This window comes from Pseudoalteromonas sp. 4NS20-0020, assembly GCF_057554385.1.
On sequence record NZ_BAAJMI010000004.1, the window covers coordinates 403699 to 461369 of the forward strand.

The 57671-nt window shown below is 41.5% G+C and carries 53 protein-coding genes and 1 tRNA gene (1 of these 54 running past the window's edge); 13 read left to right on the plus strand and 41 right to left on the minus strand.

Features of this window, described 5'->3' with window-relative positions; all coding sequences use genetic code 11:
* From hflC to cutA, 13 genes are all read right to left on the minus strand, one after another.
* On the minus strand, nucleotides 1–403 hold the beginning of the coding sequence (gene hflC / locus AC27JL_RS12440; protein WP_006791238.1) for a protease modulator HflC. Its footprint begins 476 nt before the window's first position; the window shows 403 of its 879 coding nt (coding positions 1–403); its start codon is at nucleotides 401–403; its stop codon lies off the left edge, out of view.
* Between the two features lie 14 nt (nucleotides 404–417).
* Complete coding sequence (gene hflK, locus AC27JL_RS12445; RefSeq protein ID WP_006791239.1) at nucleotides 418–1578, minus strand: FtsH protease activity modulator HflK; 1161 nt, start codon at nucleotides 1576–1578, stop codon at nucleotides 418–420.
* A 100-nt stretch (nucleotides 1579–1678) separates the two neighbouring features.
* A complete protein-coding gene (gene hflX / locus AC27JL_RS12450) occupies nucleotides 1679–2968 on the minus strand; it encodes a ribosome rescue GTPase HflX (protein ID WP_487195743.1) in 1290 nt (429 codons plus the stop codon).
* 15 nt (nucleotides 2969–2983) lie between these two features.
* The gene (hfq, locus tag AC27JL_RS12455) at nucleotides 2984–3247 is read right to left on the minus strand and encodes an RNA chaperone Hfq (protein ID WP_006791241.1); all 264 of its coding nucleotides are present in this window, start codon (nucleotides 3245–3247) and stop codon (nucleotides 2984–2986) included.
* A gap of 81 nt (nucleotides 3248–3328) precedes the next feature.
* Nucleotides 3329–4246 carry a tRNA (adenosine(37)-N6)-dimethylallyltransferase MiaA gene (miaA, locus tag AC27JL_RS12460; RefSeq protein WP_008128382.1) on the minus strand — a complete coding sequence of 306 codons (918 nt, stop codon included), beginning with the start codon at nucleotides 4244–4246 and terminating at the stop codon, nucleotides 3329–3331.
* Nucleotides 4247–4256: 10 nt separating this feature from the next.
* Complete coding sequence (gene mutL / locus AC27JL_RS12465) at nucleotides 4257–6089, minus strand: DNA mismatch repair endonuclease MutL (RefSeq protein WP_487195744.1); 1833 nt, start codon at nucleotides 6087–6089, stop codon at nucleotides 4257–4259.
* Between the two features lie 36 nt (nucleotides 6090–6125).
* A complete protein-coding gene (locus tag AC27JL_RS12470; RefSeq protein ID WP_487195745.1) occupies nucleotides 6126–7421 on the minus strand; it encodes an N-acetylmuramoyl-L-alanine amidase in 1296 nt (431 codons plus the stop codon).
* A 79-nt stretch (nucleotides 7422–7500) separates the two neighbouring features.
* Complete coding sequence (gene tsaE / locus AC27JL_RS12475; RefSeq protein ID WP_276754043.1) at nucleotides 7501–7965, minus strand: tRNA (adenosine(37)-N6)-threonylcarbamoyltransferase complex ATPase subunit type 1 TsaE; 465 nt, start codon at nucleotides 7963–7965, stop codon at nucleotides 7501–7503.
* A gap of 126 nt (nucleotides 7966–8091) precedes the next feature.
* Nucleotides 8092–9432: an acetyl-CoA carboxylase biotin carboxylase subunit gene (gene accC, locus AC27JL_RS12480; RefSeq protein ID WP_008128373.1), complete on the minus strand. Its 1341-nt coding sequence runs from the start codon at nucleotides 9430–9432 to the stop codon at nucleotides 8092–8094.
* A 26-nt stretch (nucleotides 9433–9458) separates the two neighbouring features.
* Complete coding sequence (accB, locus tag AC27JL_RS12485; RefSeq protein WP_006791247.1) at nucleotides 9459–9926, minus strand: acetyl-CoA carboxylase biotin carboxyl carrier protein; 468 nt, start codon at nucleotides 9924–9926, stop codon at nucleotides 9459–9461.
* 43 nt (nucleotides 9927–9969) lie between these two features.
* Nucleotides 9970–10422 carry a type II 3-dehydroquinate dehydratase gene (gene aroQ / locus AC27JL_RS12490; RefSeq protein WP_006791248.1) on the minus strand — a complete coding sequence of 151 codons (453 nt, stop codon included), beginning with the start codon at nucleotides 10420–10422 and terminating at the stop codon, nucleotides 9970–9972.
* A gap of 229 nt (nucleotides 10423–10651) precedes the next feature.
* A complete protein-coding gene (locus AC27JL_RS12495; protein ID WP_487195746.1) occupies nucleotides 10652–12442 on the minus strand; it encodes a protein-disulfide reductase DsbD in 1791 nt (596 codons plus the stop codon).
* Nucleotides 12442–12762, minus strand: a complete 321-nt coding sequence (gene cutA, locus AC27JL_RS12500) for a divalent-cation tolerance protein CutA (protein ID WP_006791250.1) — start codon at nucleotides 12760–12762, stop codon at nucleotides 12442–12444. The genes AC27JL_RS12495 and cutA overlap by 1 nt, the downstream gene beginning before the upstream one ends.
* A gap of 170 nt (nucleotides 12763–12932) precedes the next feature.
* Here cutA and AC27JL_RS12505 point away from each other — a divergent pair, with 170 nt between their 5' ends.
* From AC27JL_RS12505 to AC27JL_RS12525, 5 genes are all read left to right on the plus strand, one after another.
* Nucleotides 12933–13409: an FxsA family protein gene (locus AC27JL_RS12505; protein WP_006791251.1), complete on the plus strand. Its 477-nt coding sequence runs from the start codon at nucleotides 12933–12935 to the stop codon at nucleotides 13407–13409.
* A 110-nt stretch (nucleotides 13410–13519) separates the two neighbouring features.
* Nucleotides 13520–13807, plus strand: a complete 288-nt coding sequence (locus tag AC27JL_RS12510) for a co-chaperone GroES (protein ID WP_006791252.1) — start codon at nucleotides 13520–13522, stop codon at nucleotides 13805–13807.
* Between the two features lie 49 nt (nucleotides 13808–13856).
* Nucleotides 13857–15506 (plus strand): chaperonin GroEL, encoded by a 1650-nt coding sequence (groL, locus tag AC27JL_RS12515; protein WP_487195747.1) that lies wholly within the window; start codon nucleotides 13857–13859, stop codon nucleotides 15504–15506.
* A 248-nt stretch (nucleotides 15507–15754) separates the two neighbouring features.
* Nucleotides 15755–15910 carry a hypothetical protein gene (locus AC27JL_RS12520; RefSeq protein WP_170865579.1) on the plus strand — a complete coding sequence of 52 codons (156 nt, stop codon included), beginning with the start codon at nucleotides 15755–15757 and terminating at the stop codon, nucleotides 15908–15910.
* An 86-nt stretch (nucleotides 15911–15996) separates the two neighbouring features.
* Nucleotides 15997–16503, plus strand: coding sequence for a hypothetical protein (locus tag AC27JL_RS12525; protein WP_286888217.1), 507 nt, complete (start codon nucleotides 15997–15999; stop codon nucleotides 16501–16503).
* An 11-nt stretch (nucleotides 16504–16514) separates the two neighbouring features.
* Here the strand turns inward: AC27JL_RS12525 and AC27JL_RS12530 are convergent, their stop codons facing one another.
* The 16 genes from AC27JL_RS12530 to deoC all read right to left on the minus strand — a co-directional run bounded on the left by AC27JL_RS12530 (nucleotide 16515) and on the right by deoC (nucleotide 36998).
* Nucleotides 16515–17981, minus strand: a complete 1467-nt coding sequence (locus AC27JL_RS12530; RefSeq protein ID WP_487195748.1) for an NAD(P)H-hydrate dehydratase — start codon at nucleotides 17979–17981, stop codon at nucleotides 16515–16517.
* 458 nt (nucleotides 17982–18439) lie between these two features.
* Nucleotides 18440–19624: an elongation factor Tu gene (gene tuf / locus AC27JL_RS12535; protein ID WP_006791257.1), complete on the minus strand. Its 1185-nt coding sequence runs from the start codon at nucleotides 19622–19624 to the stop codon at nucleotides 18440–18442.
* Nucleotides 19625–19686: 62 nt separating this feature from the next.
* Nucleotides 19687–21801, minus strand: coding sequence for an elongation factor G (gene fusA, locus AC27JL_RS12540; RefSeq protein WP_487195749.1), 2115 nt, complete (start codon nucleotides 21799–21801; stop codon nucleotides 19687–19689).
* Nucleotides 21802–21828: 27 nt separating this feature from the next.
* A complete protein-coding gene (gene rpsG / locus AC27JL_RS12545; RefSeq protein WP_004588211.1) occupies nucleotides 21829–22299 on the minus strand; it encodes a 30S ribosomal protein S7 in 471 nt (156 codons plus the stop codon).
* A gap of 97 nt (nucleotides 22300–22396) precedes the next feature.
* Nucleotides 22397–22771 carry a 30S ribosomal protein S12 gene (rpsL, locus tag AC27JL_RS12550; protein WP_002958885.1) on the minus strand — a complete coding sequence of 125 codons (375 nt, stop codon included), beginning with the start codon at nucleotides 22769–22771 and terminating at the stop codon, nucleotides 22397–22399.
* A gap of 194 nt (nucleotides 22772–22965) precedes the next feature.
* A complete protein-coding gene (rpoC, locus tag AC27JL_RS12555) occupies nucleotides 22966–27141 on the minus strand; it encodes a DNA-directed RNA polymerase subunit beta' (RefSeq protein ID WP_006791259.1) in 4176 nt (1391 codons plus the stop codon).
* Nucleotides 27142–27245: 104 nt separating this feature from the next.
* The gene (gene rpoB / locus AC27JL_RS12560) at nucleotides 27246–31271 is read right to left on the minus strand and encodes a DNA-directed RNA polymerase subunit beta (RefSeq protein WP_006791260.1); all 4026 of its coding nucleotides are present in this window, start codon (nucleotides 31269–31271) and stop codon (nucleotides 27246–27248) included.
* Between the two features lie 270 nt (nucleotides 31272–31541).
* A complete protein-coding gene (rplL, locus tag AC27JL_RS12565) occupies nucleotides 31542–31904 on the minus strand; it encodes a 50S ribosomal protein L7/L12 (protein WP_006791261.1) in 363 nt (120 codons plus the stop codon).
* Nucleotides 31905–31977: 73 nt separating this feature from the next.
* Nucleotides 31978–32472 (minus strand): 50S ribosomal protein L10, encoded by a 495-nt coding sequence (rplJ, locus tag AC27JL_RS12570; protein WP_006791262.1) that lies wholly within the window; start codon nucleotides 32470–32472, stop codon nucleotides 31978–31980.
* Nucleotides 32473–32792: 320 nt separating this feature from the next.
* Nucleotides 32793–33497 (minus strand): 50S ribosomal protein L1, encoded by a 705-nt coding sequence (gene rplA / locus AC27JL_RS12575; protein WP_006791263.1) that lies wholly within the window; start codon nucleotides 33495–33497, stop codon nucleotides 32793–32795.
* Nucleotides 33498–33500: 3 nt separating this feature from the next.
* Entirely contained in the window at nucleotides 33501–33929 is a 429-nt protein-coding gene (rplK, locus tag AC27JL_RS12580) for a 50S ribosomal protein L11 (RefSeq protein ID WP_002958879.1), read from the minus strand.
* A gap of 214 nt (nucleotides 33930–34143) precedes the next feature.
* Nucleotides 34144–34701, minus strand: coding sequence for a transcription termination/antitermination protein NusG (gene nusG / locus AC27JL_RS12585; RefSeq protein WP_006791264.1), 558 nt, complete (start codon nucleotides 34699–34701; stop codon nucleotides 34144–34146).
* 4 nt (nucleotides 34702–34705) lie between these two features.
* Entirely contained in the window at nucleotides 34706–35083 is a 378-nt protein-coding gene (gene secE / locus AC27JL_RS12590) for a preprotein translocase subunit SecE (protein WP_006791265.1), read from the minus strand.
* Nucleotides 35084–35215: 132 nt separating this feature from the next.
* A tRNA-Trp gene (locus AC27JL_RS12595) sits at nucleotides 35216–35292 on the minus strand.
* A gap of 106 nt (nucleotides 35293–35398) precedes the next feature.
* The gene (locus tag AC27JL_RS12600) at nucleotides 35399–36247 is read right to left on the minus strand and encodes an SPFH domain-containing protein (protein WP_010557707.1); all 849 of its coding nucleotides are present in this window, start codon (nucleotides 36245–36247) and stop codon (nucleotides 35399–35401) included.
* A gap of 10 nt (nucleotides 36248–36257) precedes the next feature.
* A complete protein-coding gene (gene deoC, locus AC27JL_RS12605; protein WP_487195750.1) occupies nucleotides 36258–36998 on the minus strand; it encodes a deoxyribose-phosphate aldolase in 741 nt (246 codons plus the stop codon).
* A 277-nt stretch (nucleotides 36999–37275) separates the two neighbouring features.
* Between deoC and cysG the strand changes: the two genes are divergently transcribed.
* From cysG to cysQ, 6 genes are read left to right on the plus strand one after another with little or no spacing between them, the layout of a single operon-like run.
* Nucleotides 37276–38700, plus strand: coding sequence for a siroheme synthase CysG (gene cysG, locus AC27JL_RS12610; protein WP_058430020.1), 1425 nt, complete (start codon nucleotides 37276–37278; stop codon nucleotides 38698–38700).
* 51 nt (nucleotides 38701–38751) lie between these two features.
* Nucleotides 38752–39651, plus strand: coding sequence for a sulfate adenylyltransferase subunit CysD (gene cysD, locus AC27JL_RS12615; protein WP_006791269.1), 900 nt, complete (start codon nucleotides 38752–38754; stop codon nucleotides 39649–39651).
* Nucleotides 39651–41075, plus strand: coding sequence for a sulfate adenylyltransferase subunit CysN (gene cysN / locus AC27JL_RS12620; protein WP_096801176.1), 1425 nt, complete (start codon nucleotides 39651–39653; stop codon nucleotides 41073–41075). The genes cysD and cysN overlap by 1 nt, the downstream gene beginning before the upstream one ends.
* Before the next feature lie 31 nt (nucleotides 41076–41106).
* On the plus strand, nucleotides 41107–42831 hold the full coding sequence (locus tag AC27JL_RS12625; protein ID WP_487195751.1) for an SLC13 family permease: 1725 nt from the start codon (nucleotides 41107–41109) through the stop codon (nucleotides 42829–42831).
* A gap of 33 nt (nucleotides 42832–42864) precedes the next feature.
* Entirely contained in the window at nucleotides 42865–43461 is a 597-nt protein-coding gene (cysC, locus tag AC27JL_RS12630) for an adenylyl-sulfate kinase (protein WP_008127182.1), read from the plus strand.
* A gap of 5 nt (nucleotides 43462–43466) precedes the next feature.
* The gene (gene cysQ, locus AC27JL_RS12635) at nucleotides 43467–44237 is read left to right on the plus strand and encodes a 3'(2'),5'-bisphosphate nucleotidase CysQ (protein WP_305400316.1); all 771 of its coding nucleotides are present in this window, start codon (nucleotides 43467–43469) and stop codon (nucleotides 44235–44237) included.
* 103 nt (nucleotides 44238–44340) lie between these two features.
* Here cysQ and AC27JL_RS12640 read toward each other — a convergent pair whose 3' ends face one another.
* From AC27JL_RS12640 to AC27JL_RS12665, 6 genes are all read right to left on the minus strand, one after another.
* Nucleotides 44341–44637 (minus strand): hypothetical protein, encoded by a 297-nt coding sequence (locus tag AC27JL_RS12640; RefSeq protein WP_006791274.1) that lies wholly within the window; start codon nucleotides 44635–44637, stop codon nucleotides 44341–44343.
* Between the two features lie 46 nt (nucleotides 44638–44683).
* Entirely contained in the window at nucleotides 44684–44965 is a 282-nt protein-coding gene (locus tag AC27JL_RS12645; RefSeq protein ID WP_006791275.1) for a hypothetical protein, read from the minus strand.
* 779 nt (nucleotides 44966–45744) lie between these two features.
* Nucleotides 45745–46542, minus strand: coding sequence for an alpha/beta fold hydrolase (locus tag AC27JL_RS12650; protein WP_006791277.1), 798 nt, complete (start codon nucleotides 46540–46542; stop codon nucleotides 45745–45747).
* 169 nt (nucleotides 46543–46711) lie between these two features.
* Nucleotides 46712–47074 carry a DUF7674 family protein gene (locus AC27JL_RS12655; protein ID WP_487195752.1) on the minus strand — a complete coding sequence of 121 codons (363 nt, stop codon included), beginning with the start codon at nucleotides 47072–47074 and terminating at the stop codon, nucleotides 46712–46714.
* 105 nt (nucleotides 47075–47179) lie between these two features.
* On the minus strand, nucleotides 47180–47578 hold the full coding sequence (locus AC27JL_RS12660; protein ID WP_008127096.1) for a hypothetical protein: 399 nt from the start codon (nucleotides 47576–47578) through the stop codon (nucleotides 47180–47182).
* Nucleotides 47579–47673: 95 nt separating this feature from the next.
* Nucleotides 47674–48462, minus strand: a complete 789-nt coding sequence (locus AC27JL_RS12665) for a trypsin-like serine protease (protein WP_305472396.1) — start codon at nucleotides 48460–48462, stop codon at nucleotides 47674–47676.
* 371 nt (nucleotides 48463–48833) lie between these two features.
* Here AC27JL_RS12665 and AC27JL_RS12670 point away from each other — a divergent pair, with 371 nt between their 5' ends.
* Entirely contained in the window at nucleotides 48834–50117 is a 1284-nt protein-coding gene (locus AC27JL_RS12670) for an aromatic amino acid transport family protein (protein WP_487195753.1), read from the plus strand.
* A gap of 127 nt (nucleotides 50118–50244) precedes the next feature.
* Nucleotides 50245–51588, plus strand: coding sequence for a M24 family metallopeptidase (locus AC27JL_RS12675; RefSeq protein WP_487195754.1), 1344 nt, complete (start codon nucleotides 50245–50247; stop codon nucleotides 51586–51588).
* 95 nt (nucleotides 51589–51683) lie between these two features.
* Here the strand turns inward: AC27JL_RS12675 and speD are convergent, their stop codons facing one another.
* The 6 genes from speD to AC27JL_RS12705 form a co-directional block, all read right to left on the minus strand.
* Nucleotides 51684–52496: an adenosylmethionine decarboxylase gene (gene speD, locus AC27JL_RS12680; protein ID WP_006791283.1), complete on the minus strand. Its 813-nt coding sequence runs from the start codon at nucleotides 52494–52496 to the stop codon at nucleotides 51684–51686.
* A gap of 88 nt (nucleotides 52497–52584) precedes the next feature.
* Nucleotides 52585–52998 (minus strand): OsmC family protein, encoded by a 414-nt coding sequence (locus tag AC27JL_RS12685; protein WP_006791284.1) that lies wholly within the window; start codon nucleotides 52996–52998, stop codon nucleotides 52585–52587.
* 89 nt (nucleotides 52999–53087) lie between these two features.
* Nucleotides 53088–53435, minus strand: a complete 348-nt coding sequence (locus tag AC27JL_RS12690; protein WP_006791285.1) for a DUF3802 family protein — start codon at nucleotides 53433–53435, stop codon at nucleotides 53088–53090.
* A gap of 129 nt (nucleotides 53436–53564) precedes the next feature.
* A complete protein-coding gene (gene astD / locus AC27JL_RS12695) occupies nucleotides 53565–55034 on the minus strand; it encodes a succinylglutamate-semialdehyde dehydrogenase (protein ID WP_487195755.1) in 1470 nt (489 codons plus the stop codon).
* Nucleotides 55035–55049: 15 nt separating this feature from the next.
* The gene (gene astA / locus AC27JL_RS12700) at nucleotides 55050–56066 is read right to left on the minus strand and encodes an arginine N-succinyltransferase (RefSeq protein ID WP_010557689.1); all 1017 of its coding nucleotides are present in this window, start codon (nucleotides 56064–56066) and stop codon (nucleotides 55050–55052) included.
* 85 nt (nucleotides 56067–56151) lie between these two features.
* Nucleotides 56152–57357: an aspartate aminotransferase family protein gene (locus AC27JL_RS12705; RefSeq protein WP_006791288.1), complete on the minus strand. Its 1206-nt coding sequence runs from the start codon at nucleotides 57355–57357 to the stop codon at nucleotides 56152–56154.
* Nucleotides 57358–57671 lie beyond the last annotated feature (314 nt).

Below are 57671 nucleotides of genomic sequence, written 5' to 3' on the forward strand. Positions count from 1 at the left end.
TTGTGCGTGTACCAAAGTTAGTACGAAGTCCGTTATTAACCTTTTGCTCAAGTAACGTTTCAGCATATTGCTTGTCGCCACGTGCACGTAAGTAAAAAGCACTAAAGTCGTTAACACGCCATTTAACAAACGAATCAACAATTAAGTCTTTCTTCTCACTTGTCACAAAACGATCTGGCGTTCCATCTAGCGTTTGAATACGTGCATCAATACGACGTACTTGGCTAAAAAATGGGACTTTCAAATGCAAACCAGGGCCATAAACAACCGCTTGATCATCGTCATCTTTTTGTACTTTACTGAACAATAGCACAATTGCTTTTTGCCCTTCAGGTACAACAAATACCGATGAGAAAGACATCACAATGGCAACTAGTAGTATTACTAAACTAAAATTTTTCATTATGCTTATCTCCCCTAGTTAAAGCGATCGTTGTTAAAGCGGTCGTTGCTGCTATTAACGGTGCTGTTACGTGATGTATTTACTTTGTTTCTTAAGTCTTGAATGTCACTTGAGCTTGGTAACGCAACACGTGTTGCAGTGCCTTGCTTTTCCATGATTTTATCAAGAGGTAAGTACATCATGTTATTACCACCCTTCACATCAACCAACACCTTAGAACTGCTACCTAACACTTCTTCCATTGCATCAATGTATAAGCGTTCACGTGTTACTTCTTTAGCCGCTAAATACTCAGGTAATAGCTTTTCAAAACGAGCAACCTCACCTTGCGCTTCCAGTGTAATGCGCTCTTGGTAACCTTCAGCTTCTTGCGTCATACGTGTTACTTGACCACGTGCACGCGGTTCAATTTCACGAGCATACGCTTCTGCTTCACGTATGAAACGCTCTTCATCTTCTTGTGCTGCAATCGCATCATCAAACGCATCTTTAACTTCAGTAGGTGGGCGAGAATCTTTAAAGTTAACATCAGTAACAATTAAACCAAGATTGTATGGTTCGATTACCTTGTTAAGCTCATCCCATGTGTTTTGACGCACTTCTTCACGGCCGTTCGTTAAAACTTGGTCCATTTTTGCGTGACCCACAACATAACGCAATGCACTGTCTAGCGCTTCTTCTAGACTGCTGTCAGCATTCGTTACGCTAAACTTGTAAAGGTATGGGTCAATAACACGGTATTGCACCTGAAACTCAACACTTACCACGTTTTCATCTTCAGTAAGCATAAAGCCAGACGCCGACAGTGAACGAACGGCTTCAATATCAACTGGGATAACCGTTTCGATAAACGTCATTTTCCAACGCAAACCAGGTTCAGCAATTCGGTCATATTTACCAAACTGCAAAACAACACCACGTTCCGCTTCTTTAACCGTATAAATACCACTTAACGCCCACACAATGGCAGCGATAATGAGGATAAATGAAATACCGGCTCCGCCAAGTCCGCCACCGCTTCCATTGCCGGATTTTTTACCGCCAAATAAGCCGCCGAACTTGTTACTAAACTTACGGAACACCTCGTCTAAATCAGGTGGGCCTTGATCACGTCCGCCTTTATTGTTCCACGGATCTTTGTCATTGCCATTATTACCCGGTTCATTCCAGGCCATAGCTATACTCCATTGTTATCTAAATAAATTAGGAAATTGTGTTAAATCTATCAAATCTACTGCGTTTCTCATACAAAAACCGACATTTAAACGTCAATTTTTAATCTCGGTTGATAAAACCAACAATTTCAGGACCAAATTCTTTAATTAAGCGATTCCATTCAACCATTGGCATCCTTACATCTAGTAGCCAATTGCCTTGTTCATCAAATCGCTCTTCATGCACCGCATTTAAGCTAAAAAGTGAAGCCCTTAAACGCCCGTATAAAGGGGTTAATAAAAGCGTTTTACTAAACATTTTTTTAGCAAGCAACTCGCTAATGGCTTCGCTTAGTAATTCGCACCCTTCACCCGTTTGTGCAGACAACCATACTCTTATAGGTTGACCTTCACTATCTCGATCAATACGCGGAGCAACATTATCAAGCGCATCAATTTTATTATAAATTAATAGTTGTGGAACGTCATCGGCCTCAATTTCTTTAAGCACCGATTGCACTTGTTCAATATTTTCTTTAATTCGCGAATCAGCAGCATCTATTACGTGTAACTGTAAATCGGCTTCACGTGTTTCAGTCAATGTTGCTTTAAATGCAGCCACTAAATCGTGAGGCAAATGACGGATAAAACCCACGGTATCGGCTAAAATCACTTGGCCAACATCACCCAACTCCAGTTTACGCAGTGTTGGGTCAAGCGTCGCAAAAAGCTGATCGGCAGCATAAACCTCAGAATCTGTAATACGATTAAATAATGTAGATTTACCCGCATTAGTGTAACCCACTAACGACACCGTTGGAATTTCATTACGGCTACGCGCGCGTCTACCCTGCTCACGCTGGACAGCCACTTTTTGTAGTCGTGCACGAATACTTTGAATACGTACGCGCAGTAAACGCCTATCGGTCTCTAATTGAGTTTCACCAGGTCCACGTAGACCAATACCACCCTTTTGACGCTCAAGGTGAGTCCAACCTCGGATCAGCCGAGTAGACATATGACGTAGTTGTGCCAATTCAACCTGCAATTTACCCTCATGGGTACGTGCACGTTGGGCAAAAATATCAAGAATAAGGGTCGTTCTATCAAGCACACGGCACTGACAAACGCGCTCTAAGTTGCGTTCTTGTGACGGTCTGAGTTGATGATTAAAAATAACGACATCTGCATTGTGGATTTTGACAATCTCAGCTATTTCTTCTGCTTTACCGGTACCGACGAATAGTTTCGGATGTGGTGCTTGACGGCTGCCTTGCACAACCGCCAAACTACTAACACCAGCAGAAGATACCAACATTTCTAATTCATGAAGATCTTCACGATCCCCTTCTTTAGGTAAGTCGATATGAACTAAAATTGCCTGTTCGCCGGATTCATAGCGGTCAAACAAGCATTACGCTCCTAATTAAAAGTTTCCAGCTTCTGGTTCTTCAGTGTCATCGCTCCCTTGAACACCTTGGAAGTTGACTGCGCGAGCAGGTACAACTGTTGAAATTGCGTGTTTGTAAACCATTTGGTTTACCGTGTTTTCAAGTAAAATAACAAATTGATCAAATGACTGGATTTTACCTTGTAATTTTATGCCATTAACCAAAAAGATTGATACCGGAATGCGCTCACGACGTAGTGCATTCAAAAATGGGTCTTGTAACGATTGGCCTTTTGCCATGTTATTCTTCCTTCGTTCTAGGTGTTATTATAATTAAGTGGCTGAACTCATTTAATAAAGCTAAATCATATCCAACTACTACTAGCTTAGCGAACTTACTACATGATGCAAGTTTTCTTCATCGCCGGTTGTTAACCAAGTAACATCAGGCCAACTTCTCAACCAAGTTAATTGACGTTTAGCCAATTGCCGGGTTGCTGCAATACCTCGAAATACCATTTCATCATGACTTACTTCACCCGCAAGGTAATCCCACATCTGTCTATAGCCCACACAACGAATAGAAGGCATATTGTGATGTAAATCTTTACGTAGATATAAGGCCGAAACTTCATTTTCAAACCCCTGATCTATCATTATTTTAAACCTTTCTTCAATTCGTTGATGTAATTCACTTCGCTCTTGCGGCGCGATGGCAAATTGATGAAAAGTATACGGTAAAGGTGGCTGCTTTTGCTTTTGCAGTTCAGTCATTGTTTTACCGGTTAATCGATATACCTCCAGCGCACGGTTAATTCTTTGCGAGTCGTTTTCACTCATTTTTTGTGCCGCTTGTGGATCTATTTTTACGAGTTCTTGGTACAAGTGTGGCCAGCCAAACTCACTAGCCTCTGCTTCAAGTTGAGCCCTTATAGCTGGGTCTGCCTCAGGCAGAGGCGATAAACCGTCAATAAGTGCCTTGAAGTACAGCATTGTACCTCCAACTAATACAGGTACTTTACCTTGTTGATGAAATTCATCAATTTTTTTTATTGCATCACGTCTAAAATCTGCAACAGAATACGTTTCACTCGGGTCAAGCAGATCAATAAGATGATGTGGAGCGCGAGCCAATTCTTCTGAATCAGGTTTTGCAGTGCCAATGTCCATACCTTTATACACTAATGCTGAATCGACGCTGATTATCTCTGTATTTAAATGCTCGCACAAAGAAATAGCCAATGCTGTTTTACCTGCAGCAGTGGGACCCATTAAAAATATAACTGGTAATTGACTCAACACGAACACCCTAATTTAATTGCGCTAAATACTGACTTAGCTCTATTTTAACTGCTTTTTCACGCAAGCGTTCAATAGTTTGCGGATTATTTTGTAAGCGCATTTGTTGAGTTATAAATACGTTGCTAGCATAAAAGCGCGGCGGTATACATTCGGCCTGCCATTTTAACCAATCTTCTATGTTCTCAAACTGCCTTTTACACGCGCTTAGTAACTCGTTAACAGCATTACTTACATCAAGTAAATACAAACATGAAGGCAGCTTTTTAACCATAACAAACTGCTTCTCTATCACCAATTCAAAGCCAAGCAGCGTGAACCACGATTGCTGCCCTTCGATTAGCAAACAGTCTTCTTTTGATAAATTAACCCTTACAGGTAATAACAATGCTTTACCTTCAAGGCTACCTTGCTCTTTAATTTGCTCATGCCAATCATCAACTATGGCGTATTTAAAATGTGAGCAAAATAGCTGCTGCTGCGCACTAAAGACACAGTTTCCATCATGCAAACTAATAATAGACACCATATTTACAGCACTTTGATCAGGTACTGATGAATCTTGCAGAGTGGTTTGCGCCACGACATCAAAGTGCGCAGCATGTTGTTCACTCACTCCTTGATAAAACGCATTCACGTCTTGATGGTTTGCACTTGATGATGCTCTGTATTCACCACCACTACTTTTTGCACCAGTTGAACTTGAACTACCTGAGTAATTTGGTTGTAACTGAGATTTAGGATAATCGTAACCGCCACGAGTCTCATTTTTAGATGTCGACGGATGCATGGCATGAGTAAATGCAGGTAAATGATCATCAGCTGTCGTTACCGCTTCATTGTTAAACTCACCTTGCAATGGCACAACAACTTGCTTGATCGCTTGTAAAATAAAGTCATGTACTAAGCGACCTTGATGAAAACGTACTTCATGCTTTGCTGGGTGTACATTTACATCAACTTGGCGTGGGTCAATATCAATATAAATTACAAACCCTGGTAGCTCTTGTACCCCACTAACTTCTTCAAATGCCTGACGAATAGCGTGTAAAATGAGCTTATCGCGCATCATACGATTATTTACATACGTGTACTGTGTTGTATTTACAGAGCCTACCGGTAAAACCCAGCCATGTAGTTGAAGCCCTGCTTCCCCTGATTGAATATGAAGTCCTTGCTCTGCAAACGCCTTACCTGCAACTTGTGCAACGCGAGTTATGGCGTGAGCGGGATCTGTTTTGGCGCGGTATTGCCTAACTACTTTTTCGTTATGAGTCAGCGTAATCGATACATCAAACCGGCTAAGCGCTATACGCTTAATGAGCTCATCAATATGGGTAAACTCTGTTTTTTCGGTACGTAAAAATTTGCGCCGTGCAGGGGTATTAAAAAATAGATCTTTAACCTCAATGGTGGTGCCATCAGGGTGAGCAACCGGCTTAACTTGCACAGCCATATCACGGCCTTCTGCAAATGCTTGCCAAGCAGCGTCTTGAGTCTTTGGTTTGGAGCTGAGGGTTAATCGCGATACTGAGCTAATTGAAGCTAATGCCTCACCCCTAAAACCTAGTGAACAAATATTTTCTAAATCATCAAGCGACTTTAACTTACTTGTCGCATGGCGAGAAAGCGCAAGTGTGAGCTCTTCTTTACCTATACCCGAGCCATTATCACGAATACGAATAAGCTTATGGCCACCACGCTCTATCTCTATTTGAATACGAGTAGCGCCAGCATCTAGGCTATTTTCAACAAGCTCTTTTACTACCGACGCTGGACGCTCAACCACTTCACCTGCGGCAATCTGGTTGGCTAAACGGGCAGGTAGTATTTCAATATTCATGATATTTCCTAGCAAACTGCGTGCAGATTTATGTAATTAACTCTGTGGTATGTCGAGCTCTTGACCAATAAAAAGCGTGTTTGAATTTAGTTTATTTACTTTTTTTATTTTACTTATGCTGATCCCATAACGGCTTGCCAACATACTTAAAGATTCACCCGGACGTACTTTATGTTTTGTAGGGTATTGCGACTTTAATTTTGCAAACAACGAATCATCTGGTGGGTTTTTCAAATAGTAATTTTTAATTGAAGTGAACATAGCCGTGGCTAAACGCTCTTGATGATTTGCACTTTTCAATAATTTTTCTTCTCGCGGGTTAGATATAAACCCCGTTTCGACCAAAATAGAGGGAATATCTGGCGACTTAAGAACCGCAAGGCTTGCATGTTGCGGGTCTTTTTTATGAAGCTTTGCAACTTTTCGTAGCTCTTTAACTACTTCTTCTGCAACGTTTAAGCCGGTTTTCATTGAATGATCCATCGACATATCAAGTAATGCTTGCGCTAAGTATTTTTCGTTAGCCGCATCTTTCATTACATCGGCTGCACCACCGAGCAACTCGGAATGCTTTTCTTTATCTTCTATCCATTTACCGATTTCAGAATTAGCTCTTCGTAATGACAACACCCATACCGATGCACCATTGGGACCAGGGCTTGTAAATGCATCAGCGTGAATAGACACAAAAAAGTCGGCTTTTTTCTCTCGTGCTCTGTTTGTTCTCGTATTAAGTTTTACAAAGTAATCGCCACTTCGTACCATACGCGAAATCATGCCCCGCTCAGCGTCTATCATTCGCTCAAGACGCTTAGCTATTTGCAACGTGACCGTTTTTTCATACGTGCCTGATGGCCCTATTGAGCCAGGGTCCTCACCGCCATGCCCCGCATCGATAGCAATTACAATATCGCGTTCTTGGCTAAGTTGACGTTTTTTAGCAGCTTTTTGTGCAGGTGAAGCCACTGGTTCTGGTTCACTTTTATTATATAAATCGACCACAAGCCTATTTTTGTATGGCCCAGTAGGCGCAAGCGCAAATAGCACTGGTTTTACGGGTGCGCTTAGCTCAAATACTAAACGAACGCTTTGCTTATTTTTGGGCTTTGAGTAACGTAATTTGCTAACAATTTGGTGCTTAGGTGGCACACCGGGTAGTACTTTAAGCTCTTTGGTGTTTTCTAGGTCAACTACTAAGCGGCTTGGGTTTTTTAGCATAAAATAACTAAAATCGGGTTTATCGTCTAAATCAAATACAACGCGTGTACTATCTGGAGATGGCCACACACGCACACTATTTATCGTGTTTTGTGCCCACAAAGAAAAGCTCATGATGAAAATCATAAGAGAAACTGAGAGTTTAATTGCGCCTCGATTCATTTGATAATTACTGCCTTCACTATTTTATTATTTATTTTTTTAGTTTATCGACAATTGCTGCACCACGTTCACTGGTACTTTTGAACACAATTTTACGCTCGTCACCTACATAGCTTAGCGTTATATCTAAATCGGGTACAGGAATAAACTCTCCACCCTTTTCTGGCCATTCAACAACACAAATAGCCTGCGGTGAAAAATAATCGCGTATACCCATAAATTCGAGTTCTTCTGGATCACCTAAACGATACAAGTCAAAGTGATAAACGTTTGCACGGTCAAGCTCATAGGGTTCAACCAGTGTATATGTTGGACTCTTAACTTTACCTGTATGACCAAAGCCTTGCACCACACCACGTGTAAACGTTGTTTTACCAGCGCCTAAATCACCATGTAAATAAATCACAGCACCTTGCTCAATAATTGCTGCTACTTGCTTACCCATTGCAACAGTTGCAAGTTCATCATTTAAGTGAGATTCAAAACTACGGGTCATTATTACCTCAAAATTAACTTAAAAGCGCATATTAGCTAATCATACCAGATTATTTATTTATGGCGATAAATTGAAGTTTCAGGCATAAAAAAACCGGCAAAAGCCGGTTTTTTTAATTTAGGAAGATTACAAACCTAACTTTTTCTCAAGGTAGTGAATATTAGTTCCACCATTTTGAAAATTCTCGTCTGCAAGAATACGCTTATGCAAAGGAGTATTAGTTTTAATTCCATCAATTACTAATTCGTTTAGTGCATTGCGTGCACGGGCAATAGCCACATCACGGTTTTCGCCGTAAGTAATTAGCTTGCCAATCATCGAATCATAGTGCGGTGGTACTGTGTAGTCAGCATAAATATGGCTGTCCCATCGAATACCTAACCCACCAGCTGGATGAAAACGCGTAATTTTACCCGGTGACGGGATAAACGTTTCAGGGTCTTCAGCATTAATTCGACACTCAATGGCATGGCCACGAATAACGACGTCGTCTTGCGTGAACGATAATGGCTGACCCGCTGCTATTTTTAGCTGCTCTTTGATCAAGTCGATACCTGTAACCATTTCTGTTACTGGGTGCTCAACTTGAATACGGGTATTCATTTCAATGAAATAAAACTCGCCGTTTTCGTATAAAAACTCAAACGTGCCCGCACCGCGGTAACCAATTTCAATACATGCACGTGTACAACGCTCGCCAATAAACTTACGTGTTTCAGCTGTTATGCCTGGTGCAGGAGCCTCTTCAACTACCTTTTGATGACGGCGCTGCATTGAACAGTCGCGCTCACCTAAGTGAACCGCATTACCTTGTCCGTCGGCTAGTACTTGTACTTCGATATGACGTGGGTTTTCAAGGTATTTCTCCATGTAAACCATACCATTACCAAAAAACTGTTTAGCTTCTTGCTGCGTTAGTGAAATTGAATTTACTAATTCAGATTCATTGCGTACTACACGCATACCACGACCACCGCCGCCGCCAGCTGCTTTAATAATAACCGGATAACCAATGCGCTTAGCAATTTGCATGTTGCGTTCGTTATCGTCTGTTACAGGACCATCAGAACCCGGTACACATGGAACGCCAGCTTTACGCATTGCGGCAATAGCAGATACTTTATCGCCCATTAGACGAATTGTGTCGCCTTTTGGTCCAATAAATACAAAACCACTTTGCTCAACTTGGTCTGCAAAGTCTGCGTTTTCTGCAAGAAAACCATAACCTGGGTGAATCGCTACCGCATCAGTTATTTCGGCCGCAGCAATAATGCGCGGTATATCTAAATAACTTTCTGTTGCTGATGGCTTACCAATACAGATGGTTTCATCTGCAAGCAATACATGCTTAAGATCGCGATCCGCCGTTGAATGAACAGCAACCGTTTTGATCCCAAGCTCTTTGCAGGCGCGCAATATACGAAGTGCTATTTCACCTCGGTTTGCTATGACTACTTTATCTAACATTAGAGTTGGCCTTTTACGTTATGCTATTAGTCAATGATGAATAGAGGTTGGTCAAATTCAATTGGCTCGCCATTTTCAGCTAAAATTGCGCGTACAGTACCCGCTTTATCAGCTTCAATTTGGTTCATCATTTTCATGGCTTCAATGATACAGAGTGTATCGCCTACATTAACTTTAGAGCCTACTTCTACGTAAGCAGGTGCCTCTGGAGAAGATGCTGAGTAAAATGAACCAACCATAGGTGATTTAACTTGATGACCCGTTGGTGCAGCAGGCGCAGCTTCTGCTTCAACTGCTACAGGGGCTGCAGGGGCTGACGCTTGCTGTGCAGGAGCTGGTGCATATTGTTGTGGTGCAAATTGTGGGTAAGCTGGACCCGCACTCATGTTGTTACGGTTTATGCGTACCGACTCTTCACCTTCAGTGATTTCTAGTTCCGCAATGCCCGATTCTTCTACTAATTCGATAAGTTTTTTTATCTTGCGAATATCCATTACACGACCCGCCTGTTAGTTTGTTAGTGTGTTAATTTTTAAATTAAATTGCGTTTTGCGACCGGTTAACCGCTGCATTTAATGCTGCGTGGTAACCCATTGCACCTAATCCACATATAACGCCTTGTGCCACATCTGAAAAATAAGAATGATGGCGAAAAGCTTCACGTGCGTGCACATTGCTCAAGTGCACCTCATAAAACGGAATATCAACACTTAACAATGCATCACGTAATGCAACGCTTGTATGCGTAAATGCTGCGGGGTTAATAATGATACAATCAACCGCTTGCCAAGCATTATGAATTCGTTCTATGAGCGCTTGCTCACCATTACTTTGAAAGTGCGTAAGTTCAACATTCAGACTATTAGCGGTATTCGTTAGTTCGCTCATAATCTCGCTAAGTGTTTGCGTACCGTATTTTTCTGGCTCGCGCTTTCCTAGCATGTTTAAATTTGGACCATTAACAACTAAAATCTTTAATTTTGCAGCCATAATACGCGATATACCCTCTAAGTAATGAGTTAAGCCATTGCTAGCTATTTTTTAACTTTAAACTAAGCATAAAAAAGCTAAATTGCAACATTTTCTCACGTTAGCTGGGTATTATAGTGATTTCGACGTAAATAACAGCAAAATACTGGTCCAATCACTATTTAAGGTACATTTTGAAAGGTATAAATAACAAAGCCACTTAGTAAACTTAAGTGGCTTTATTGCACTATTATTGTGCGCTGGCACGCACTGTAGCAAGGTGTTTAGCAAAATCATCAGCATTTAAAAAGCCTGTCACTCGCAACGTGCTTAGCTCTTGCCCTTGAGTATTAAAAAACAAAATACTCGGTAACCCGAACACGTCATACTCTTCCATTAGCTCAATAGTTTTACTATCACTTTCAGTTAAATCGATTTGAATTAACTGATAATGACTAAACTCCTTTTGCACATTTTCATCAGGAAAGGTGTAATGTTCAAACTCTTTACACGCAACACACCAATCGGCGTATAAATCGACCATAACAGGTCGACCTTGTTTATTGGCATCATCGACCGCGACTTTTAGTTCGGCTAAATTGGCAACGTGTTTAAACTCGTTTTTTTGTGAGTTTACTTGGACTTGTACAGGCCAAAAATAGTCTTTAGCTAAACTAAATCCAGTAAATACCAATAACATGGCTGCAAACCATAAAGCTGTTTTTAATTTACTTTGCTGCTGATTACTTTGCCAATGGTGTAAGTACAAAGCAGCAGCTAACGCCAATATACCTGCCATAAGTAATATAATGTTGGCGCTAATCAAACGCTCTAACAATATTAGCGGAACGACCAACATTACAAAGCCAAATAAGGTTTTAACTTGCTCCATCCAACCGCCTGCTTTAGGTAGTAATTTACCACCCGATGTACCAAGCAATAATAAAGGCAACCCCATGCCTAAACTCAATACATACAACGTTAGCCCGCCCACTAAGTAATCACCACTTTGCGCAACGTATAATAAAGCGGCTGATAGCGGCGCCGTAGTACAAGGTGATGCAATTAAACCGGACAATACCCCCATCAAAAATACACCAACATAGTTGCCACCTTTTTGATTATTACTTACCTGCGTGAGTTTATTCATCATACTGCTAGGGAGTTTTATTTCGTACCAACCAAACATCGACATAGCCAGTAATACAAATAATAAGCTAAAGCTAATAAGTACATAGGGGTGCTGTAAATACCCTTGTACTTGTCCACCTAATGCTGCAACAACTAACCCTAATGCTGCATAAGTTACCGCCATGCCTTGTATGTATACGAACGAAAGTGCAAAGGCTTTTTTAGTTGATAAATTTTGTTGCCCGGCAATTAAGCTCGACAAAATAGGAAACATCGGGAACACACATGGTGTAAAAGCAAGCCCCACGCCCACTGCAAAAAATACTAATAAGTTAATAGCTAAACTTTGACTTGCCAGTTGCTCAGTAAAAGAAAGATCTTTTTTAGTGATAGCAGCATCCGATTGCGATGTTGATTCGGTTAATGCGCTTGCAGCATTAGACGGTGTTGCATTTTGCGATTGCTCGCCTGCAATCACACTCAATGGAATAGTGATAACTTCAGGCGGGTAACAGAGCCCAGCCTCTGCACAGCCTTGATAACGCACTTTGACTACGGCGCCTTCATTTACGTCACTCAGCTTACTGATGATACTAACGCTTTGAAAAAACACCTCTGTTTTACCAAAAAATTCATCTTCGATAATCTCGCCATCACCTAAGCTTCCTACATCAATGCTGGCATCTTTAGCGAGTATCTCTATTTTTTGCTTATATAAATAGTAACCTGGCGCAATATCCCACCCTATAAACAAGGTGCGACCTTGCTGATCAAAGTCAAACTCAAACGCTTGTGTTACGGGTAAAAAGGTTTGCTGCGTGGGCGCTAATAAATCATTAAGCACATTATTTGATGTAGCCTTTGCAGGGGCTATTAATAATGTCACTAATAGCAAAAACAAAAAGCGCATTAATGTAATACCTCATCCATCCAGTTAAAATAAGCCAAGTTCCCGGTTGTTATGTCAATAACTTGTATCTCAGGTACTTCGTAGCTATGCATCGCTTTTATCGTTAAAAACACATCGTTCATTTTCTCTGTTTTGGTTTTAACTAGCATTTTAACTTCTGTCATTTCTTTTACCTCACCCTCCCACATATAAATAGAAGACATTGCTGGTAAAATATTGACACACGCGGCCAGCTTTTTTTCTACCAAAGCTTTACCAAGCATGCGTGCTTCAGCCTCGTTTTTACAGGTAGTAAAAATTAATTTAAATTGTGTATTCATTATGAACCTTTACTTGTTGAACGATGTCTAGCTTCATAGTATCTGATAGGTAAGCCAATGTGTAGAAATCCAGTTAAATGACACCACCTACGCATTAACCTTGAAAAGAGACCTATTAACCCTCACTTATATTTCATCAACTCTTACGAGTACCTTATTTAGAGAGCATTATGTTTAGATTTTTATTTGTGTTGTTTATTATCATTCCTATTATCGAAATCGCCTTGTTAATTCAAGTAAGCGATGTAATAGGGGGTGTAGCGACTATTGCACTAGTGGTTATTACCGCAATTTTAGGCGCTAAGATGGTGAAACAACAAGGTATGGGCGCACTTCAAAATGCGCAAACGCAAATGGCGCAAGGCCAAATGCCTGCTAAAGAATTATTCACGGGAATATGCGTTATTATTGCCGGTGTACTATTGTTAACGCCAGGCATCATGACTGACGTTTTTGGCTTACTTTTATTAACCCCTGCAATTCGTAATAAATTAGCTGCAGGCCTTGCAAGTCAGGCAACTGTGAGAATGAGTGCAGGTATGCAACAAGGTCCTTCCCCATACGCGCAACAACCGCATTCGATGCGTGACCAGCAACAAACCGAACAACCAACAACCATTGATGGTGAGTTTGAACGAAAAGATTAAAAATTTATCATTTTTTCTCTTGGAATTTTTTACTCTACCCCCATTAATGAATGCAAATTAGAAAAGCTTTTTTCTGTACTGTTCAGAAACTGTTAGGAGAACTAAAAAACATGAACATTCGTCCTTTACAAGATCGCGTAATCGTTAAACGTCTAGAAGAAGAAACAAAATCTGCTGGCGGTATTGTATTAACTGGCTCTGCAGCTGAAAAATCAACTCGCGGAGAAGTGGTAGCCGTAGGTAATGGTCGTATTTTAGATAACGGTGACGTTAGAGCTTTAGAAGTAAAAGCCGGTGACACTGTGTTATTTGGCTCATATGTTGAGAAAACTGAAAAGATCGAAGGTCAAGAGTACCTGATCATGCGTGAAGACAACATTTTAGGCATTGTAGGCTAAGCCTACTTTTCGTTTAACAAACATTTAAGAATTTAGAGGAATTTAAAACATGGCAGCTAAAGAAGTACTTTTTGCAGGTGACGCACGCGCTAAAATGCTAACTGGCGTAAACATCCTAGCAAACGCAGTTAAAGTTACATTAGGTCCTAAAGGCCGTAACGTTGTACTAGACAAATCGTTTGGCTCTCCAGTGATCACTAAAGATGGTGTATCTGTAGCAAAAGAAATCGAACTTGAAGACAAGTTTGAAAACATGGGCGCGCAAATGGTTAAAGAAGTTGCATCTAAAGCAAATGATGCAGCAGGCGATGGTACAACTACCGCTACAGTACTTGCACAGTCTATTGTTAATGAAGGCCTTAAAGCGGTTGCTGCAGGCATGAACCCAATGGACCTTAAACGTGGTATTGATAAAGCAATCATTGCTGCTGTTGCAGAGCTTAAGGCGCTTTCTGTTCCTTGTGCTGATACTAAAGCTATTGCTCAAGTAGGTACTATTTCAGCTAACTCTGATAAAGAAATTGGCGACATCATTGCAGAAGCAATGGAAAAAGTAGGCCGTAATACAGGTGTTATTACTGTTGAAGAAGGTCAATCACTAGAGAACGAACTAGATGTTGTAGAAGGCATGCAGTTTGACCGTGGTTACCTATCTCCTTACTTCATTAACAACGCTGAAAAAGGCGCAGTTGAATTAGATAACCCATTTATTCTACTTGTAGATAAAAAAGTATCTAACATTCGTGAGCTACTACCTACATTAGAAGCCGTTGCTAAAGCAAGCAAGCCACTATTAATCATTGCTGAAGACCTTGAAGGCGAAGCACTTGCAACGCTTGTAGTTAACAACATGCGCGGCATTGTTAAGGTATCAGCGGTTAAAGCTCCTGGTTTTGGCGACCGTCGTAAAGCGATGTTACAAGATATCGCCGTATTAACTGGCGGTACTGTTATTTCTGAAGAAATTGGCCTTGAGCTTGAAAAAGCAACAGTTGAAGACCTAGGTACAGCTAAGCGCGTTGTTATCACTAAAGACGATACAACTATCATCGATGGTGCTGGCGAAGAAGAAGGCATTACCGGTCGTGTTTCTCAAATTAAAGCACAAATTGAAGAAGCAACATCAGACTACGATAAAGAAAAACTACAAGAGCGTATGGCTAAACTTGCCGGCGGTGTTGCAGTAATTAAAGTAGGCGCAGCAACTGAAATTGAAATGAAAGAGAAAAAAGACCGTGTTGAAGATGCATTACATGCAACTCGTGCAGCGGTTGAAGAAGGCGTAGTACCGGGTGGCGGTGTTGCTCTTGTACGTGCAGCTAGCAAGCTAGTTGAACTACTTGGCGATAACGAAGATCAAAACCACGGTATTAAAGTTGCACTTCGTGCGATGGAAGCACCACTTCGTCAAATCGTAACAAATGCAGGCGACGAAGCATCAGTTGTAATTAACGCAGTTAAAGGCGGCGACGGTAACTACGGTTACAACGCAGCAACTGGCGAATACAACGACATGATTGAAATGGGTATCCTAGATCCAACTAAAGTAACACGCTCTGCGCTACAGTTTGCAGGGTCTATTGCGGGTCTAATGATCACTACTGAAGCAATGGTAGCTGAAATCCCTAAAGACGAATCTGCTGGTGCACCTGATATGGGTGGCATGGGCGGAATGGGTGGTATGGGCGGCATGATGTAATCATCACCGTTTAAGCACCTTGCTTATATAAAACCCAGCTTCGGCTGGGTTTTTACTTTTTAGTACTTTTTTATTGTTATTGTTCAATTTACCCCCAAATAGTAATAACGTATAAATTAAAAAACCACACCATGGACATACTTAACAGTAATGGAATTACTTTAATCGCAGTGCTTGTAACCCTAATATCTGCATTGCTGCTTTTAATAGTTTGCCTTTTGTTAAAAATGATTACTTGGGGTAAAAGTATGTCGAAAGGGGCATATTTATTTTTAGCTTTTTTTCCGCTTATTTCCCTGATGCCTATTCCTCCACCTACCTACGAAAATGTTCAAAAGGCGAAGCAAGAGCAAAGAAAACGTAAGGAAGACTCAGGCGACCCGCCGGATGAAGAAATGGAATAAATGATTACGTTTATTAGCTAACAATAGACAAGTGCTTGCGAAACGCTGTACATTTATTATTAATAATTTATGAAGTTAATTACTAAATGCAGCAACGTAAAAAATTTAAGAACCCTTACATAGGGCTAAGAAAAGAGGATTTTGTTGAGTTAGTTGGTAGTGAAAAAGAATTACTTACGGCCGAAATTGAACTGGCCGACAGTAAAGGTGAGTCACTCGCTTACTTTAGAATCGATGGCGATTTTTTCTATGATGATATTTATTATTCGGCTGATATATTAGTTCCGAAAACACACTGGTTAAGCTCTCACGATGTAAATAAAAAAAAACTCTGGATTGCTGTTATTTACAACGTACCTTACGGTGAGTATTTAGATGCAGAGTTTGATTTTAACAAAGTTGATGACCCTAACTTTGGGGTAGTAAAACCTGTATTGGTTAGTGAGCTCAATGAAAGCGAGCTCGCCTATGAAAAAGTAAAGCGCCTAGAGATGTTTGCTAATATCGAAAAAGCAGCGACTGAAGATAAACTCCTTCAAACAGAAAAAGATCTCATTCTGACCAAGCTTTTAAGCAAAGTGACTAAACACTAATCTAATGAAAGTCAGTTTAACAGCTGTCTCACTATGCTAAATAAATCGGAGGGTAGCATACCTCGCTGCCCGTCTCGCTCACTGGCGATATAACCGGCTTTAGCGTGCAGTGTTACACCATAACGCACTGCCTCATCTATATCGAGGCCTTGAGCGCATAATGCACCTATAATACCGGTGAGTACATCGCCACTACCACCAACGGCCAGTGCTGCGTTACCGTCTTCACACACCCACGTATTCTCAGCATTATCAATTAATGTTCCGGCTCCTTTTAATACGCAAGTAGCGTTATAGCGCTTAGCACACAATCGAGCATTCTCGAACCTATTTGACTCAACATCTACAATAGTTTTACTTAATAGCCTGGATGCTTCTCCTGGGTGTGGTGTAAGCACACATCGCTCTAACATGTATGATGAAGCTTGCTTAGCAAGTAAATTAAGAGCATCTGCATCTATGACTAATGGCATTTTATTATTTTGGCAAAATTGCATTACTTCATCGAACGTTTGTTGTGCCCATTCGTCCTGCCCAAGCCCTGGCCCTATTACTACGCAGCTAGCCCACTCAAGCGCTTCTTTTAGATTAGTACTGGTTACCATTAATTCTGGCCTACCAATGCTTACAGGCACTACAGAACTTGAATGTGTATACACTTTTACCATACCCGCACCTGCTCTAAGTGCGGCCTCGCTGGATAATCTAATTGCGCCAGCCGTCCCCTCATTACCACCTACACAGAGGAGTTTACCATGAGTTCCTTTATGGCTATTTAGGTTACGCGCACCAAGCTTTTTAAAGCTCTTAATATTTATAAGTGTGCCGCTTGAAGTAGCGAGCTCAAAAAATGCAGGTCCTATATTTAGATCGTCAAATATTAACTCCCCGCAATGTTGTTTACCTATAGCCGTTGTTAGCCCCTGCTTAATACCAACAAAGGTTATTGTTTTACTTGCTTGTATAGCAATACCTAAAGGTTGGCCAGTATCTGCGCTGATACCTGAGGGTACATCTATACTCAATACAGGTTTATTACTGGCGTTAATTTCATTAATAATTTTAGCAAAATTATCGCGAACCGAGCTTGTGATCCCTGTACCTAGCATTGCATCTATAATTAAATCACTTCGGTTTAATAACTCACTCGTATAAGCATTAACTTCACCGCCTTCATCACGCCATAACTTAAACGCTTTTGCAGCATCTCCTGTTAGTGATTTTTCAGGGTTAACGGCACACAAAGTTACTCGCTTACCCGCTTGCTTAATTAGGCTCGCGGTAATATAAGCGTCCCCAGCGTTATTACCATGCCCTACAACAACTAACGTATGCTCTGCATTAAAGTCTTGCCAAGCGTTGAATGCAGCGTACCCAGCGCGCTGCATGAGGGTAAATAACTCACAATGGCTATTTTTAGCAGCTAGTGCCTCGTTATCCCTAACTTCTTTTGCAGTAAATATTAGTTTATTTAGCATGAAGACCCCTCTAATAAGTGACACCCTACCTTATCAAATACACATATCGAGCGGCTAGTTTTGTGAGCTTTTAATCGAGGTAAGTTCGTTTATTCAAACGTACTAAAGATCACATATTTATCCGGGTCAGATAACTGAAAAATAATCACTTTTATTCAGGTATTAAAAACTTAAACGCTAAATATTACTCATTGAACGTTGCTACAAAGCACCTACGCCAGAGGTAAGAGCGCCACCTTCACGTGAGGCAAATTGCAGGCATTAAAAAACCCGAGACTAAGCTCGGGTTTTTTTAGCATTAATTAACTTATACGTTAACTATTACTCGTTGAGCGTTGCTACAAAGCACCTACGCCTAAGGTAAGAGCGCCACCTTCACGTGACGTAAATTGCAGGCATTAAAAAACCCGAGACTAAGCTCGGGTTTTTTTAGTATTAATTAACTAAAACGTTAATTATTACTCTACGATAGTTGCTACAACACCAGCACCTACAGTACGGCCACCTTCACGGATAGCAAAACGAAGACCTTCATCCATCGCGATTGGTGCGATTAGAGTTACTGTCATCTTGATGTTATCACCAGGCATTACCATTTCTACGCCTTCTGGTAACTGTACGTCACCAGTTACGTCAGTTGTACGGAAGTAGAACTGTGGACGGTAACCTTTGAAGAATGGAGTATGACGACCACCTTCATCTTTAGAAAGTACGTATACTTCTGAAGTGAATGTAGTGTGTGGGTTGATTGAACCAGGCTTAGCTAGTACTTGACCACGTTCAACGTCTTCACGCTTAGTACCACGTAATAGTGCACCAATGTTCTCACCAGCACGACCTTCGTCAAGAAGCTTACGGAACATTTCAACACCAGTACAAGTAGACTTAGTAGTCTCTTTGATACCAACGATTTCAACTTCGTCATTCACGTTGATGATACCGGCTTCAACACGACCAGTTACAACAGTACCACGACCTTGGATTGAGAAAACGTCTTCGATAGGCATGATGAATGGCTTATCGATGTCACGCTCTGGCTCTGGGATGTAAGAATCTAGTGCTTCTGCAAGCTCTACAATCTTGTCTTCCCATTGCTTCTCGCCTTCAAGTGCTTTAAGTGCAGAACCTTGAATTAGTGGTAAGTCGTCACCTGGGAAATCGTACTCAGAAAGAAGTTCACGAACTTCCATTTCTACTAGTTCAAGTAGCTCTTCGTCATCAACCATGTCACATTTGTTCATGAATACGATGATGTAAGGTACGCCAACCTGACGAGAAAGAAGGATGTGCTCACGCGTTTGTGGCATTGGGCCATCAGTCGCAGCTACTACTAAGATAGCGCCGTCCATTTGTGCAGCACCAGTGATCATGTTTTTAACATAATCGGCGTGACCAGGACAATCTACGTGTGCGTAGTGACGAGTTGGTGTGTCGTACTCAACGTGTGAAGTTGAGATTGTGATACCACGCTCGCGCTCTTCTGGAGCGTTATCGATTGATGCGAAATCTTTAGCAACACCGCCGTATACTTTTGCAAGTACGTTAGTGATTGCTGCAGTTAGTGTAGTTTTACCGTGGTCAACGTGGCCGATTGTACCAACGTTTACGTGCGGTTTTACGCGTTCAAACTTTTCTTTTGCCATCTTAAAAAATTCCTAATTAAGAAATTAAAGCCTGACTCACTATTGAGCCAGACAAGCTAAAATCATATTACAGCGCGAGCTGAAATTATTGTATCTGCAACCTGCTTTGAGGCTTCAGCGTACTTCAAAAACTCCATAGAGTAAGAAGCACGACCCTGAGTTGCAGAACGTAAAGCAGTCGCATAACCGAACATTTCAGACAGTGGAACTAGCGCATTTATTTGCTTAAGTCCACCAAGTGCATCTTCCATGCCCTCGATCATGCCGCGACGACGGTTTAAGTCGCCAACTACATCACCCATGTTTGAGTCAGGAGTGATTACCTCAACCTTCATTAGTGGTTCTAAAAGAACTGGGTTTGCTTTAAGCGCACCGTCTCTCATAGCTAATGAACCTGCAATTTTAAATGCCATTTCATTCGAATCTACATCATGGAACGAACCATCATATAAAGTCGCTTTAACGCCAAGTAAAGGATAGCCTGCCAGTACACCTTGAGACATTTGCTCTTGGATACCTTTGTCTACCGCTGGGATGTATTCTTTAGGAACTGATCCACCTACGGTTTCGTTAACGAATTCGTAAATTGGAGAATCATCATCCGAAATATCCATCGGTTCAAGCTTCAACCAAACGTGACCATATTGACCACGACCACCTGATTGACGAATGAACTTTCCTTCAACTTCTACAGTTGAACGAATAGCTTCACGATATGAAACCTGCGGCTTACCAACGTTACATTCAACACTGAATTCACGTTTCATACGGTCGACGATAATATCTAGGTGAAGTTCACCCATACCAGAAATAATTGTCTGGCCTGATTCTTCGTCAGTTTGTACGCGGAAAGACGGATCTTCGGCAGCTAGTTTACCTAGCGCGATACCCATCTTGTCCTGGTCAGCGATTGTGCGAGGCTCAACCGCAACAGAAATAACTGGTTCTGGGAATTCCATACGCTCAAGCGTAATAATTGAATTCGGAGCACACAGTGTCTCACCTGTTGTAACGTCTTTAAGACCAATAGCCGCCGCGATGTCGCCTGCGTAGACTTCTTTGATCTCTTCACGAGAGTTTGAATGCATCTGTACGATACGGCCAAGTCGCTCACGCTTACTTTTAACTGGGTTGTATACCGCGTCACCCTGTTTAACAGTACCAGAGTAAACACGGAAAAAGGTTAAAGTGCCAACAAACGGGTCTGTTGCAATTTTAAATGCAAGTGCAGCAAACGGCGCTTTATCATCAGCTGGACGTTCCTCTTCGGTACCATCTTCTAAGATACCTTGGATTTGTTTAACTTGTTCTGGTGAAGGCATGTATTCTACAACGCCGTCAAGCACCGCTTGAACACCTTTGTTTTTAAATGCGCTTCCACAAGTTACTGGAACAATCTCATTGGCCAATGTGCGTTGACGTAAAGCATTTTTAATTTCTGCTTCACTTAACTCTTCACCTTCTAAGTATTTGTCCATTAGTTCTTCTGAGGCTTCAGCAGCGCTTTCAACTAAATGAGAGCGCCATTCTTCAGCTGACTCAAGAAGGTCTGCCGGTATTGCCTCATATGTGAAAGTCATACCCTGGTCCGCTTCGTTCCAGTTAATCACTTTCATTTTTATAAGGTCAATAACACCTTTAAAGTCGTCCTCAGCGCCTACTGGCAACTGAATTGGAACAGGCGTTGCTCCAAGACGAGATTTCACCTGGCTAACAACAGCTAAAAAGTCAGCGCCCGTGCGATCCATTTTATTTACGAAGATCATTCTTGGAACTTCGTATTTGTTCGCTTGACGCCAAACTGTTTCAGTTTGCGGCTGTACACCAGAAGAAGCACAAAGCACAACTACCGCACCATCAAGTACGCGTAAAGAACGCTCTACTTCGATAGTGAAATCTACGTGTCCTGGAGTATCAATAATATTGATACGATGGGCGTCAAATTGAGCGTCCATCCCTTTCCAAAAACACGTTGTTGCAGCAGAAGTGATTGTGATACCACGCTCTTGTTCCTGCTCCATCCAGTCCATAGTTGCAGCGCCATCATGTACTTCACCGATCTTATGAGAAAGACCTGTGTAGAACAGAACACGTTCTGTTGTGGTGGTTTTGCCTGCATCTACGTGAGCTACTATGCCGATATTACGGTAGCGCTCAAGTGGAGTTGTACGTGCCATATGATCCTCTTAAAGGTTAAGGACAGATTACCAACGGTAATGAGCGAATGCTTTATTCGCTTCAGCCATACGGTGAACGTCTTCACGTTTCTTAACCGCAGTGCCTTTATTATCAGCAGCGTCAACGATTTCTTGAGCTAAACGTAAGCCCATAGATTTTTCGCCACGCTTACGTGCAGCGTCTACTAACCAACGCATACCTAATGCGTTGCGACGAACTGGACGTACTTCAACTGGTACTTGATAAGTTGAACCACCAACACGGCGAGATTTAACCTCTACCTGTGGACGGATGTTATCAAGTGCAGATTCAAAGATTTCTAGGTGCGACTTGCCTGATTTCTCAGCAGCCACGTCTAGCGCACCATAAACAATTTTTTCAGCAGTAGATTTCTTGCCGTCTAACATTACGATGTTAACGAATTTAGCAAGAAGTTCAGATCCGAACTTAGGATCTGGAAGAATTTTACGTTGACCTATTACGCGTCTTCTAGGCATTTTGTATCTCCGGTTTATTCAGGTTTGCTCTTTCGAGTCAATCACCCAAAACAATAATTAATAATATTTAGTGCTTGGCCTTACTAACGGAATACAATTACCCTTTAGGGCGTTTTGCACCGTATTTAGAACGAGCTTGACGACGGTCGCTAACGCCTGCACAGTCAAGTGCACCACGTACAGTGTGAAAACGCACACCTGGTAAATCTTTAACACGACCACCACGGATTAGGATTACACTGTGCTCTTGAAGGTTATGACCTTCACCACCGATGTAAGATGTTACTTCGAAACCGTTAGTTAAACGTACACGAGCTACTTTACGTAACGCTGAGTTTGGTTTCTTAGGTGTAGTTGTATATACACGAGTACATACACCGCGCTTTTGCGGACACGCTTTTAGTGCAGCTGAGTTACTTTTCGTAACCTTGCTACGGCGTGGCTTACGCACTAGCTGGTTAATAGTTGCCATTTAAATAGCTCCTGAAATTAAAATTACTACTGAAAAAAATAAAAAAATCCGCCCTTTATTACCTGCCTACGATAAGCACACAAGTAAATGGGTGGCGGAATTTTAATGAGCAAAGTTTAACCTGTCAACCTAAACTAACCGTAAGACAGCACTTAACTGCCTTACGATCTCTTAATCTATTGATTAAGAACAGTTTATTGATTTCCAGACAAATCAGCATTTAGTGCATCAGTTAGTGCTTGAGTTGCCTCTTCAGCGCTTACTGTTTGCTCTTCTACTACTTCTTTGCTTTGTTTACGGCGAGCCATACGATCTTGATGATACGCAAAACCGGTACCGGCTGGGATCAAACGACCCACAATTACGTTTTCTTTCAGACCGCGAAGCTCATCGCTCTTACCATTCACTGCTGCATCTGTAAGAACACGTGTTGTTTCTTGGAAAGACGCTGCAGAGATGAAAGATTCTGTCGCTAATGATGCTTTAGTAATACCCATTAACTGGATTTCAAACTTCGCTGGGATCTTACCTTGTTTTTCAAGGTCACGGTTTGCGATATTAACGCGCGCCACTTCGATTTGTTCACCAGCTAAGAAGTCAGTATCACCACCGTGTAAAATGGTACATTTACGTAACATTTGACGGATAATTGTTTCAATGTGCTTGTCATTGATCTTAACGCCTTGCAAACGGTAAACCTCTTGCACTTCGTTAACAATGTAGTTAGCAACATGAGTCACACCACGTAGGCGTAAGATGTCATGTGGTGATTCAGGACCATCGGCGATTACTTCACCTTTAGACACTTGTTCACCTTCAAACACGTTAAGTTGACGCCACTTAGGAATCATTTCTTCGTAATGATCGCCTTCAGCTGGAGTAATAACTAAACGCTTCTTACCTTTAGTCTCTTTACCGAAGCTAATAGTACCGGTGATTTCAGCTAAGATAGCTGGATCTTTTGGCTTACGCGCTTCAAATAAGTCGGCTACGCGAGGTAGACCACCCGTGATATCACGAGTTTTAGAGCCTTCTTGCGGGATACGTGCTAACACGTCACCTGGGTTTGCAGTCGCACCGTCTGTTACTTCAATCGTTGTGAATGAAGGAAGACGTGTTTCTTGCAGACCACGCTCATCACTTTCGATGATAAGTTTAGGCTCTTTAGCATTCGCTTTAGCAAGGTCTTTAACTACGATACGAGTCAAACCAGTTAGTTCATCGGTTTGTGTCTCTGTATTCGAGTCATCGATATCGCTAAACGATACTTTTGATTTGTGCTCAAGAACGATTGGGTGACTATGCGGGTCCCAAGTAGCAACAATGTCGTTACCTTGAACTTCTGCATTGTCTTGAACTGTTAATACTGCACCATAAGGTACTTTATAACGCTCTTTTTCACGGCCATGACTATCGATGATAGTGATTTCCGTTGAACGTGACGTAATAACAATCTTACCGTCTGTATTTAATACATACTTAGCATTGTGAAGTTTTAATGTACCGTTAGTTTTAACTTGTACATTATTTTCAGCTGACGCTCGAGATGCCGCACCACCGATGTGGAATGTACGCATCGTAAGCTGTGTACCCGGCTCACCAATTGACTGTGCCGCGATAACACCTACTGATTCACCTGCGTTGATGATATGACCACGTGCAAGGTCACGACCATAACAGTTAGCACATACACCAAAGTCATTATCACATGTGATAACTGAGCGTACGCGTACTTCATCAACCGAGTGCTCTTCTAAAAGGTCACACAGTTTTTCATCAAGCATGATATTACGTTCTACAAGTACAGTATTAGTACCTGGAATAACAACATCTTCAGCTACAACACGACCTAGTACACGTTCGCGAAGCGCTTCTACAACATCACCACCTTCAATAAGCGGTTTCATTGTTAAGCCATCTTCTGTGCCACAGTCGTCTTCGTTGATTACCAAATCTTGTGCTACGTCTACTAGACGACGCGTTAAGTAACCCGAGTTCGCTGTTTTCAGTGCTGTATCGGCAAGACCTTTACGCGCACCGTGAGTTGAGATGAAGTACTGAAGTACGTTTAGACCTTCACGGAAGTTAGCCGTGATTGGTGTCTCGATGATTGAACCATCTGGACGTGCCATTAGACCACGCATACCTGCTAGCTGACGGATCTGAGCGGCACTACCACGAGCACCTGAGTCGGCCATCATAAACACTGAGTTAAATGACGGTTGCTCTACTTCTTCACCTTTCGCGTTGGTTACTGTGTCTTTCGACAAGTTAGCCATCATCTCACGTGATAAGTTTTCATTTACACGTGACCAGATATCGATAACTTTGTTGTACTTCTCACCAGCCGTTACAAGACCTGATTGGAATTGTTGGTTGATTTCAGTTACTTCAGCCTCTGCTGATTCAATGATCTGCGCTTTAACCGGTGGGATAACTAAGTCATCGATACCGATAGAAACACCAGACTTCATTGCGTAATGGAAACCGGTGTACATAACTTGGTCAGCAAACACAACGGTGTCTTTAAGGCCTAAGCGACGGTAACACTCGTTCAACAAGCTAGAAATCTGCTTCTTACCTAGTGGCTGGTTGATTGACTCAAACGGCATACCAGTTGGTAAAATTAGAGACAGAATTGCACGACCTACCGTTGTTTCGATAACCGTAGTAGTATCTTCTACTACACCGTGCTCGTTAGCAACTGACTGGCTAATACGTACTTTCACTATAGCGTGAAGGTCTGCATTACCGCTACGGTATGCTTTTTCTGCTTCTTTAGGATCTTTAAATATTGCGCCTTCGCCTTTTGCGTTGATGCAATCACGGGTCATGTAGTAAAGACCCAATACAACATCCTGTGAAGGAACGATGATTGGCTCACCATTCGCAGGAGATAGAATGTTGTTTGTTGACATCATCAATGCACGTGCTTCAAGCTGTGCTTCAATTGTTAACGGTACGTGTACCGCCATTTGGTCACCATCGAAATCGGCGTTGTAAGCCGCACATACTAATGGATGCAAATGAATCGCTTTACCTTCGATAAGCACAGGCTCAAACGCTTGGATACCCAAACGGTGAAGTGTTGGTGCACGGTTTAGTAGTACCGGATGTTCACGAATTACTTCGTCTAATACATCCCATACTTCCGCTACTTCACGCTCTACCATTTTCTTAGCAGCTTTGATTGTCGTAGCCATGCCGCGACGCTCTAGTTTGCCGTAGATAAACGGTTTGAATAGCTCAAGTGCCATCTTCTTAGGAAGACCACATTGGTGAAGCTTAAGTGTAGGACCTACTGTGATTACAGAACGGCCTGAGTAATCTACACGCTTACCAAGTAAGTTCTGACGGAAACGACCTTGCTTACCCTTGATCATATCAGCAAGAGATTTAAGCGGACGCTTGTTAGAACCTGTAATAGCACGACCACGACGACCGTTATCAAGTAGCGCATCTACCGCTTCTTGTAACATACGTTTTTCGTTTCGTACGATAATGTCTGGTGCAGCTAAATCTAATAGACGCTTAAGACGGTTATTACGGTTAATAACACGACGGTAAAGGTCATTTAGATCAGATGTCGCAAAACGACCACCGTCTAGTGGTACTAATGGACGTAAGTCAGGTGGCAATACTGGAAGTACTGTCATGATCATCCACTCAGGGTTATTACCTGATTGGTGGAATGATTCCATTAACTTAAGACGTTTAGTGATTTTTTTACGCTTAGTTTCAGAGTTAATTGTTGGTAACTCTTCACGCATCTCAGCAATTAATTGGCCAAGATCAAGTTCACGAAGCAAGTCTAAAACTGCTTCAGCACCCATCTTCGCTTCAAACTCATCACCGTGCTCTTCTAATGCATCTAGGTACTCTTCTTCACCTAGTAACTGACCACGCTCAAGCGTTGTCATACCTGGCTCAGTTACTACGAATGATTCGAAGTAAAGAACACGTTCAATATCACGAAGCGTCATATCTAGCATTAAGCCGATACGTGACGGTAATGATTTTAAAAACCATATATGTGCTACTGGGCTCGCAAGGTCAATATGACCCATACGATCACGACGCACTTTGGTCAGTGTAACTTCAACGCCACACTTCTCACAGATCACACCACGGTGTTTAAGGCGTTTATATTTACCACATAAACACTCATAATCTTTCACTGGGCCGAAAATACGGGCACAGAATAAGCCATCGCGCTCAGGCTTGAAAGTACGGTAGTTAATAGTCTCAGGTTTCTTTACTTCACCGTATGACCATGAACGAACCATGTCTGGTGAAGCAAGACCAATGCGAATTGCATCGAATTCTTCGGTCTTATTTTGTTGCTTCAGAAACTTAAGTAAGTCTTTCACCTTAGCTCTCCTGTCGGAGTTAATCTCGAGGACGGGTAATCTCGTCCCTACATTCTATTCAGCCGTAAAAGATGCTGCAGCGTCAACTGCAGCATCTAATTGGCTTAATTTTCTTCCAACTCGATGTTGATACCCAGTGAGCGGATTTCTTTCAACAATACGTTGAACGATTCTGGCATACCTGGTTCCATCTTGTGGTTACCATCAACGATGTTTTTATACATCTTAGTACGACCATTCACGTCATCCGATTTCACTGTTAGCATTTCTTGTAGAGTGTAAGCAGCACCGTAAGCTTCAAGTGCCCATACTTCCATCTCACCAAAACGCTGGCCACCGAACTGTGCTTTACCACCCAGCGGCTGCTGAGTAACAAGGCTGTAAGAACCAGTAGAACGTGCGTGCATCTTATCATCAACCAAGTGGTTAAGTTTAAGCATGTACATGTAACCAACAGTTACTTGACGTTCAAACTGATCGCCAGTACGGCCATCATAAAGTGTAACCTGACCACTTCTAGGGTATCCACCAAGCTCTAGCATGTCTTTGATTTCGTCTTCTTTAGCGCCATCAAATGCAGGAGTAGCGATTGGTAAACCACCTTTTAAGTTTTCAGCTAGGCGACGAATTTCGTCATCAGAGAAACTTGCAATGTCTACAACTTGGCGAGATTCACCAATTTCGTAAGCTTGCTTGATGAATTCACGTAGCTCATGAAGCTCACGTTGCTCTTTCATCATTTCTTCTAAACGTTCACCGATACCACGTGCAGCAAGACCCATATGTGTTTCAAGGATCTGACCGATGTTCATACGCGATGGTACACCTAGTGGATTTAGTACGATATCTACCGTACGACCTTTATCATCGTATGGCATATCTTCTACTGGTACGATAGTCGAGATAACACCTTTGTTACCGTGACGACCCGCCATTTTATCACCCGGTTGGATACGACGTTTAACAGCTAGGTATACTTTAACAATTTTAAGTACGCCTGGTGCTAAGTCATCACCTTGAGTAATTTTACGACGTTTGTTTTCAAACTTCTTATCGTATTCAGCTTTAAGTTCATCGTACTGTGCAGCTAGTTGCTCAAGTTCAGCTTGCTTATCTTCTTCAGCAAGGCTTTGAGTTAATAGTTTTTCAGCATTTAATGACACTAAGTTGTTTTCATCAAAGCCTGCAGCTACAAGTAGCTTACGAGCGCGTTCTAAAACGCCAGCTTCAAGAATACGGAACTCTTCGTTGAAGTCTTTCTTCGCTTCGCGAAGCTGCATGTCTTCAACTTCTAGCGCACGCTTATCTTTTTCAACACCATCACGGGTGAAAACTTGCACGTCAATTACGGTACCAGTTACAGAATTTGGTACACGTAAAGAGCTGTCTTTAACGTCAGATGCTTTTTCGCCGAAGATAGCACGCAGTAGCTTCTCTTCAGGTGTAAGCTGTGTTTCGCCTTTCGGAGTCACTTTACCTACTAGAATATCGCCGCCTTTAACTTCAGCACCAATATAAACAACGCCTGATTCATCAAGCTTGCCTAGTGCAGACTCACCCACGTTAGGGATATCTGCAGTGATCTCTTCTGGACCTAATTTAGTATCACGGGCAACACACTGTAGTTCTTGAATGTGGATAGTCGTTAAACGATCTTCTTCAACTACGCGCTCTGATAGTAAGATTGAATCCTCGAAGTTATAACCGTTCCATGGCATGAATGCCACGCGAAGGTTTTGACCAAGGGCTAAGTCACCTAAGTCAGTCGAAGGACCATCTGCTAACACGTCACCACGAGTAACCGGTTCACCAACCATGCACGTTGGTTTTTGGTTAATACATGTATTTTGGTTAGAACGTGTGTACTTGGTTAAGTTGTAGATGTCGATACCCGCTTCACCAGGGATGCGTTCTTCTTCATGTACGTTTACAACGATGCGACTTGCGTCGGCATACATTACTTCACCACCACGTTTTGCAACAATCGTTACACCAGAATCTTTCGCTAGTGTTAACTCAATACCTGTACCTACTAACGGCTTATCCGCTTTTAATGTTGGTACTGCTTGACGTTGCATGTTTGAACCCATCAATGCGCGGTTAGCATCATCGTGTTCTAGGAACGGGATAAGTGCTGCTGCTACAGAGATCACCTGTTGTGGTGATACATCCATATATTGCTGGTCCATGCGACCCATAAAGGTTGATTCACCTTTGTGACGACATGGAATAAGTTCATCTACAAACTCATTGGTTTCAGTTAAGTTTGAGTTCGCCTGTGCGATAACAAACTGACCTTCTTCAATGGCTGATAAGTAATCAACTTCATCAGTTACTACACCGTCTACCACTTTGCGGTAAGGTGTTTCTAAGAAACCGTAGTCATTTGTACGTGCGTACGTAGACAATGAGTTAATTAGACCGATGTTTGGACCCTCAGGAGTCTCGATTGGACATACGCGACCGTAGTGAGTTACGTGAACGTCACGTACTTCAAAGCCAGCGCGCTCACGTGTTAGACCGCCCGGACCTAATGCAGAAATACGACGCTTATGCGTTACTTCTGATAGCGGGTTATTTTGGTCCATAAACTGTGATAACTGAGACGAGCCGAAGAACTCTTTAACCGCTGCCGAAATAGGCTTAGCGTTAATAAGATCTTGTGGCATTATCGCGTCAAGGTCACCTAAGCTTAAACGCTCACGTACAGCACGTTCTACACGTACTAGACCAACACGGAATTGGTTCTCAGCCATTTCGCCAACACTACGTATACGACGGTTGCCTAAGTGGTCGATATCATCAACATCGCCTTGACCGTTACGAATAGCAATTAATACTTTCATAACAGACACGATGTCTTCTTTGCTTAATGTGCCAGGGCCTGTGTCAGAATCGTAACCAACACGGCTATTAAACTTCATACGACCAACAGTTGATAGATCGTAACGTTCTTCAGAGAAGAACAAGTTTTGGAATAAGGCTTCAGCCGCGTCTTTCGTCGGTGGCTCGCCTGGGCGCATCATGCGATAAATTTCTACTAGTGCTTCTAAACGGTTGCTTGAAGAGTCAATGTTCAATGTATTTGACATGTAAGCACCGCTGTCCACTTCATTGATGTACAACGTATCAATGGTAGTGTGACCGGCTTTAACTAATTCAGCCATAAGCTCAAGAGTTAATTCATCATTCGCATTTGCAATAACTTCACCCGTTGATTCATCAACGTAGTTTTTAGAAATAATACGGCCAATGATGTACTCATGAGGTACTTCTAACTGAGTAATGCCTTTTTTCTCGATACTCTTGATGTGACGAGCCGTAACACGACGCCCGCTTTCAACAAGTACTTCACCGTCTTCGCCTTTGATATCAAAAGCGGCAGTTTCACCACGTAAACGTGAAGGTACAAGTTCCATTAGAACTTTACCGTCAGCTACTTCAAACGCAGTAGTATCGAAGAAGATATCTAGGATTTCTTCACTAGAGTACTCAAGTGCACGTAAGATGATAGACGCCGGTAATTTACGACGGCGGTCAATACGTACATATAAGTTATCTTTTGCATCAAATTCGAAGTCTAACCATGAACCACGGTAAGGAATAACGCGTGCGTTATATAATACTTTACCTGATGAATGAGTTTTACCGCGGTCGTTATCAAAGAATACACCAGGGCTACGGTGTAGCTGAGAAACGATAACACGCTCTGTACCATTGATTACAAAGGTACCGGTATCGGTCATGAGCGGAATTTCGCCCATGTAAACTTCTTGCTCTTTAATGTCTTTAACTGTGCCTGGAGCTTCTTTGTCCATAACAACAAGACGCAGTTTCACGCGAAGTGGAGCAGAATAAGTCACACCGCGAATTTGACATTCTTTTACATCGAAAACTGGCTCACCAATACGGTAACTTACGTATTGAAGCTCAGAATTTCCCGAGTAGCTTTTTATAGGGAACACAGAACGGAAGGCAGCTTCCAAACCATGATCGCCATCAGCGTCCGGCACTAAGAATTTTTTAAACGATTCTAACTGTGTAGACAGTAAAAAAGGTATATCCAAAACTTGTGGACGTTTACCAAAATCCTTACGGATACGTTTCTTTTCAGAATAAGAGTAAGCCATGGGGTTCCTCAGCTTGCTGATCTTTGACCCGACCTGTTCTTGTAAGAACAGACTTAACTGGCAGCTATGCCAAGATTTACAACATTTTATTGTTGTTCTAATTAAATCCCTTTTCAACACTAGCAAACTATAAAGCGTTGAAAGTAAAGAAATAATTAGATTTTATTTGCGCTATAAGAGTGCATCACTCCATAGCGCAAAAAGGCCGGTGATTAAATAATCACCAGCCCTTGCCTGATTTCTCAGGCAGCGAACTTAGCGTAAGCTAAATTACTTAACCTCAACTTCAGCACCAGCTTCAGTAAGATCTTTTGCAAGTGCTTCAGCTTCTTCTTTAGATACACCTTCTTTAACAGGTGTAGGAGCAGCTTCAACAAGAGCTTTAGCTTCTTTAAGGCCAAGGCCTGTAGCGCTACGAACAGCTTTGATCGCAGCAACCTTGTTAGCGCCAGCGCCAGTAAGGATTACGTCAAATTCTGTTTTCTCTTCAGCAGCTTCAGCAGCTGGACCAGCTACCATTGCAGCTGCAGCAGTTACGCCGAATTTTTCTTCCATTGCTTCAACAAGAGCAACAACGTCCATTACTGACATTTCAGCAATTGCGTCAAGGATTTGGTCTTTAGATACAGACATTACAAATTTCCTAATAATTAACGGACTCTAGGTCCAAATAAATTTTACACCGAAAGGATTAAACAACTTAAAATTAAGCAGCTTGCTCTTCTTTCTGTACACGTACTGCTTCAATTGTTTTACACAATTTGCCAGCAGACGCTTCTTTCATAGCACTCATTAAGCGTGCAACAGCTTCGTCGTATGTAGGTAGAGTTGCAAGCATAGCTGCATCTACTACGTTACCTTCAAAAGCGGCCGTTTTAACTTCGAATTTCTCATTCTTTTTCGCGAAATCTGAAAAGATACGCGCAGCAGCACCTGGGTGCTCTGATGAGAAAGCGATTAAGCTTGGACCAACAAATGAATCAGAAAGACACTCAAAATCTGTTCCTTCAAGAGCACGTTTTGCTAAAGTGTTACGAACAACTTTCATCCATACACCAGCTTCACGAGCTTCTTTACGAAGGGCAGTGATTGCGCCAACTGTTACACCACGAGAATCTGCAACAACTGCAGATAGAGCACCATTGGCTGCTTCGTTGACTTCAGCAACTATTGCTTTTTTGCCTTGAAGATTTAAAGCCATGGGTGTTACTCCTGGTTTAATGGGGTTACCGACAATCGGTTTCCCCTGTTCTACTCTTCCCTACCAAAAAGGTAGAGATGCTTTTTACGGCGAGAGCCAGAAGGATTAGGAAAAATCTATCTGGGGTCTACACCGTCTACGTAGGTAAAATTAAGGCCTAAGCCGCCTACGGTCTTGGACGGAAGCCCAATTTATCGCTTTGCCAGAGGCGCACCGAAATTATGGACTTCAACCCGAATTCTTTATTTTGCTAATTAATAAATTAATCAACAAAATGGCGCGAAATTATAGTACAAATTTCGTGCCATGTAAACACTAAATTAAGCAACTACTGTGTTTAAAGTAGCTTGGTCAACAGAAACACCTGCGCCCATTGTTGTAGAGATAGTTACTTTTTTCAAGTAAACACCTTTAGCTTGAGAAGGTTTAGCCTTCTTAAGTGCAACAATTAGAGCTTCAAGGTTTTGTTGAAGTTGCTCAGCTGTGAAATCAACCTTACCAATAGTAGTATGGATGATGCCGTTTTTGTCATTGCGGTAACGCACTTGACCAGCTTTAGCATTTTTAACTGCTTCTGCAACGTTAGGTGTTACAGTACCAGTTTTAGGGTTTGGCATTAGACCACGTGGACCTAAGATTTGACCTAGTTGACCAACAACACGCATAGCGTCTGGAGATGCAACAACAACGTCAAAATCCATCTCGCCTTTTTTAACTAGCTCAGCAAGATCTTCCATACCTACTAATTCAGCACCGGCTTCTTTCGCAGCTTCTGCGTTAGCGCCTTGTGTGAATACTGCAACGCGAACGTCACGACCAGTACCGTTAGGTAGTACAGTTGCACCACGAACGTTTTGGTCAGATTTACGAGCATCGATACCAAGGTTAACAGCAACGTCAACACTTTCTACGAATTTAGCTGTCGCTAACTCTTTTAAAAGAGCAACTGCTTCATTGATTTCGTAATCTTTAGTTACTTCCACTTTTTCGCGGATAGTACGCATACGTTTAGTTAATTTAGCCATTTCTTAGTCCTCTACGTTCAAGCCCATCGCACGCGCAGAACCTGCGATAGTGCGAACCGCTGCGTCCATATCGGCAGCTGTAAGGTCAGTTCGTTTTGTCTCAACAATCTCTTCAAGTTGAGCACGAGTTACTGTGCCTACTTTGTCAGTGTTAGGACGGCCTGAGCCTGACTTGATACCAGCAGCTTTCTTAAGTAAGTAAGCAGCAGGTGGCGTTTTCATGTCGAACGTAAATGAACGGTCACCGTAAACAGAGATCACTACAGGAACTGGAGCGCCTTTTTCGATAGACTCTGTACGTGCGTTAAACGCTTTACAGAATTCCATGATGTTTACACCGTGTTGACCTAGTGCAGGACCTACTGGAGGACTAGGATTAGCCATACCAGCGGCAACTTGTAGCTTGATTAGAGCTTCAACTTTTTTAGCCATTATAAATACCTCATTTGGTGGGTCTTAGCCTTGTGCGCGCGAGGACGCGTACTCTAACGGCTTCCCAGTTTAAAAATTGGTTTCGTGCTTTTTGTACTGTAAAAATAAATTTTTACCTTTATACAAAAAGGCCGCTGATTATAAGATAATCAGCGGCCTTTTTCAAGCTTCGTGCCAAAATTTAAAATTTCAGCAGTGAAGCTTTTTTAATCAATTACTTATCTTGTTCAACTTGACCAAATTCAAGTTCAACTGGCGTAGAACGACCAAAAATAAGTACAGATACTTTAACGCGGCTTTTTTCGTAGTCAACTTCTTCAACTACACCACTGAAGTCTGCAAATGGACCGTCAGTTACGCGTACCACTTCACCTGGTTCGAATAATGTAGCAGGCTTAGGTGCTTCAGCATTTTCTTGTAAACGGTTAAGAATACGATCAGCTTCTTTAGAGCTAATTGGCGCTGGACGGTCAGATGTACCGCCAATGAAGCCCATTACACGCTCTGTGCTATTTACTAAGTGCCAGCTAGCGTCATTCATATCCATTTGTACTAGTACGTAGCCTGGAAAGAATTTACGCTCAGATTTACGCTTTTGACCTGCGCGCATCTCAACCACTTCTTCAGTTGGTACTAATATTTCACCAAAGCTCTCTTCAAGACCTTCGATTTTAATGTGTTCAGTTAACGTTTGAGCTACACGCTTTTCATAACCAGAAAATGCTTGTACTACGTACCAACGTAATTTAATTTCTTTGTTCTCATCCGACATGGGATCAGATCTCCAATCCAGTTAAAAAGCCAACAGCGCGGAATAAAATGCCATCTAATCCCCAAAGGATAAGTGCCATAATCACGGTTGCAACCATTACAATTAATGTCGTGTGGGTAGTTTCTTGACGCGTAGGCCAAATAACTTTGCGTACTTCAATTCGCGCTTCTTTAGCGAAAGCAAGAAAGGTACGTCCCTTAAAAGTTTGTGAGGCAATGGCTAATCCGGCCGCTATTGCAACAACAACGCCGATAGCACGTAGTAATACAGACTGATCTGCATACATATGGTTACCAACAACTGCGCCTGCAAGTAGCGCGATTGCTACTAACCACTTCACTGACTCCATCCCGCTTGATGGTGTTTCTACATTCGTGCTCATAATATTATTACCTTAACTACAGACACAACAACCCTACACGCCGGCAGGGTTAATCCATTAAAATCTAAACTTAAAAACAGACTTATTTAAACCGATTTTTAACCCCAGACTTACTCATATTAATGAGTAAATTGGCAGGGGCGGAGAGATTCGAACTCCCAACCGTCGGTTTTGGAGACCGCTGTTCTACCAATTGGAACTACGCCCCTGCAAAGTGGATGCCTATTATACTTACGCAAATCATTTACACAAGCCTAAAAGATACCCGTAATGCAAAATCTCTATAAACAATTAAGTACTTAATATTAAAAAGGCTTAATTCGCCCCTTTAACAAGTGGCACGCCATTATTACCCACAGGAATGTAAACCGTTGTATGGTTTGGCGACTCGGCCATTTTTATTTGCGCATTTATGGCTTCATGTTGTAAATAATTAGCTGTAAGCGTGGCGTTAATAATTTTTTGTGCCTGCGCTATACCTTTTGCTTCTTCAACACGTATTTCTGCATCTTTACGCGCTATTTCTTTTTGTGTTTCTTTTTCAGCAAGTAACTGCTGCGCAGCTAGTTTTTTCTCTACCGCATTAGCAACAATATCGGGGTAGTTAATATTACCTACAACTACATTGGCAAGCTTAAAGGGGGTGGTTGATAAATAATTTTGTAAACGCAGTGTGACCTCTTGGGCTATTTTTTCGCGGTTTGTTTTAAGTTCACCACTGTCGTATTTCTGCACAGTATCTCTTACGTAAGTTCTGAACGTTTCACGCACAAAACGTTTGTACCAGTTCTCTGCTCCGTATTGTTCAACAACGGTTTGCACTGAACCACTTTGAATCGCAATCACGGCATGAAAATCAAATTTTATGTTTAAATCATCATTAGCTAATATTCTAAATGTTTCGGTATACGTATTAGGCCGCATATCTATGTTTACCACTTCATTACGCAGTAATGACATACCATAATTAGCAGGCCCTATCATGGTGCCTTGGTAACCACCTTCACCAAATACTCGTGGTTTTTCGTAAACATAGCCCTCTTCACCTGCTGGCGTACTTGGGTTAGTGCACGCGGTTAATCCAAACCCAATTACACCAACAACAAAGGCACCTTTAACTAAATTATTAACCAAACTTTGCATCCCTGAATTTCTTGCTCTCATTATTTGTCCTTTATTTCTCTAATACTTTATATACATCGCTTAATAGGCTTGAAGCACCAAACCTAAATGTGGTGGCTTGTAGGTAGTCATCGCTCATTATTGAACGGGCTAGTGCTAAATATTCACTGGCATCAGCCACCGTTTTAACACCGCCAGCGGCTTTAAAACCAACACGTTTACCTGAATTTTTAATGGTTGTTAACATTACCTTAGTTGACTCAATCGTCGCATTTATAGCGACTTTGCCTGTACTCGTTTTTACAAAATCAGCGCCGCCTTTAATAGCCAGTTCGGTCGCTTGAGCAATCAACGTCTCTGTTTTTAGCTCGCCGCTTTCTATAATTACTTTTAGCTGAGCTTTAGTGCCGCACGCTTTTTTACTTTCACTTACGTACTTAAGCGTGGCTTGTGTGTCCCCTGCCGTTAATTTTTTATAAGGAATAACAAGGTCGATTTCATCTACACCACGTTCAATAGCTATGAGAGTTTCGTTAATTACATCGTTTAACGGGGCGTCACCCGTTGGAAAGTTAGTCACCGTTGCTACTTTAATGTGGCTAAGCTCTCGTGCAGCAAGCGCTATTTTTGCATCGTCTACAAAATCGCTAAACACACACACCGCAGCTGGCGTGCCTAGTGCAGGCCTAATACTATTGATCAGAGCTTGAATGTCTTTTGTAGTGTCGCTTGTGTTTAAGCTAGTTAAATCCATAAGCTCTACTGCGAGTAATGCGTCTTGTTGTTTTGTCATACGGACTCCCTTGCCCTGCTTGGGTAAAATTAATATGCCTCATATTAACAAATTAAAAAAAACTCGCTATAGCTCATAACCAAACACTCTAAGCTTATTATTTTACTTGTAACTAGTCGCAATCCCTTGTTAACTCAGTCTTAGGCTTAAAACCGCTACCCAATATAACTTTTGGTTATATCAACTTGGTTTTAATTATTTTTTACTTACACATAGCCGCTATATTCTGCGCAACAGATTAAAGCGTTTTATAAAATTGTTTAGGGGTGTTACCAACGTGCAATATTTACCTATCTTTACCAAACTCGACAACAAACCTGTATTGGTTGTTGGCGGTGGAGAGGTCGCATTACGCAAGTGTCGCGCGTTTTTAAAAGCCCGTGCTGCAGTAACCTTAGTGGCACCTTGGTTTTGTGACGAATTAAAAGAACACGCACAACACAACGAAGTTACCCTAATAGACGCTTACTTTGACGAGTCACATCTAGACGGAAAAATGCTAGTTATTGCAGCAACCGATCGAGACGAAGTTAACAACACGGTATTTGAGCTTGCCAATGCTCGCAATGTGTTTGTAAACGTGGTTGATGACCAACCTAAATGTACGTTTATATTTCCTTCTATTGTTGACCGTAACCCTATTACAATTGCTATTTCGAGTGCGGGAACAGCCCCTGTACTTGCTCGTCGTCTACGTGAAAAGTTAGAGACATTAATACCACAACACATTGGCCCACTTGCTACATTGGTGGGTGGCTTTAGAGATAAAGTAAAACAGCGCTTTAAGCACTTTTCTGACCGCCGCCAATTTTGGGAAGGCGTGTTCGACTCATCAGTTGTAAGTAAAGTACAAACCGGCGACACCCAAGGTGCTGAGCAACAACTTGAACAAATGCTAGACGCTAAAGCCGAGCCCGAGGGCGAAGTTTATGTGGTAGGGGCAGGTCCTGGCGACCCAGAACTTTTAACACTTAAAGCACTGCAACTGATGCAACAAGCTGATGTCGTTGTTTACGACTTTTTAGTATCTGACGAAATTATGGAGCTTGTTCGTCGTGATGCAGACCTAATTTGTGTTGGTAAACGCTTAGGCGACCATAGTGTTGTTCAAGAAGATACTAACCAAATGTTGGTTGACCTAGCTAAACAAGGTAAAAAAGTATGCCGAATTAAAGGAGGAGACCCCTTTATTTATGGCCGCGGCGGTGAAGAAGTACAAGTACTAGCTGCCAACAAGGTGAATTACCAAATAGTACCGGGTATTACAGCTGCAGCAGGGTGTAGTGCGTATGCAGGTATTCCGCTTACGCATCGCGATCATGCCCAAGCTATTCAGTTTGTAACAGGGCACTGTAAAAAAGACGGCCAAGAACTTGATTGGCAATCACTGGCTAAACCTAACCAAACACTTGCTATATACATGGGCGTAATTAAGTCACCGCACATTCAAGCAGAACTATTACAGCATGGCCGTAAAGCCGACACACCAGTTGCCGTGATCGAAAATGGCACGCGCAAAAATCAACGTGTAGTAACAGGCCAATTAGGCGAGCTTGCCGATTTAATTGAACGCAACAGCATTGTATCGCCAGCATTACTTATTATTGGTGAAGTAGCTGCCCTACACTCGCAGCTTGCGTGGTTTGGGCAAAACAACCAAACAAGTAGCTATGCGCAACCGTTAACCGATATAGCAAATTAGTAACCAAATTTAATTTTATAACTTTTAATCATTTTAGTAGGACGACTAACAATGGCTTTAACTCATCTTCAGCAACTTGAAGCTGAAAGTATCAAAATCATGCGCGAAGTCGCCGCTGAGTTTGAGAACCCAGTAATGCTTTACTCAATTGGTAAAGACTCGTCGGTACTTCTGCACTTAGCGCGTAAAGCGTTTTACCCTGCAAAAATTCCGTTTCCGTTATTACACGTAGACACCGACTGGAAGTTTCGTGAAATGATTGAATTTCGCGACCGCATAGCAAAAGAGTACGACTTTGACCTACTGGTACACAAAAACCCAGAAGGCTTAGCAATGGGCGTTGGCCCCTTTACTCATGGCTCGGGTAAGCATACCGACATAATGAAAACTCAAGGGTTAAAGCAAGCTCTTAACAAATACGGTTTTGATGCAGCCTTTGGTGGCGCCCGCCGTGACGAAGAAAAATCACGTGCAAAAGAACGTGTGTACTCGTTCCGCGACAAGCACCATCGTTGGGATCCAAAAAACCAACGTCCAGAGCTTTGGAACACTTATAACAGTCAAGTAAACCCCGGCGAAAGCATTCGTGTATTCCCGTTATCTAACTGGACTGAGCTTGATATTTGGCAATACATTTATCAAGAAAACATCGAAATGGTTCCGCTTTACCTAGCTAAAGAGCGCCCTGTAGTTGAACGTGACGGCACACTTATCATGGTTGATGACGAACGTATGCCACTTGAAGAAGGCGAAGTACCACAAATGAAATCGGTCCGTTTTCGTACATTAGGCTGTTACCCACTAACCGGCGCCGTTGAATCTACAGCCAGTACACTAACCGAAATTATTGAAGAAATGCTGCTATCTACATCATCAGAACGCGAAGGCCGCGTTATTGACCATGACTCAGCAGGCTCAATGGAGAAGAAAAAACGTGAGGGGTATTTCTAATGTCTAGCCAAAATAACGATACGTTTAACGAAGTAAAAGAAATAGGCATAGACGCCTACCTAGCACGTCAACAAGACAAAAGCTTATTGCGCATGCTTACCTGTGGCAGTGTAGACGATGGTAAATCAACACTGATTGGCCGCCTATTACACGACAGCCACCAAATTTATGAAGATCAGCTAGCAGCCCTTCACAAAGACAACGAAAAAGTAGGTAACGCAGGCGAAGATCTTGACCTTGCATTATTAGTAGATGGCCTACAAGCTGAACGCGAACAAGGTATTACCATTGACGTAGCGTACCGATACTTTTCAACGGCTAAGCGTAAATTTATTATTGCCGACACTCCAGGCCACGAGCAATATACACGCAACATGGTAACGGGTGCATCAACAAGCGATGTCGCCATTATTTTGGTTGATGCGCGTTACGGCGTGCAAGTACAAACCAAGCGCCATAGCTTTATTTGTGACTCGCTAGGTATTAAACAGTTTGTTGTAGCCATTAATAAAATGGATATCGTTGATTTTGACGAAACCGTTTATGAAAAAATCAAAGCCGATTACCTTAAATTTGCTGAGCAACTAAATGTAACAAACATCAAGTTTGTGCCTATGTCGGCGCTTAAAGGCGATAACGTAGTAACGCGCTCTGCACATACACCGTATTACACCGACAAACCACTGCTTGAGCTTTTAGAAGACTCGCCAGCAGCTGAAACCGATACCGGTTTTGAAGCACGTTTACCCGTGCAATATGTAATACGCCCTAACTTAAACTTTCGTGGTTTTCAGGGCACATTAGCATCGGGCAAGCTACAAGTAGGCGACGCTGTAAAAGTATTACCGTCGGGTAAAACATCAAGCATTAAAGAAATTGTCACTTTTAATGGCAACCTAGACACAGCAGAAGCAGGCCAAGCAATTACTATTACGCTAAACAGTGAAATAGACATTAGCCGCGGCGACGTGATCGTACCGGCAAGTTCAACTGCCGCTGTTACTAATCAGCTTCAGGCTAAAATTGTATGGATGCACGAATCGCCATTAGTGCTAGGTAAAAACTACAACCTAAAACTGGGCAGCAAAAACACATCGGCTGTGGTTAAAAAGATTGACCACACTATTGATGTAAACACGCTTGAACACGGCTCTGCCGATTCATTACAGCTAAACGAAATTGCTATTGTAACGCTTGAGCTAACCGAAACTATTTTGGCCGACGAGTACCACAATAACCACGAAACAGGCTCTTTCATTCTAATTGACCGTTTATCTAACTTAACGGTAGCAGCCGGTATGATTGAACACGTACTACAAAGCGAGAAAAGCAAAAGCGATTTCAGTGAGTTTGAAGTTGAGTTTAATAGCTTAGTACGCAAGCACTTCCCGCATTGGCAAGCGCTTGATATTTCGAAACTGTAAGTTTATTAATGTCTGTTAGGAATAATAAAGCATGGTAGAGCAGCTAGTTTTAACAGGCATAATGCTTACCTTAGTCGGGTGCCTTTTTGGCACCCGCATTAATCCAGCATGGTTATTTGTAAGCGCTATTAGCACCAGCTATTTAGCCGGGCTAATTGACCTTGAAAACATGCTAGTTAACTACGCCAATCCGTCACTTATTACCTTAGTGCTCCTCGTATTAGTGTCGATTGCAATCGAAAAAACCACGTTAATTCAAAAGCTATCCATGTCGTTATCTAAAGGTAGCTTAGTTAAGTCGGTAACAAAGCTGGGGATTTCTACTGCATTTTTATCGTCATTTACCAATAATACGGCGGTGGTTGCCTCACTCATTACCGCAATAAAAGATAACCCAAACCATTCACCCTCAAAGCTATTATTACCGCTGTCGTACACTGCTATTTTAGGTGGCACCATTACACTCATAGGTACTTCAACAAACCTCATTGTTAACGGCTTTGCGGTAGATGCAGGTATGCAGCCACTGGGCTTTTTCGACTTTACCTTAGTGGGTTTAGGCGCGCTTAGCGTTGGCCTTATTACTATTTTGGTAATGCTTAAATACTTGCCTGACAACGGCAAAAGCGATCAAGAAGTTGTTCCTTTTTACCTTGAAGGTAAAGTACAAACAGGCTCAAAATTAATAGGTCGCACAGTAGAAGAAAACGGCCTACGCGATTTAAAAGACTTGTTCCTAGCTGAAATAATTCGTAATAACGAACGCATATGCGCAGTAACGCCTCAGCAAATTATTCAACAAAACGACATTTTATTATTTGTAGGCGACATTAAATCAGTCCCCCTATTAACCCGCTTTGATGGTTTAAAAGTAGTACACGATAACCACGAAAAAGACATAGAACACTTGGTTGAAGTGGTCGTAAGTCAGTCGTCTAAATTTATAGGCAAAACAGTAAAAGAAATACGCTTTCGCGAGCAGTTTCACGCTGCTGTTATTGCTATTCGCCGTGGGCACGACCGCCTTCAAGGCGGCCTTGGCCAAGTACAATTACAAGCAGGCGATTCACTCATTTTGGCACCCGGCAAAAACTTTTACAGCCTACCTAATTTAAAGCGTGAGTTTGTATATATTTCAGGCCTTGATTTACAAACCCACCTTGCGCCCAAACAATCTAATATTGTATTACTCAGCTTTGCGGGTGTATTGGGTTTAAGTATTTTTGGGGTAGTGCCGTTAGTAAAAGGCTTATTGGTATTACTTATTGGCTTAATGCTCAGCGGCACCATAAAGCTAAACGAAATAAAACGCCGATTTCCGCTTGAGTTACTTGTTGTAGTAGGTAGCGCTATTGGGCTTGCAAAATTAATGATAGGCACGGGACTTGCTGGGCAAATATCGAGTGCGCTATTTATGGTACTTGGCGACTTTGGTCCTTACGGCGCATTTATAGCCATATTTTTAATGACCGTATTATTTACCGAACTTATTACAAATAATGCGGCAGCGGCACTTTCATTTCCGGTTGCTTACTCATTGGCTGTTGGCTTTAATGTAGACCCGCTCCCTTTTATTATGGCGGTTGCTTTTGGCGCATCGGCAAGTTTTATTTCACCATTTGGGTATCAAACAAATTTAATGGTGTATAGCGCGGGTAATTATCGCTTAAAAGATTACATTGTTATGGGCTTGCCCCTTTCTATTATTTATTCAATCACGGTATTAACCCTGATCCCGCTGGTATTTCCTTTTTAATACTGGCGCAAACAGCATAAGAGACACATCACTATGGATGAAAATATAGTTTGGCATAACTACGCAACCACTAAAGCACAACGTAGCGAGCAAAAAAAACATAAGCCAGCTATTTTATGGTTTACCGGTTTTTCAGGCTCGGGTAAAAGCACCGTAGCCAACGCACTCGAAGCGGCGCTTAATCAGCAAGGCGTACACACTTACCTGCTCGATGGCGACAACGTACGCCACGGTTTATGTAAAGACCTAGGCTTTAGCGATGAAGACCGCATAGAAAACATTCGCCGTGTAGGCGAAACCGCAAAACTAATGACCGACGCAGGCTTGTTAGTACTTACTGCGTTTATATCGCCTTTTAGAGCTGAACGTGACATGGTGCGCAATTTAGTAGACGACGGAGAGTTTATTGAAGTATTTATAGATACTCCGCTTGATGTATGCGAAAGCCGCGATCCAAAAGGGCTATACAAAAAAGCACGCGCAGGAGAGATAAAACACTTTACTGGCATCGACTCAAACTACGAAGTACCCACAAAGCCTGAAATAATTTTAGATACAAGTAAAAACACCCTAGACCAATCGGTTGCCCAACTGATAACGTATCTAAAACAAACGCATATAATAGGTTAACCCCAATGAACCAAACCGAACTGCTAGAAGAAACCCTCATCCTTGCCCGCACCGCAGGCAAAGCCATTATGGGGATTTACGAAAAGGACTTTAACGTTGAATACAAAGCCGATGAAAGCCCAGTAACCGACGCCGACTTAGCAGCTCATAAGGTCATTGTAGCGGGGCTACTTCAGCTTACGCCCGACATCCCCATCCTTAGTGAAGAAAACGCCGACATAAGCTGGGCTATTCGCCAAACGTGGAAAAGCTACTGGTTAGTCGATCCAATCGACGGTACCAAAGAGTTCATTAAAAAGAACGGCGAATTTACCGTAAACATTGCCCTAATAGAAAACGGAAAACCGGTACTCGCGGTTGTTGATGCCCCTGCACTTGGCGTATCGTACCTAGCAAGCGACGCCATTGGCGCGTTTAAAGACATGGGCGATGAGCGCATAGAACTTAAAGTAACCACTAAGCCTAACAAAGGGTTAATACGAGTTGTAGGCAGCCGCTCGCACCCATCACCCGATTTAGCCGAATTTGTAAAACGCTTTGATGACGTAGAAATGGTCTCAAAAGGCAGCTCACTAAAGTTATGCTTAGTTGCCGAAGGCAGCGCCGATATTTACCCGCGCTTAGGCCCAACCTGTGAATGGGATACCGGCGCAGGCCATGCAATCGCCGAAATAGCCGGTGCAAAAGTCACTAAGCTTGATGGCAGCCCGCTTATTTATAACACCAAAGATGAGTACTTAAATCCGTATTTTATTGTAAGTGCGATAGAAGAATAAAAGTTAAGAGCTATCAGTTGTCAGCAAGATAAGTGATAGCTTTTACTATAAGAGTTACTCAGGGAGCATAAAGTAAAATACTTAGTAACGCTTAAGTTATTTGTTATGTAAAAGCTAACTTAATAAGCGCACTAAAGCATAGCAAAGTTATCAACAAACCAAGCGATAAAATAACCTTTTCCTTCAGGGTTTGCTCAGGCTTTTGGGCAAATACAAAAACAGTTCGGTAAAGTGTACTAGGCACTATTAAAACCAAGCCAATAAACGCAGGGAACATACACAATATGAAGCTATATGCAAAACCTGAATTTTCCATTTGGCCGAACATAGCGCTAAACCCAAACCAAATAATAGCAACTGCAAAAAACGCAACGCCTACTGAAATTGATAAAATTGCCATATATTGATCTCCCAAACATAAAGGCTATGGGTAAATATATTTTTTTTTAAGAAATAAAGAAAGTAAAATAGCTACACGCACCGATAGCTATAATCAGCATAAAAAGCCGCTTTACTAAATTACCTTCAGTAGGAGGTATTTCCTCACCGGTATATGGTGCATAAAGACTCCTTTTTAAAATAAATGCATATATATATCTATAACAAAAAGAAAATACAAACACGCAGAACAACAGCTTTTTTAATGACTCAAAACCTATAAAAAAAGCGGCTCCAAACACAAACCATATTATGCCGAAAAATATAACAATCACCTTCTTTTTATCCATGCGAACTCTCTTTACTGCCTTTGTTTTTATTTAAGTTCTGTACTTATAAACTTTAAATGCGTTTTAGTTAACTGATTTGGCGCTATTGTAGCCGGTGAAAATATAAGTAACGTTTTAGTCTTTATTAAATTGCAGTCTTAACGCTGGAATTCGTAGTCGGTAACCCTAACTTTTTGGCTATCGCCGCAAATTGAGCTTTTGTGTATGGCCCATAAACAAACTCATTGTGCTCAGCAAACTTGTTATCTTTGGTTTTATCAATATAGTAAAAAGCACAAATTTTATGCGGACAAGCATAAACCGAAATATATTGTTCGTTAGACTTAATATTTATTGGTTCATTGAGTCGCCCAATATATGTGCCCTGACCAAGGCTATAACCTAACCTTTTGGTACCGTCGATGTAATACACTTTATAAGGTTGCTCCTCCCAAACTGGAGAACACCCATTGAGAAGTAATAATATTAAAACTAAACATGTTCTCACACATTTCCCTGCATTCTTGTAACTTGCTCAAATTACACCCTTATAGTTAACATGAGTGCGTTCTTATTTTTGGAACATCTATTAGTAACAAACTGTGTAAGTGATTGCCAATTATAAAATTATATTTAATCTAGGTATTTTACTATGTGTAAAAGGGTGTGGCGTGAAACAAGGCAGTGCTTTTAACTTAAGGAGAGAGACAAAAGAATGACCGCTTCCAATCAACAAGTAATGGTTGTTATAAGTTTTTGAGGCTTGCCATTAATTGAACGCTTTTTAAAAGCGATATCCCTTAACGATTTTGCTGGGCGATAAACGCAAGCGAGTGCTGGTTGAATAAGTCTGGGCGTTCCACATTACAAACATGGCCGCAATGGTGAATAGTTTGCAGTACGCTATTTTTATGGCGTTTAACCATTTCTTTAACAGGACCAAGGAACATATGATCTTCTTTACCCATAATGTAAAGGATGGGAATATCGATGTCTTTTTCTTTGAAATACTGCATTAAGGGGTTTACATCCATGGCTAATTTAAACCATTTTATAAACTCCTTTTGGCACAAACGTTTTGCTTCACGAACAAACAAAAGCCGAGATTCTTTATGGCGCTTTTTGGGCATCATAATAAAAGCAAATAAACGGTATAGCCACATATACGGCAAGAAGTGCTTAAAGGTATTACCTAAATAAACCAAAGTATTACTGCGAGTATTAAAGCGAGTTACCGCGCCACCTAGCACCATGCTAGAAACATATTGCGGCGCAATTTCTGCAATATTGCGAATGAGTATTGTGCCCAATGAAATACCAACAAAGTGTGCGCTGGTGATATTGTTATGGTCTAACACATCAATAATATCTTTAGAGACGTTATTAAACGAATAATTATTATCGACAAAATTTTGTACTAAGTTATTTGATTTACCGTGACCACGAAGATCGAGCAACAATACATTGTATTCTTTTTTATAAGCTTTGAGCTGACGAAACCAAATTGCCGAACTTCCCCCAGCGCCATGGACAAATACAACCCATGTTTGACTGGTTTCGTGCGGAAAAATAGTATGAAAAAGAATGTCTGTGCTCATTGCTGTTAGCGGCCTATTTACTTCATTTGGCATATTCAATTGTAAGAAGTATAACGGAGTTTAATAAAAATCTCTCATCAAGTTCACAACAATAGCGCCTACTTAACAACTTTTCGGAACAGGTTTTAATTTTTAAATAAAAACAAATAAGAACAACCTTTACCAATACTCAACGTATTTGAGGCGCTCGCCCATGAAAATTTAAGTACAGCTTTTTTAGTTTATCGGGAACAAGTGGCCAACCCATTTCAATTCCAATGGGAGTCGCTTTCCAAAACAAGTGCTCAACATAATAGGTATCTATGTATTCAAACTCGGCAGGGCTTGCAGTCTCTAGTTTTAGATTCATATATGACAAATACTTTAGGGCGTCGGCGTTTTTATTTTCGTTGAATGCAAACGTTGTTAAATTCGCAAACTCCTCCATACGAAAAGCGAATTCACATTCTTCGTGTTTATCCATTAGCGGTATGACATCTGGAAACTTAGATTGTATATCCTCAATAAATTGTCTTATTTCTTGGTCTGCCATATATTTCCTGTTAATACGTAGTCATTCACATACCGATGTAAAATGTAAGCTAGATAAGGTTTCAGGTACTTATATTAAAGCCACAGAAAGCCTTTCAATTTTGCTTTACTTGCCCTTGTTCAATGCATATATTGCCATTAATAGTGTCTTAGATTGAATAGAATTTTCTAGCTCTTCAGTTTCATCTAGACTAGAGGCAGTAGAAATATAACCTTTAAAAATAACATTATCACCCACCTCAACTACCTCTTTACCTTGAGCTTTTACAAAACTCGTTACCCAAATATTGTTGATAGATGGAGTTTTTAAATCCAACAAGTACAAGTTATTGTTGTTTACTGTAATATGTTCTAATACTGTTCCCCCTAAAGCTGTTGCCTCTCCTTCATATTTTGCGTTTAACTCCCCATTATGAAATGGATTCTCATTAGCTTGATTTGCATACTTTCCAGCAAATGCTTGAATAGGTGTTAAAAACAATAAAATTAATAAATACTTTATCATCGGTTTATTCCTTAGTTGGGGTGTTTCTTGTTATGGGTTATAGATGTAAGTCATAGAGAGAGGCACAACCTTATTATTTATTATTTTTTGGTTTGTTAGCGGCCCACAACATCTGTAATCCAATTGTAGTAACTAGATATTCTAGTTTGATAAGCAGTTGTACCATATAAACCGCCTTTAAATGCCGAAATATCTCCAGTTGCAAATTGCCAACTAGACAATCCCACTAGGGAGGGCTCACCGCTTTGATAAATGATAGAGGCGCCCCCGCTATCTCCAGAACCATGCATCCCTTCTAGAGGGAGCGCGTTGTGCGGTGAGTCAAATTTGAATGTCAGCCATTTGCCATTTGCGCTTTCTACAACATTTTGAAATTTATTTGGCTGATATAAATATTTAGTATCTAAATTTTCACCTGATAATCCATTTCCCATAGCACCTTTACCGAATACAGTTATGACTTTGCCTTTTTCGTCAGATTTTGAATAAATTGAAATTGGCTTAATGTCTAAAACAGGGCTGGATAGTTTTATTAAAGCAATATCACTGCTTGATTCCAAAACTTGCATAAGCGGCGCTAAGTCGCCACTAAGTATATTGTTGCTAGGTTTTACATATTCCGGATGGATATATACTTTTTCAATTTCATATTGTTTCGAACCGACGTTTAGCTTAGACCCTGCATAGTCGTGAAAGATAGTATGCGCTACTGTGACTACCCATTTTTCAGCAATAAGGACTCCATGGCCTTCCTGTGGCATATCGACAATATATTCTGGTATTTTTTCAACACGATAACTGTCTATTGGAACATCATGTCTCATGACCACTGCATAGGAACCGATGCAGTAAAAGGCTAATGCTATAAAAATGAAAAGTTTCATATCACTCCACAGTATAAATTGAGTAGATAACATTTTAACAAAAGAACACTTTCACCATTTTTGTATGAAAACATCCTTATTTTATGAACACCTATTAATAACAAACCGTGTAAGTGTTTGCCAATTATAAATATTATATTTTAGCGAGTTACTTTACCGTGTAGAGAATAGTAAAACGTGTCATTACTACATTTTTAAGCACCTTGTGCTGGCTTTGTTTACTTTTACACCGCTGTTTCGTATTCATGACACTTGGGGGCTATTTTAACGCAGTTAATTGCGGCTCTAGGGCGCTAAAAACATGAAAAAGTGGGCCAAAAACTATATCCTTCGGCGCGGTTATTATTATAAATAATGGACGGCACACACACATGACAACACCTTTAGATGCAACGCATTCAAATGCATCAACACACACGCATTCAAGTGCAAATTCAAACGCAAAATCTAAATGGAACCTGCACGATACGCAGTGGACCTTAAGCCTTTTTGGTACCGCCGTTGGTGCGGGTATTTTATTTTTACCTATTAACATTGGTATTGGCGGTTTTTGGCCGCTGATTATTATGGCGTGTTTAGCGTTTCCGATGACCTTTTTAGCCCACCGTGGTTTAGCACGCTTTGTATTATCGTCTAAAAATAAGCATGCCGATTTTACCGATGTAGTTGAAGAACACTTTGGCGTTAATGCAGGGCGATTAATTTCGTTGTTATACTTTTTATCTATATTCCCTATTTTGCTTATTTACGGTGTGGGCTTAACCAACACGGTAGACAGCTTTATGGTAAACCAGCTGGGCATGGAGTCGCCGCCTCGCGTAGTGCTTTCGGGTGTTTTGGTAGCCGGTATGATAAGCCTAATGATGGGTGGCGAGCGCCTAATGCTGCGCGCGTTTTCTATTTTGGTGTATCCGCTTGTGGGTATTTTATTTTTTTTATCCTTGTATTTAATTCCTAGCTGGCAAATGCCAGACATGAGCCTACCTGAAGTGGGCAGCTTTAGTAAAACGTTGTGGTTATCTATTCCTATTATTGTGTTTTCGTTTAGCCATGCAGCGGCTATTTCAAGCTTTGTGCATGTACAACGCGAACACTATGACGACCTTGCTACACGCAAATCAGAAGCCATTTTAAAGCGCACAAGCTTACTGTTAATTGTGTTTGTATTGCTGTTTGTATTTTCGTGCGTGTTGTCGCTAACAGGTGAGCAGATGGCACAAGCAAAAGCCGATAATGTCTCGGTTTTATCGTACCTTGCTAACATTACCCATAACTCGTTTATTGCAACGCTTGGGCCTTTAGTTGCCTTTATTGCCATTACGTCGTCGTTTTTAGGTCACTTTTTAGGAGCCCGCGAAAGCTTTACAGGTTTGGTGACTAAGCAAACACAGCTTGGTGCTAAAACGGTAGATAAAATTGGCGTAGTTATTATGTTTTTTGCAATTTGGTTTTGTGCAGTTAAAAACCCAAGCATACTCGATATGATGGATCAGCTGTCGGGCCCTATTATTGCAATGATATTATTTATCATGCCTATGATTGCAGTTTATAAAGTACCGGCTTTGCATAAGTATCGTAACCGTTTAAGTACTTTGTTTGTGTTAGCGGTAGGTGCGCTTGCGGTATTTGCACTTATTTACAGCATGATTAAATAACCCCCCTATTCATGCTAAAGCCCAGCGAGTTAGCTGGGCTTTTTTGTGTGCTGTTTATCTCAAAATGTTTTTTTATGGCTGCCATTAAGGCATGTTATAAATTAACTAGCCTAAAAATAAAACAATTATGCACCTTACAAAACAACTCCTACTTTGCGTGAGCTTACTTACCACGCTTGTTTTAAGCCCCTTAGCTAAAGCCGATGACGCGCCTGCTATTTTATCGATGAAAGAACGCGCTGCGTTTATAGATAATATAACAGAGCTTAGGGTAAACACATTAATGCCCAGCTTAATGAAGCAACACAACATCGATATGTGGCTGCTTATTAGCCGCGAATACAACGAAGATCCCATACTAAAAACAATGCTGCCAGCAACCTGGTTATCGGCAAGGCGTACCACCATTTTACTTTTTGCCTTAAATGAACAAGGCAATGTGGATGCTTACGCTATTGCGCCCTATAAAATAGGTAACGTATTTACAAAAGGCTGGGACAAAAAAGCGCAGCCAAACCAGTGGCAAGCACTGAACGATATTATTGAACGCTACAACCCAGATAACATTGCACTCAATACGTCTACCGATTGGGGTCATGCCGACGGCTTAGTGTTAGGCGATTACAATACCTTAATGACCAACTTACCTAGCGCTTATAAAAATAAAATAATATCGGCTGAGCCGCTGGCAGTTGCTTGGTTAGAGCAGCGTATTCCCCAAGAAATAGACATGTATAAACACATTGTTGCTATTGCGCACGCTATTATTGCAGAGGGTTTTTCAAGCAAAGTAATAACTGTGGGCAAAACAACCAGCGACGATTTAGTGTGGTGGTTTAGAGAGCGCGTAAAAGAGCTAAAACTGCAAACATGGTTTCACCCAAGTATTGCAATACAACGCGCCGACAGCAAATCGTTCGATCACGAAGACAGCTTTACTAATGGTTACGCCGACAACGTTATTCAAGCGGGTGACTTACTGCATGTCGATTTTGGTATTACGTACTTACGCTTAAATACCGACACCCAACAACATGCCTATGTTTTAAAGCCTGGCGAAACCAATGCGCCCGCTTACCTTGTTGATGCGCTTAAAAAGGGCAATAAACTCCAAGACATTTTTACCGCTGAATTTAGCGAAGGTAAAACGGGTAATCAGGTATTAAAAGCCGCTCGCGAAAAAGCCATTGCCCAAGGTTTAAAACCCACTATTTATACGCACCCGCTTGGCTATCATGGTCATGCTGCGGGTACCACACTGGGTATGTGGGATTCACAACAGGGTGTACCCGGCGATGGCGACTACCCACTGCATTTAAATACCGCTTACTCTATTGAGCTTAACAATGCGGTGTTTATAAAACCATGGAATAAAGAAATACGCATAATGCTAGAAGAAGACGCTATTTTTGATAAAACCGGCGTGTGGTACTTAAACGGCCGACAAACCGAGTTGTTACTTGTTAAATAACCTAAACTCTGATGTAAGTGATTTATAGGTATATTTATTAACGCATACAAAAACGGCGCTCAATGAGCGCCGTTTTTATTTAACTAACGTGACTATTATTCTGTTTCTGGCAGGTTACGACCATAGAATATTTCTTGCATTTCACGGTTTAGCTTAGAGCGAATTTCTTCTTCTTCATCATCCGATAAATCAGTTGTAGAAAGACCAAACAAGTATGTGTTCAGGTCGGTTTCTTTTAACATCATTTTGGTATGGAACAGGTTTTCTTGATACACGTTTACGTCCATCATTTGGTACGCTTCTTTAGTATCGTCTGTCATGAAGTTTTGAATTGAGTTAATCGCGTGGTCAATGTAGTGCTTAACGCCGTTTACGTCGCGAGTAAAACCACGAACACGGTAGTCAATCGTTACCACGTCAGACTCTAAACTATGAATTAAAAAGTTTAATGCTTTAAGCGGCGAAATAATACCACACGTAGATACTTCAATATCAGCACGGAATGTACAAATACCATCATCAGGGTGAGCTTCTGGGTATGTGTGTACACAAATATGGCTTTTATCTAGGTGTGCAACCACTGAATCAGGTAATGGGCCTGGTGCTTCGTCAGCATCGTAATTTTGCTGCTCTTCTACTGGCTCTTCCGAAACCAAAATAGTTACACTGGCGCCCTGTGGTTCATAATCTTGGCGTGCAACATTTAAAATATTGGCACCAATAATATCAACAACTTCACCTAAAATGTCGGTTAGTCTATCTGCACTGTACTGCTCATCGATATATTCAATATATTCTTTACGTTGTTGCTCGGTTTTTGCGTAGCAAATATCGTAAATACTAAAGCTTAAACTTTTGGTTAAATTGTTAAAGCCATGAAGTTTAAGTTTATCGAAGGGTTTGTTCATAATAAACCAACCTATAAATTAGTGAAATCTGCACCTGCAGAATGAAAAGTTCGCGGATTTTATACGAATTTTCCTTATGGAAAAAGCGTTATTTTACCTGTTCTTGCACAACTTCATGGCTATGAGTAATTTCTACTGTTTTATCAAGCATTAATGCTACTGAGCAATACTTTTCAGCAGACAAAGAAACAGCGCGTGCAAGGTGCTTTTCAGACACATTTTTGCCTGTAACAACAAAATGTAAATTGATTTTAGTAAATACGCGAGGAGCGGTTTCGGCGCGTTCGGCACTTAATTGTACTTGAACGTCTGAAAAGTCTTGTTTGGCTTTTTTTAAAATACCCACAACATCAACCGATGAACAACAACCAACCGACATCAATACCATTTCCATTGGGCTAGGGGCAGCACTGTCGCTACCGGTATCAAATACAACGTTGTGATTAGAATTAGAACGACCTACGAATGTATCGCCATCAACCCATTTTACATTTGCTTGCATGTTTTTATCTCAAAAATATTTTTCTTGATTGTAAGCAAGTTGGCCGCAGTTGCAAACGAAATGCGATACGCGGCGCTATAAATTGGGGATTAATACTGCTGCGAAACAGCGCTGTCGAAGAGGTTTTTAATTAAGCTTGCAAATTCGTCAATAAACTCATGTTGTTCAACCGTAACAGGCTGTGACGTAATGCTGCTAAGCACTTCTTGTAAGTCGTAAACAATACCATCAACCTCACGCACAATTAAGCTGCGTTGCTCTGTATTAAGGTTTGTGTGCTGTTCACAAATTAGCATGACGTTTTCGGCAATAACATCTTCTATGAGTTCCATTACCGTTGGAGCGCCTGGTTTTATCACACCTGGCTTCTCAAACAATGCTAAATTTTGAGTTAGATACATGATTAAATCATCGTACCCTTGCCTATCTAAAACCATGATATTTACCACCTAATAATATTACTTACGCTGATTTAAGCAGAAAGCGCGGTTGATTGCTAGCTTTGTGATTTAAGCATACAAAAAAAGCAGCCGAAGCTGCTTTTATACTAATTAAGTATTATTAACTTAATCTATTTTTAAGCCTGGGCTTAATGTTGCTGGCATGGCTACTTTTTCAAGCTCTACTGAAGCTACAGGGTATGCACAGTAGTCAGCTGCGTAGTACGCGCTTGCTCTGTGATTGCCTGATGCGCCAATACCACCAAATGGTGCAGCGCTAGACGCACCCGTAATTGGGCGGTTCCAGTTAACAATACCGGCACGAATACGACGTAAAAAGTGGTCGTAATCGGCTTCATTATCGCTAAGTAAACCAGCAGATAAACCAAAGTTTGTGTCGTTTGCTTTATCAATTGCGCTGTCAAAGTCGTCAAAGCGGAACACTTTTAAAAGTGGGCCAAAATGCTCTTCGTCTGGGAAGTCGCCAATTGCTGAACACTCAATAATACCTGGTGTTACAAAGCCTGTATTTGCTGTGTGCTCTAGTTCTACAAGGACCTTACCGCCAAGTTCAACAAGCTCGCTTTGTGCTTTAACCATACCTGCTGCTGCCGCTGATGAGATCATAGAGCCCATAAATGGCTGATCTTCATCGTCGTAGTTGCCTACTTTAATGGCTTTAGTTGCAGTAATTAGGCGCTCTAATATTGCATCGCCCTTACTACCTGTTGGTAAAAATAACTTACGAGCACAGGTACAACGCTGACCGCTCGAGATAAATGCTGATTGCACAATATCGTGAACAACGGCTTTAGTATCTTCAACGTCAGTAATAATAAGCGGGTTATTACCGCCCATTTCGAGAGCTAAAATTTTACCCGGCTGGCCTGCAAACTGTTCATGTAAAATATGACCTGTGCGCGATGAACCAGTAAAGAACAAGCCATCAATGCCTTTATGAGCAGCAAGGGCTTTGCCCGTTTCAACTTCACCTTGTACAAGGTTAATAACGCCTGCTGGTAAACCCGCTTTTTCCCACAACTTAAGGGTAAGCTCAGCCACTTTTGGTGTTAGTTCAGACGGTTTAAATACAACCGTATTACCCGCTAGTAACGCTGGCACAATATGGCCGTTTGGTAAGTGGCCCGGAAAATTATACGGGCCAAATACTGCTACAACACCGTGCGGCTTGTGGCGAATCATCGCGCGGCCCAATGGCATTGCATTTTCAACATCGCCCGTGCGCTCTAAAAATGCTTTTTCTGAAATGGCAATTTTACCAACCATCGCACCTGCTTCAGTGCGTGTTTCCCATAGTGGCTTACCTGTTTCTTGTGCAATGGTGATTGCAAGCTCTTCACTGTTTTCTTTTAATTGTGCTGCGAATGCTTTTACTATTTCTAAACGCTCAGTAAAACTTTTATCAGCCCATGCGTAAAACGCTTCACGCGCAGCGCCAACAGCTGCATCAACTTGCTCTGCAGTGGCTGATGATGCTTGCCAAATAACATTGTTATTTGCTGGGTTTACTGAGTTAAATTCTGAGCCTTGGCCTTGTGACCATTGACCATTAATAAATTGTGCAGGATGAGTCATATACTTTCTCCTAAATTAAACTGGGGTTGCGCTAACAGTATCGCCCGTTTGTAATTGCAGGGCGTCGGCTACTTGTTGTGATAACACAACGGTTTTAGCGCGTTCGTCGAAACTCATTGATGCAACGGTCGCTCTAAAGTTTTCGAGCTTGTCGTTTGCTAATAACACCATGGTGTCGCCCGTTTGCTCACCAATTTCAACAATAAAGTCGTGTGAGTTACGTACTGTAGCAATATTATCTACTTTTGCTTCAACTGTTGGACCTGCGTCAAAAATATCAACGTAGCCGTTAAACGTGAAGCCTTCGCTTTTTAATAATTCAATCGCTGGGCGAGTATTATTGTGAACTTGACCGATTACCGCTTGCGCATCTTTACTCAATAAATTGACGTAAATTGGGTATTTAGGCATCAGTTCAGCAATAAATACTTTTTGGCCAATACCCGTTAAGTAATCTGCTGTTGGGAAGTCCATTGAGAAAAAGTGTTCTTCTAACCACTTCCAAAACGGGCTATTGCCGTTTTCATCAGACACACCGCGCATTTCTGCAATAACAGTTTCGGCAAAGCGTGCTTGGTGTTGTTTAATAAACATAAAGCGTGCTTTAGACAGCAGTTTGCCGTTACAGTTTTTGCGATAGCCGTCTTTCAAAAACAAGGTGCACAGCTCTGTTGCGCCAGTGTAGTCGTTACATAGCGTTAAAATATCAACCGCTTTGTAAACGTCTAGTGTGCGCGAAGAATGAATTACTTTACTTAAATGGTAATGATAAAACGCATCATCTAGGCCCACAGCAGCTTCTATTGCCGAGGTACCTACTACTTCACCTGTTTCGCTATCTTCAAGAACAAACAAGTAGCCTTCGTCACCGGGTTGTGACGTTTGTTTAGCAAATGAGCTTACTGAATGGTCAATCTTCTTTTGTAATAGCTCTTCGTTTAAAGGCAAAGATGTAAAACCATGGCCCGATTCGTGGGCGATTGTCAGTAATGCTGAATAATCATTTTGCTGGATTGGGCGAAGGATCATCATGAGTCCGCTTGCTCCCTTATAAATAACGGTAAATAAAATTCGTAGGGCAAACAATGTTTGCCCTCGGTAGATTGGCTAAAACAGCTTATGCGTTTACTACGCTTGCAACTGCTTTTTCAAAACGTGCCATACCTTCGCGAATATCCGCTTCTGGGATAACAAGAGACGGTGTAAAACGAACAACATCAGCACCTGCCACTAATGACATTAGACCTTGTTCAGTACCGGCTACTAAAAACTCTTTAGCACGGCCTTTGTATTGCTCATTCACAACAGCACCAATTAATAAACCTTTACCGCGAATTTCGCTAAATACGTTGTATTTTTCGTTTACCGCTGCAAGGAGTTCGTTAAATAAAGCTGCTTTTTCTTTTACACCGGCAAGTACGTCGGGTGTGTTAACAGTATCAAATGCGGCTTCGGCAACAGCACATGCAAGCGGGTTACCGCCGTAAGTAGAACCATGAGTACCTACTTTTAGATGCTGTGCAATATCTGTTGTAGTCAACATTGCGCCAATTGGGAAACCGCCGCCTAATGCTTTTGCTGAAGTTAAAATATCAGGTACTACATTTAAACCTTGGTATGCGTACAAGTCACCTGTACGGCCAACACCTGTTTGTACTTCATCAAAAATAAGTAGCGCATTGTGTTTAGTACATAAATCGCGAACTTGCTGAGCAAACTCGTCAGTTGGTGAAACAATACCGCCCTCACCTTGCAGTGGTTCCATCATTACGGCGCATGTTTGGTCGCTAATTAGCGCTTCAAATGCGGCTAGATCGTTGTAATCACAATGTACGATGTCACCCGGCTTAGGACCAAAACCATCTGAGTATGCCGCTTGGCCACCAACAGTTACAGTAAAGAATGTACGACCGTGGAAACCTTTATTAAATGCGATAATTTGTGATTTTTCTGGGCCAAACTTATCAAGTGCAAAACGACGCGCTAATTTAAGTGCGGCTTCGTTCGCTTCTGCGCCAGAGTTAGCAAAGTAAACTTTTTCACCAAAAGTGGCATCAACCATTTTTTTAGCGAGGCGAAGCGCCGGTTCATTAGTCATAACATTTGATAAATGCCAAATTTTTTCGCCCTGTTCTTTTAATGCACCTACTAAAGCAGGGTGACAGTGGCCAAGACAGTTAACAGCAATACCACCAGCAAAGTCGATAAACTCTTTGCCTTGTTGATCCCATACGCGAGAGCCTTCGCCTCGAACAGGAATTACGCTTGAAGGTGCGTAGTTAGGAACCATTACGTGATCAAATAATTCGCGATTGACTGTCATTTTATTTCCTCTTAATTGTGATCTACACAAAGCATAAATAAGTGTTTGATTAAAAATATTAACCAAGCTTTTAAGTACCTTCAGGTGTCTGTTGGGTACAAAAAACTGCTTTGTGGTTCAATTTTCAGACGCCCATTATTTCAGAATTAGTGGTAGCTGTCTCGTTAAAAACTTTCATGTAACCCTTGAAAATAAAGGGCTTAAGATATTATTTCATAGATAGTGAATAACTATTTGCATACCGAAACACATTTATTTTTTATCAACTAACCGCATCAGTAGTGACCTGCATAGGCTTTTACCACTAAATAACT

Coding starts and splice junctions, on each gene's coding strand:
- tsaE (WP_276754043.1), bottom strand. CDS start 7,965: ATGACCCGTAGTTTTGAATCTCACTTAAATGATGAACTTGCAACTGTT.
- astA (WP_010557689.1), bottom strand. CDS start 56,066: ATGATGATCCTTCGCCCAATCCAGCAAAATGATTATTCAGCATTACTG.
- AC27JL_RS12670 (WP_487195753.1), top strand. CDS start 48,834: ATGACAACACCTTTAGATGCAACGCATTCAAATGCATCAACACACACG.
- AC27JL_RS12505 (WP_006791251.1), top strand. CDS start 12,933: ATGTTTAGATTTTTATTTGTGTTGTTTATTATCATTCCTATTATCGAA.
- AC27JL_RS12650 (WP_006791277.1), bottom strand. CDS start 46,542: ATGAGCACAGACATTCTTTTTCATACTATTTTTCCGCACGAAACCAGT.
- cutA (WP_006791250.1), bottom strand. CDS start 12,762: ATGAATACACAATTTAAATTAATTTTTACTACCTGTAAAAACGAGGCT.
- AC27JL_RS12470 (WP_487195745.1), bottom strand. CDS start 7,421: ATGAGCTTTTCTTTGTGGGCACAAAACACGATAAATAGTGTGCGTGTG.
- mutL (WP_487195744.1), bottom strand. CDS start 6,089: ATGAATATTGAAATACTACCTGCCCGTTTAGCCAACCAGATTGCCGCA.
- rpoB (WP_006791260.1), bottom strand. CDS start 31,271: ATGGCTTACTCTTATTCTGAAAAGAAACGTATCCGTAAGGATTTTGGT.
- aroQ (WP_006791248.1), bottom strand. CDS start 10,422: ATGGCTGCAAAATTAAAGATTTTAGTTGTTAATGGTCCAAATTTAAAC.
- tuf (WP_006791257.1), bottom strand. CDS start 19,624: ATGGCAAAAGAAAAGTTTGAACGCGTAAAACCGCACGTAAACGTTGGT.
- speD (WP_006791283.1), bottom strand. CDS start 52,496: ATGAACAAACCCTTCGATAAACTTAAACTTCATGGCTTTAACAATTTA.
- cysC (WP_008127182.1), top strand. CDS start 42,865: ATGGATGAAAATATAGTTTGGCATAACTACGCAACCACTAAAGCACAA.
- fusA (WP_487195749.1), bottom strand. CDS start 21,801: ATGGCACGTACAACTCCACTTGAGCGCTACCGTAATATCGGCATAGTA.
- accB (WP_006791247.1), bottom strand. CDS start 9,926: ATGGATATTCGCAAGATAAAAAAACTTATCGAATTAGTAGAAGAATCG.
- rpsL (WP_002958885.1), bottom strand. CDS start 22,771: ATGGCAACTATTAACCAGCTAGTGCGTAAGCCACGCCGTAGCAAGGTT.
- AC27JL_RS12665 (WP_305472396.1), bottom strand. CDS start 48,462: ATGAAACTTTTCATTTTTATAGCATTAGCCTTTTACTGCATCGGTTCC.
- accC (WP_008128373.1), bottom strand. CDS start 9,432: ATGTTAGATAAAGTAGTCATAGCAAACCGAGGTGAAATAGCACTTCGT.
- secE (WP_006791265.1), bottom strand. CDS start 35,083: ATGAGCACGAATGTAGAAACACCATCAAGCGGGATGGAGTCAGTGAAG.
- AC27JL_RS12640 (WP_006791274.1), bottom strand. CDS start 44,637: ATGGCAATTTTATCAATTTCAGTAGGCGTTGCGTTTTTTGCAGTTGCT.
- hfq (WP_006791241.1), bottom strand. CDS start 3,247: ATGGCAAAAGGCCAATCGTTACAAGACCCATTTTTGAATGCACTACGT.
- rpsG (WP_004588211.1), bottom strand. CDS start 22,299: ATGCCTAGAAGACGCGTAATAGGTCAACGTAAAATTCTTCCAGATCCT.
- rplK (WP_002958879.1), bottom strand. CDS start 33,929: ATGGCTAAAAAAGTTGAAGCTCTAATCAAGCTACAAGTTGCCGCTGGT.
- AC27JL_RS12530 (WP_487195748.1), bottom strand. CDS start 17,981: ATGCTAAATAAACTAATATTTACTGCAAAAGAAGTTAGGGATAACGAG.
- rplL (WP_006791261.1), bottom strand. CDS start 31,904: ATGTCTGTATCTAAAGACCAAATCCTTGACGCAATTGCTGAAATGTCA.
- AC27JL_RS12495 (WP_487195746.1), bottom strand. CDS start 12,442: ATGCGCTTTTTGTTTTTGCTATTAGTGACATTATTAATAGCCCCTGCA.
- rplA (WP_006791263.1), bottom strand. CDS start 33,497: ATGGCTAAATTAACTAAACGTATGCGTACTATCCGCGAAAAAGTGGAA.
- deoC (WP_487195750.1), bottom strand. CDS start 36,998: ATGACAAAACAACAAGACGCATTACTCGCAGTAGAGCTTATGGATTTA.
- astD (WP_487195755.1), bottom strand. CDS start 55,034: ATGACTCATCCTGCACAATTTATTAATGGTCAATGGTCACAAGGCCAA.
- AC27JL_RS12510 (WP_006791252.1), top strand. CDS start 13,520: ATGAACATTCGTCCTTTACAAGATCGCGTAATCGTTAAACGTCTAGAA.
- AC27JL_RS12600 (WP_010557707.1), bottom strand. CDS start 36,247: ATGAGAGCAAGAAATTCAGGGATGCAAAGTTTGGTTAATAATTTAGTT.
- hflK (WP_006791239.1), bottom strand. CDS start 1,578: ATGGCCTGGAATGAACCGGGTAATAATGGCAATGACAAAGATCCGTGG.
- AC27JL_RS12655 (WP_487195752.1), bottom strand. CDS start 47,074: ATGGCAGACCAAGAAATAAGACAATTTATTGAGGATATACAATCTAAG.
- cysD (WP_006791269.1), top strand. CDS start 38,752: ATGGCTTTAACTCATCTTCAGCAACTTGAAGCTGAAAGTATCAAAATC.
- AC27JL_RS12675 (WP_487195754.1), top strand. CDS start 50,245: ATGCACCTTACAAAACAACTCCTACTTTGCGTGAGCTTACTTACCACG.
- nusG (WP_006791264.1), bottom strand. CDS start 34,701: ATGTCGGATGAGAACAAAGAAATTAAATTACGTTGGTACGTAGTACAA.
- AC27JL_RS12660 (WP_008127096.1), bottom strand. CDS start 47,578: ATGATAAAGTATTTATTAATTTTATTGTTTTTAACACCTATTCAAGCA.
- groL (WP_487195747.1), top strand. CDS start 13,857: ATGGCAGCTAAAGAAGTACTTTTTGCAGGTGACGCACGCGCTAAAATG.
- AC27JL_RS12690 (WP_006791285.1), bottom strand. CDS start 53,435: ATGGTTTTAGATAGGCAAGGGTACGATGATTTAATCATGTATCTAACT.
- AC27JL_RS12520 (WP_170865579.1), top strand. CDS start 15,755: ATGTCGAAAGGGGCATATTTATTTTTAGCTTTTTTTCCGCTTATTTCC.
- cysN (WP_096801176.1), top strand. CDS start 39,651: ATGTCTAGCCAAAATAACGATACGTTTAACGAAGTAAAAGAAATAGGC.
- AC27JL_RS12525 (WP_286888217.1), top strand. CDS start 15,997: ATGCAGCAACGTAAAAAATTTAAGAACCCTTACATAGGGCTAAGAAAA.
- AC27JL_RS12705 (WP_006791288.1), bottom strand. CDS start 57,357: ATGACAGTCAATCGCGAATTATTTGATCACGTAATGGTTCCTAACTAC.
- AC27JL_RS12645 (WP_006791275.1), bottom strand. CDS start 44,965: ATGGATAAAAAGAAGGTGATTGTTATATTTTTCGGCATAATATGGTTT.
- rplJ (WP_006791262.1), bottom strand. CDS start 32,472: ATGGCTTTAAATCTTCAAGGCAAAAAAGCAATAGTTGCTGAAGTCAAC.
- AC27JL_RS12685 (WP_006791284.1), bottom strand. CDS start 52,998: ATGCAAGCAAATGTAAAATGGGTTGATGGCGATACATTCGTAGGTCGT.
- AC27JL_RS12625 (WP_487195751.1), top strand. CDS start 41,107: ATGGTAGAGCAGCTAGTTTTAACAGGCATAATGCTTACCTTAGTCGGG.
- cysQ (WP_305400316.1), top strand. CDS start 43,467: ATGAACCAAACCGAACTGCTAGAAGAAACCCTCATCCTTGCCCGCACC.